The 56251-nt window shown below is 71.8% G+C and carries 56 protein-coding genes and 1 tRNA gene (2 of these 57 only partly in view); 34 read left to right on the top strand and 23 right to left on the bottom strand.

Going from position 1 to position 56251, the window contains the following annotated elements; all coding sequences use genetic code 11:
- The 4 genes in view from B100_RS0125675 to B100_RS0125660 are tightly spaced (at most 5 nt apart) and all read right to left on the bottom strand, a layout consistent with a single transcriptional unit that may run on beyond the window.
- On the bottom strand, positions 1–1307 hold the 5' portion of the coding sequence (locus tag B100_RS0125675) for an FtsX-like permease family protein (protein ID WP_024887282.1). The gene continues 976 nt to the left of window position 1, outside the view; 1307 of the gene's 2283 nt are visible here — the first part of the coding sequence; it begins with the start codon at positions 1305–1307; its stop codon lies beyond the left edge, outside the window.
- A gap of 5 nt (positions 1308–1312) precedes the next feature.
- Complete coding sequence (locus tag B100_RS37725) at positions 1313–1444, bottom strand: hypothetical protein (protein ID WP_486585703.1); 132 nt, start codon at positions 1442–1444, stop codon at positions 1313–1315.
- A 1-nt stretch (position 1445) separates the two neighbouring features.
- Positions 1446–2198: an ABC transporter ATP-binding protein gene (locus tag B100_RS0125665; RefSeq protein WP_024887281.1), complete on the bottom strand. Its 753-nt coding sequence runs from the start codon at positions 2196–2198 to the stop codon at positions 1446–1448.
- The gene (locus B100_RS0125660) at positions 2195–2710 is read right to left on the bottom strand and encodes a PadR family transcriptional regulator (RefSeq protein WP_024887280.1); all 516 of its coding nucleotides are present in this window, start codon (positions 2708–2710) and stop codon (positions 2195–2197) included. The genes B100_RS0125665 and B100_RS0125660 overlap by 4 nt, the downstream gene beginning before the upstream one ends.
- Before the next feature lie 126 nt (positions 2711–2836).
- On the opposite strand from B100_RS0125660, the gene B100_RS0125655 reads away from it, so the two are divergent.
- The 5 genes from B100_RS0125655 (at position 2837) to B100_RS0125635 (ending at position 9517) form a co-directional block, all read left to right on the top strand.
- Complete coding sequence (locus tag B100_RS0125655; RefSeq protein WP_024887279.1) at positions 2837–4108, top strand: ABC transporter substrate-binding protein; 1272 nt, start codon at positions 2837–2839, stop codon at positions 4106–4108.
- Positions 4109–4294: 186 nt separating this feature from the next.
- Positions 4295–5914, top strand: coding sequence for a glycoside hydrolase family 13 protein (locus B100_RS0125650; RefSeq protein WP_024887278.1), 1620 nt, complete (start codon positions 4295–4297; stop codon positions 5912–5914).
- A gap of 68 nt (positions 5915–5982) precedes the next feature.
- Positions 5983–7311, top strand: coding sequence for an ABC transporter substrate-binding protein (locus B100_RS0125645; RefSeq protein WP_024887277.1), 1329 nt, complete (start codon positions 5983–5985; stop codon positions 7309–7311).
- A gap of 5 nt (positions 7312–7316) precedes the next feature.
- Positions 7317–8681: an ABC transporter permease gene (locus tag B100_RS0125640; protein WP_024887276.1), complete on the top strand. Its 1365-nt coding sequence runs from the start codon at positions 7317–7319 to the stop codon at positions 8679–8681.
- Positions 8678–9517 carry a carbohydrate ABC transporter permease gene (locus B100_RS0125635; RefSeq protein WP_024887275.1) on the top strand — a complete coding sequence of 280 codons (840 nt, stop codon included), beginning with the start codon at positions 8678–8680 and terminating at the stop codon, positions 9515–9517. Before B100_RS0125640 ends, B100_RS0125635 begins: the two co-directional genes overlap by 4 nt.
- Positions 9518–9679: 162 nt before the next feature.
- Here the strand turns inward: B100_RS0125635 and pgl are convergent, their stop codons facing one another.
- The 5 genes from pgl to tkt are packed head-to-tail and all read right to left on the bottom strand — an operon-like array spanning position 9680 to position 16279.
- On the bottom strand, positions 9680–10465 hold the full coding sequence (gene pgl, locus B100_RS0125630) for a 6-phosphogluconolactonase (RefSeq protein WP_024887274.1): 786 nt from the start codon (positions 10463–10465) through the stop codon (positions 9680–9682).
- Positions 10462–11514: a glucose-6-phosphate dehydrogenase assembly protein OpcA gene (gene opcA, locus B100_RS0125625; protein WP_024887273.1), complete on the bottom strand. Its 1053-nt coding sequence runs from the start codon at positions 11512–11514 to the stop codon at positions 10462–10464. Before opcA ends, pgl begins: the two co-directional genes overlap by 4 nt.
- Entirely contained in the window at positions 11511–13034 is a 1524-nt protein-coding gene (gene zwf, locus B100_RS0125620) for a glucose-6-phosphate dehydrogenase (protein ID WP_024887272.1), read from the bottom strand. Before zwf ends, opcA begins: the two co-directional genes overlap by 4 nt.
- A 4-nt stretch (positions 13035–13038) precedes the next feature.
- On the bottom strand, positions 13039–14157 hold the full coding sequence (gene tal, locus B100_RS0125615) for a transaldolase (protein ID WP_024887271.1): 1119 nt from the start codon (positions 14155–14157) through the stop codon (positions 13039–13041).
- 34 nt (positions 14158–14191) lie between these two features.
- The gene (gene tkt, locus B100_RS0125610) at positions 14192–16279 is read right to left on the bottom strand and encodes a transketolase (protein ID WP_024887270.1); all 2088 of its coding nucleotides are present in this window, start codon (positions 16277–16279) and stop codon (positions 14192–14194) included.
- A 364-nt stretch (positions 16280–16643) separates the two neighbouring features.
- On the opposite strand from tkt, the gene B100_RS0125605 reads away from it, so the two are divergent.
- The 4 genes from B100_RS0125605 to B100_RS0125590 all read left to right on the top strand — a co-directional run bounded on the left by B100_RS0125605 (position 16644) and on the right by B100_RS0125590 (position 20023).
- A complete protein-coding gene (locus tag B100_RS0125605; protein ID WP_024887269.1) occupies positions 16644–17597 on the top strand; it encodes a heme o synthase in 954 nt (317 codons plus the stop codon).
- 92 nt (positions 17598–17689) lie between these two features.
- Positions 17690–18022, top strand: a complete 333-nt coding sequence (locus B100_RS0125600; RefSeq protein WP_024887268.1) for a hypothetical protein — start codon at positions 17690–17692, stop codon at positions 18020–18022.
- Positions 18023–18106: 84 nt separating this feature from the next.
- The gene (locus tag B100_RS0125595) at positions 18107–19216 is read left to right on the top strand and encodes an amidohydrolase family protein (RefSeq protein ID WP_024887267.1); all 1110 of its coding nucleotides are present in this window, start codon (positions 18107–18109) and stop codon (positions 19214–19216) included.
- A gap of 69 nt (positions 19217–19285) precedes the next feature.
- Positions 19286–20023, top strand: a complete 738-nt coding sequence (locus tag B100_RS0125590) for a nucleotidyltransferase domain-containing protein (protein ID WP_024887266.1) — start codon at positions 19286–19288, stop codon at positions 20021–20023.
- Here the strand turns inward: B100_RS0125590 and B100_RS0125585 are convergent.
- The 3 genes from B100_RS0125585 to B100_RS0125575 are packed head-to-tail and all read right to left on the bottom strand — an operon-like array spanning position 19981 to position 22758.
- Positions 19981–21012 (bottom strand): COX15/CtaA family protein, encoded by a 1032-nt coding sequence (locus B100_RS0125585; protein ID WP_199785286.1) that lies wholly within the window; start codon positions 21010–21012, stop codon positions 19981–19983. The genes B100_RS0125590 and B100_RS0125585 overlap by 43 nt on opposite strands.
- A 55-nt stretch (positions 21013–21067) precedes the next feature.
- Positions 21068–21838: an ABC transporter permease gene (locus B100_RS0125580; RefSeq protein ID WP_024887264.1), complete on the bottom strand. Its 771-nt coding sequence runs from the start codon at positions 21836–21838 to the stop codon at positions 21068–21070.
- Positions 21835–22758 (bottom strand): ABC transporter ATP-binding protein, encoded by a 924-nt coding sequence (locus B100_RS0125575; RefSeq protein ID WP_078541181.1) that lies wholly within the window; start codon positions 22756–22758, stop codon positions 21835–21837. Before B100_RS0125575 ends, B100_RS0125580 begins: the two co-directional genes overlap by 4 nt.
- 289 nt (positions 22759–23047) lie before the next feature.
- Between B100_RS0125575 and B100_RS0125570 the strand changes: the two genes are divergently transcribed.
- The 14 genes from B100_RS0125570 to B100_RS37030 all read left to right on the top strand — a co-directional run bounded on the left by B100_RS0125570 (position 23048) and on the right by B100_RS37030 (position 34100).
- Positions 23048–23761 (top strand): helix-turn-helix transcriptional regulator, encoded by a 714-nt coding sequence (locus B100_RS0125570; RefSeq protein ID WP_024887262.1) that lies wholly within the window; start codon positions 23048–23050, stop codon positions 23759–23761.
- On the top strand, positions 23758–25179 hold the full coding sequence (gene sufB, locus B100_RS0125565; protein ID WP_024887261.1) for a Fe-S cluster assembly protein SufB: 1422 nt from the start codon (positions 23758–23760) through the stop codon (positions 25177–25179). The genes B100_RS0125570 and sufB overlap by 4 nt, the downstream gene beginning before the upstream one ends.
- A gap of 79 nt (positions 25180–25258) precedes the next feature.
- A complete protein-coding gene (gene sufD, locus B100_RS0125560) occupies positions 25259–26443 on the top strand; it encodes a Fe-S cluster assembly protein SufD (protein ID WP_024887260.1) in 1185 nt (394 codons plus the stop codon).
- Entirely contained in the window at positions 26440–26757 is a 318-nt protein-coding gene (locus tag B100_RS0125555) for a non-heme iron oxygenase ferredoxin subunit (RefSeq protein WP_024887259.1), read from the top strand. The genes sufD and B100_RS0125555 overlap by 4 nt, the downstream gene beginning before the upstream one ends.
- 7 nt (positions 26758–26764) lie before the next feature.
- A complete protein-coding gene (gene sufC / locus B100_RS0125550; protein ID WP_024887258.1) occupies positions 26765–27529 on the top strand; it encodes a Fe-S cluster assembly ATPase SufC in 765 nt (254 codons plus the stop codon).
- Positions 27526–28782 (top strand): cysteine desulfurase, encoded by a 1257-nt coding sequence (locus B100_RS0125545; RefSeq protein ID WP_024887257.1) that lies wholly within the window; start codon positions 27526–27528, stop codon positions 28780–28782. The genes sufC and B100_RS0125545 overlap by 4 nt, the downstream gene beginning before the upstream one ends.
- Before the next feature lie 11 nt (positions 28783–28793).
- Entirely contained in the window at positions 28794–29258 is a 465-nt protein-coding gene (gene sufU, locus B100_RS0125540; protein ID WP_024887256.1) for a Fe-S cluster assembly sulfur transfer protein SufU, read from the top strand.
- Positions 29255–29587 carry a metal-sulfur cluster assembly factor gene (locus B100_RS0125535; RefSeq protein WP_024887255.1) on the top strand — a complete coding sequence of 111 codons (333 nt, stop codon included), beginning with the start codon at positions 29255–29257 and terminating at the stop codon, positions 29585–29587. The genes sufU and B100_RS0125535 overlap by 4 nt, the downstream gene beginning before the upstream one ends.
- 94 nt (positions 29588–29681) lie before the next feature.
- Positions 29682–30002, top strand: a complete 321-nt coding sequence (locus B100_RS0125530; RefSeq protein ID WP_024887254.1) for a DMT family transporter — start codon at positions 29682–29684, stop codon at positions 30000–30002.
- Positions 30002–30547, top strand: coding sequence for a TetR family transcriptional regulator (locus tag B100_RS0125525; protein ID WP_024887253.1), 546 nt, complete (start codon positions 30002–30004; stop codon positions 30545–30547). The genes B100_RS0125530 and B100_RS0125525 overlap by 1 nt, the downstream gene beginning before the upstream one ends.
- A 240-nt stretch (positions 30548–30787) precedes the next feature.
- Entirely contained in the window at positions 30788–31777 is a 990-nt protein-coding gene (dapD, locus tag B100_RS0125520) for a 2,3,4,5-tetrahydropyridine-2,6-dicarboxylate N-succinyltransferase (protein ID WP_024887252.1), read from the top strand.
- 529 nt (positions 31778–32306) lie between these two features.
- A complete protein-coding gene (locus B100_RS34925) occupies positions 32307–33287 on the top strand; it encodes an SMI1/KNR4 family protein (protein ID WP_158686752.1) in 981 nt (326 codons plus the stop codon).
- 37 nt (positions 33288–33324) lie between these two features.
- Complete coding sequence (locus tag B100_RS0125510; protein WP_024887250.1) at positions 33325–33735, top strand: VOC family protein; 411 nt, start codon at positions 33325–33327, stop codon at positions 33733–33735.
- A gap of 215 nt (positions 33736–33950) precedes the next feature.
- Entirely contained in the window at positions 33951–34100 is a 150-nt protein-coding gene (locus tag B100_RS37030; protein ID WP_158686751.1) for a hypothetical protein, read from the top strand.
- Here B100_RS37030 and dapA read toward each other — a convergent pair.
- The gene (gene dapA / locus B100_RS0125500; protein WP_024887249.1) at positions 34097–34978 is read right to left on the bottom strand and encodes a 4-hydroxy-tetrahydrodipicolinate synthase; all 882 of its coding nucleotides are present in this window, start codon (positions 34976–34978) and stop codon (positions 34097–34099) included. The two genes, B100_RS37030 and dapA, sit on opposite strands and share 4 nt — an antisense overlap.
- A 130-nt stretch (positions 34979–35108) precedes the next feature.
- Between dapA and B100_RS0125495 the strand changes: the two genes are divergently transcribed.
- Positions 35109–35525, top strand: a complete 417-nt coding sequence (locus B100_RS0125495) for a phage holin family protein (RefSeq protein WP_024887248.1) — start codon at positions 35109–35111, stop codon at positions 35523–35525.
- Positions 35522–35881, top strand: a complete 360-nt coding sequence (locus tag B100_RS0125490; RefSeq protein WP_024887247.1) for a DUF3618 domain-containing protein — start codon at positions 35522–35524, stop codon at positions 35879–35881. Before B100_RS0125495 ends, B100_RS0125490 begins: the two co-directional genes overlap by 4 nt.
- 117 nt (positions 35882–35998) lie before the next feature.
- Here the strand turns inward: B100_RS0125490 and B100_RS0125485 are convergent, their stop codons facing one another.
- Positions 35999–37828, bottom strand: a complete 1830-nt coding sequence (locus B100_RS0125485) for an endonuclease/exonuclease/phosphatase family protein (protein WP_024887246.1) — start codon at positions 37826–37828, stop codon at positions 35999–36001.
- Between the two features lie 204 nt (positions 37829–38032).
- Between B100_RS0125485 and B100_RS0125480 the strand changes: the two genes are divergently transcribed.
- From B100_RS0125480 to B100_RS0125475, 3 genes are all read left to right on the top strand, one after another.
- Positions 38033–39469, top strand: coding sequence for a hypothetical protein (locus B100_RS0125480; protein ID WP_024887245.1), 1437 nt, complete (start codon positions 38033–38035; stop codon positions 39467–39469).
- Between the two features lie 222 nt (positions 39470–39691).
- Positions 39692–39761, top strand: a tRNA-Ile gene (locus B100_RS37025).
- A 365-nt stretch (positions 39762–40126) separates the two neighbouring features.
- Entirely contained in the window at positions 40127–41713 is a 1587-nt protein-coding gene (locus tag B100_RS0125475; protein WP_024887244.1) for a TROVE domain-containing protein, read from the top strand.
- Positions 41714–41773: 60 nt separating this feature from the next.
- Here the strand turns inward: B100_RS0125475 and B100_RS0125470 are convergent, their stop codons facing one another.
- From B100_RS0125470 to B100_RS0125435, 8 genes are all read right to left on the bottom strand, one after another.
- Complete coding sequence (locus tag B100_RS0125470) at positions 41774–42985, bottom strand: TerD family protein (protein WP_024887243.1); 1212 nt, start codon at positions 42983–42985, stop codon at positions 41774–41776.
- Between the two features lie 86 nt (positions 42986–43071).
- Positions 43072–43293: a hypothetical protein gene (locus tag B100_RS0125465; protein WP_024887242.1), complete on the bottom strand. Its 222-nt coding sequence runs from the start codon at positions 43291–43293 to the stop codon at positions 43072–43074.
- Between the two features lie 85 nt (positions 43294–43378).
- Positions 43379–44368: a zinc-dependent alcohol dehydrogenase family protein gene (locus B100_RS0125460; RefSeq protein WP_024887241.1), complete on the bottom strand. Its 990-nt coding sequence runs from the start codon at positions 44366–44368 to the stop codon at positions 43379–43381.
- The gene (locus B100_RS0125455; protein WP_024887240.1) at positions 44365–45216 is read right to left on the bottom strand and encodes a carbohydrate ABC transporter permease; all 852 of its coding nucleotides are present in this window, start codon (positions 45214–45216) and stop codon (positions 44365–44367) included. Before B100_RS0125455 ends, B100_RS0125460 begins: the two co-directional genes overlap by 4 nt.
- Positions 45213–46154, bottom strand: coding sequence for a carbohydrate ABC transporter permease (locus B100_RS0125450; protein WP_024887239.1), 942 nt, complete (start codon positions 46152–46154; stop codon positions 45213–45215). Before B100_RS0125450 ends, B100_RS0125455 begins: the two co-directional genes overlap by 4 nt.
- Positions 46151–47521, bottom strand: coding sequence for an ABC transporter substrate-binding protein (locus B100_RS0125445; protein ID WP_024887238.1), 1371 nt, complete (start codon positions 47519–47521; stop codon positions 46151–46153). Before B100_RS0125445 ends, B100_RS0125450 begins: the two co-directional genes overlap by 4 nt.
- 149 nt (positions 47522–47670) lie before the next feature.
- Positions 47671–48441 (bottom strand): DeoR/GlpR family DNA-binding transcription regulator, encoded by a 771-nt coding sequence (locus B100_RS0125440; RefSeq protein WP_024887237.1) that lies wholly within the window; start codon positions 48439–48441, stop codon positions 47671–47673.
- A gap of 523 nt (positions 48442–48964) precedes the next feature.
- Positions 48965–49774, bottom strand: coding sequence for an NAD-dependent epimerase/dehydratase family protein (locus B100_RS0125435; RefSeq protein ID WP_024887236.1), 810 nt, complete (start codon positions 49772–49774; stop codon positions 48965–48967).
- Positions 49775–50008: 234 nt separating this feature from the next.
- On the opposite strand from B100_RS0125435, the gene B100_RS0125430 reads away from it, so the two are divergent.
- Together B100_RS0125430 and B100_RS0125425 are read left to right on the top strand one after the other, a co-directional pair.
- Positions 50009–50950 (top strand): 5-dehydro-4-deoxyglucarate dehydratase, encoded by a 942-nt coding sequence (locus B100_RS0125430; RefSeq protein WP_024887235.1) that lies wholly within the window; start codon positions 50009–50011, stop codon positions 50948–50950.
- A complete protein-coding gene (locus tag B100_RS0125425) occupies positions 50947–52116 on the top strand; it encodes a hypothetical protein (protein ID WP_024887234.1) in 1170 nt (389 codons plus the stop codon). The genes B100_RS0125430 and B100_RS0125425 overlap by 4 nt, the downstream gene beginning before the upstream one ends.
- On the opposite strand, the gene B100_RS0125420 is transcribed toward B100_RS0125425, so the two are convergent.
- On the bottom strand, positions 52053–53288 hold the full coding sequence (locus B100_RS0125420) for an MFS transporter (protein WP_024887233.1): 1236 nt from the start codon (positions 53286–53288) through the stop codon (positions 52053–52055). The two genes, B100_RS0125425 and B100_RS0125420, sit on opposite strands and share 64 nt — an antisense overlap.
- A gap of 150 nt (positions 53289–53438) precedes the next feature.
- Between B100_RS0125420 and B100_RS0125415 the strand changes: the two genes are divergently transcribed.
- The 4 genes from B100_RS0125415 to araD all read left to right on the top strand — a co-directional run.
- A complete protein-coding gene (locus B100_RS0125415; protein ID WP_024887232.1) occupies positions 53439–54032 on the top strand; it encodes a TIGR03086 family metal-binding protein in 594 nt (197 codons plus the stop codon).
- 498 nt (positions 54033–54530) lie between these two features.
- A complete protein-coding gene (locus B100_RS0125410) occupies positions 54531–55232 on the top strand; it encodes a GntR family transcriptional regulator (protein WP_024887231.1) in 702 nt (233 codons plus the stop codon).
- Positions 55229–56179: a dihydrodipicolinate synthase family protein gene (locus B100_RS0125405; protein ID WP_024887230.1), complete on the top strand. Its 951-nt coding sequence runs from the start codon at positions 55229–55231 to the stop codon at positions 56177–56179. The genes B100_RS0125410 and B100_RS0125405 overlap by 4 nt, the downstream gene beginning before the upstream one ends.
- Positions 56167–56251 carry the 5' portion of an L-arabinonate dehydratase gene (araD, locus tag B100_RS0125400; protein WP_024887229.1) on the top strand. 1646 nt of this gene lie beyond the right edge of the window, so only the first 85 of its 1731 coding nucleotides appear in the window; it begins with the start codon at positions 56167–56169; the stop codon falls past the right edge of the window. The genes B100_RS0125405 and araD overlap by 13 nt, the downstream gene beginning before the upstream one ends.

Here is a 56251-nt window from a genome sequence, read left to right as displayed (position 1 = left end):
CGGTCGATCGTCGTCCACGCGCTCAGCGCCACCACGATCAGCAGCAGCGGCAGCGCCAGCCTGCCCACCGCGCCCAGCGACCGCGGCCGCCGGGTGAACGCCTTGTGCCAGCCCAGCACCAGCGCCGGAGGCACCCGCGCGCCCAGCGCGCGGCGCGCCACACCGGTCAGCCGGCCGGCCGGCGCCGCCGCGGGGCGCGGCACGGGAACCGGCGGGACCCGGCCCGCCCGCCAGGCGGCCAGCCCGGTGGTCGCGCCGATGAACAGCACCGCCCCCACCGGTACGACGCACAGCGCGACGGTGTGCCCGGGCAGCCCTTGCCACACGTCCACCGCGTCCCCGAGCCGCCCCGGCACCGCGCCGCCGAGGACCTCGGTGAGCGCGGCGGCGGCCACCGCGCCGAGCAGGGCGTAACCCAGGTGCTGGATCAGGAAGACGCGCACCACCTGGCCGGGCGTGAAGCCGATCGCCTTGAGGACGGAGATGTCCCGCAGATGGCCCCGGATGCGTGTGGTGATCGCCCCGTGCACGGCGAGCCCGGCGGCGACCAGCGCGCCCAGCCCGAAGAGCCCCAGCACCTGCCCGAGCAGCCGGTTGTCGCCCTGCGCCTCGGCGCGTGCCTGCTGCCAGGTCGCCACCTCGCCGATCGCCCCGGCGCCCAGCGCGGTCACCGCCCGCTGCACGGCGTACCCGGTGTCGCCCGGATCGGCCAGCCGCAGCCCGATCACCTGCCCGTCCGGCTCGGGCACCGCGGACGGCAGCGCCCACACCAGCCCGGCCCGCTCACCCGGCCGGAAACGCGGTTCGGCGCTGTCCGCCACACCCACCACGGTCAGCCGGCGCGCGGTGCCCGGCACGGTGAGGGTGTCGCCGGGGGCGGTCAGCAGCGCGCGGGCGAGGCCGCTCTCCAGCACCACCCCGTCGGGCGTCGCCGTATCCAGCCAGTGCCCGGAGGCGACGAGGGGGCGGCCCACCTCGGGCCGGTCCGCGGTGCCGCGCATCTCGACGGAGGCCCGGCCGCCCTGCGAGGCCAGGGTGAGTGAGGCCGTGGGATAGGGGCCCGCGACGGACCGCACCCCGTCCAGGCCGGCCAGCCTGGACGCGTCGGCGGACGTGGTGGTGTGCAGGGTGACGTGGGCGCCGTGCGCCTGGGTGAAGACCCTCTGCCAAGGGTTGGTGGCGTACCCGAACAGGGCCGTGGCCAGCAGCAGGGAGACCACGACGCCGGCGGTGGCGAGCACCAGGAACAGGGCCTCGCCGCGGTGCGATCGCAGATCGGAGTGCGCCCAGCGCAGAGTCGCTCGCACCGGTCTCAGCCCCTCGCGGGTCGGTCGTGGACGCGCATGTCAGGGCGCTGCGGGCCGGTGGTGGCGCGCAGGTCGGTGCCTCGCGGGCCGGTGGTGGCGCGCAGGTCGGTGCCTCGCGGGCCGGTCGTGACGCCCATGTCAGTCCCTGAGCTCCAGCACGCCGGACGTACCGGCCCGGCGCGGCGGGGGACCGGCGTCGAGTTCGGCGTCGTCGGCTATCCGGCCGTCGAAGAACGAGATCACCCGGTCCGCGGCGCTCGCCAGCCGGGCGTCGTGCGTGACCAGCAGGATCGTCTGCCCGCGCTGATTGAAGCGGGACAGCAGCCGCATCACCTCGCGCGTGCCCCTGCTGTCCAGGCTGCCCGCGGGCTCGTCGGCCAGCAGCAGCGGCGGGTGGTTGACCAGCGCCCGGGCCAGGGCGACCCGCTGCTGCTCACCGCCGGACAGCTCGCCCGGCATGCTCCGCTCCTTGCCCGTGAGGCCCAGCTCGGCGAGCAGCTCCCCGCGCGCGGCGCGGGCCTTCCTCGGCGGCATCCCGGCGAGCAGCGCGGGCAGTTCCACGTTGTCCGCCACGGACAGGTCGGAGACCAGGTTGAAGAACTGGAAGACGATCCCGATCCGCCGGCGCCGCTCGACCGCCCAGCGGGCCTCGCTCCAGCCGTCGGTGCACTCGCCGTCCAGCCGGATGCTGCCCGCGTCGGGCCGCTGGAGCCCGCCCAGCAGATGCAGCAGCGTCGACTTGCCCGCCCCCGAGGGACCGGTGATCGCCACGAACTCGCCCCGGGTGACCCGCAGGTCGACGCCGCGTACGGCGTGCGCCGGGGCGCCCTCGCCGTGGTGCGTCTTGACCAGGCCTTCGGCGTGCAGCACGGGAGCGTCGCTCTCGCTCACTGAAGCTCCTCCAGCTCTTCCTGACACCGCTCCAGCCAGTCGAGGTCGGCCTGCAGGTGCAGCATCGCGCCCTCGATCAGCAGATGGGAGATGCGGTTGTCCCGGTCCTCGGCGGCCGCCAGCTTCGACAACTGGCGCATGGTGTTCAGATACTGGCGCCGCTGCCTGTTGATGAGGGCGATCTGGTCGGCGAGACCGGTCTGCGGGGCCAGGGCCAGCTTCATGAAGAACTCGTCCCGCACCCGGGGTTCGTCCGCCGTCTCCTCGTACCAGGCGCGCAGCGCCTCGTGCCCGGCCTCGGTGAGGTGGTAGACCTTCTTGTTCGGCCGGCTCGACTGCTCGATGGCCTCGCCCTCGATCAGCCCCGTCTTCTCGAGGCGGCCGAGGGTGACGTAGATCTGGCCGACGTTCGGCTGAGGGTACGCGGAGCCCAGCAGTTGCTCAAGGTCCTGCTTGAGCTCGTAACCGTGCGCCGGGCCGCGGGCGAGCAGCGCCAGGAGGGGCAGCCGCACTCGTGCTCTCCTCCTCGCGCTCCTGGGTAATGTGCCGCAGGACCTAGTATCGCCCATACCTAACGGGTATACATGGCCTCTGACCCCGGCAAGGGTGCCCGGGTGCCGGTGTACAGGGAGGAACCTATGCGGTGGATCCATGCCGCGGGTAGGGGCCTTCTCGTCCTGATCGTCGTTCTGACCGGTTACGTCGCCTCCGGGGCGCAGGCCGGCGAGGGTCCGGGCGACGGGCGCGGACCGCTCACCCTGGCGACCGCGGGGGACCTCACCGGCTATCTCGGCGCGGTCCTCGACGGCTGGAACCGCACCCATCCCGGCGAGGAGGTCACCCTCGTCGAACTGCCCGACTCCGCCGACGAGACCCGCGCGCAGATGATCACCGATCTGCGCGACGGCGAGCAGGGCCGCTTCGACGTGCTGAACATCGACGTCAGCTGGACCTCGGAGTTCGCCGCCGCCGGCTGGATCCGCCCGCTGCCCCGCGACCGCTTCCCGCTGGACACCTTCCTGCCCCGGGTCGTCGACACGGCCACCTACGACGACCGGCTGTACGCCGTCCCGTACGTCACCAACGCCGGGCTGCTGCTGTACCGCAAGGACGTCCTCGCCGACGCGGGCGTCCCGCCGCCGCGCACCTGGGCCGAACTGGAACGGGCCGCGAAGACCCTCGCCCCCGCACGCGGTCTGGACGGCTACGCCGGCCAGTTCCTGCCGTACGAGGGGCTGACCGTCAACGCGGCCGAGGCCGTGTACTCGGCGGGCGGCAGCATCCTCGGCGACGAGGGCGAACGCGTCACCGTGGACTCCCGGGCGGCCCGCAAGGGCATCGGCTTCCTCGCCCGGGGCGTCCGCGAGGGCTGGATCCCCCGGGAGGCGCTGGCGTACAAGGAGGAGGAGTCCAAGCAGGCCTTCCAGGACGGCCGGCTGCTCTTCCTGCGCAACTGGCCCTACGCCTACGTCGCCGCCTCCGCGCCCGGCTCGAAGGTCGCCGGCCGGGTCGGCGCCGTGCCCCTGCCCGGCCCGGACGGCCCGGGCACCAGCGTCCTCGGCGGCTCCAACCTGGCCGTCAGCAGCCACGCCCGGCACCCCGACTCCGCCGCCCGCCTGATCGCGTACCTCACCAGCGAGCGGGTGCAGCGCCAGGTGCTCACCCGCGGCGCGCTGCCGCCCGTACGGGCCGCCCTGTACGACGACCAGGAACTCGTGCGCCGGTTCCCGTACCTGCCGAGCCTGCGGGAGAGCGTGCTGGCCGCCGCCCCCCGGCCGAAGAGCCCGCACTACGACCAGGTGAGCCTGGTGGTGCAGGCGGTGGTGCACGACGCGATGACCGGGCGGCAGACGCCCGGGGCGGCGGTGCGCCGGCTGGCGGCCGAGCTCGCCGCCGTCTCCTCCCGCTGACCCTCTCCCTAGTTACGTGTTAGGTAACGCGAGCGTCTCAGTCACGCCCGAGATGCCCCAGCTCGCCCTGCCCTGTACCCCGTAACCTCCCGGTAGCTTGCGCCAGTTCATTGACACCTGCTGTTCACCGCTACCTAACATGCATGCATAACAGGCAGCAGCTCTCCTCACAGACAGGTCGACGGGGTGAACAGGCACCACTGGTGGCGTGACGCGGTGATCTATCAGGTGTACGTCCGCAGCTTCCTGGACAGCACCGGTGACGGCATCGGCGATCTCGCGGGGGTCAGGGCGGGACTGCCGTACCTGAGGAAGCTCGGCGTGGACGGGATCTGGCTCAGCCCCTTCTACCCCTCGCCGCAGCACGACCACGGCTACGACGTGGCCGACTACCGCGACGTCGACCCGGTCTTCGGCGACCTCGCCGAGTTCGACCGGCTGGTGGCCGCCGCCCACCGCCTCGGCATCCGGGTCCTGCTGGACATCGTCCCCAACCACTGCTCCAGCGAGCACCCGTGGTTCCGCGAGGCCCTCGCCGCCGCGCCGGGCAGCCCCGAGCGCGCCCGCTTCCACTTCGCCGACGGCCGCGGCCCCGACGGCGGGGAGCCGCCCAACAACTGGCACGCCATGTTCGGCGGCCCCGCCTGGACCCGCGTCACCGAGTCCGACGGCCGCCCCGGCCAGTGGTACCTGCACATGTTCACGCCCGAACAGCCGGACTGGAACTGGCGCGAGCCCGCCGTCGCCGCCGAGTTCGACCACACCCTGCGCTTCTGGCTGGACCGGGGCGTCGACGGCTTCCGTATCGACGTCGCCGCCGGCCTGTTCAAGCACCCGGACCTGCCCGACTCCCCGGACCCGGAGGCCGACGCCCGCACCCGCGACTCGGTCAACCCGCTCGCCTGGAACCAGCCCGAGGTGCACGACGTGTGGCGGCACTGGCGCGCGGTGTGCGAGGAGTACACCGCCCGCGACGGCCGCGAACGTCTCCTGGTCGGCGAGGTGTCCGTGCCCTCCGCCCGCGAGCACGCCAAGTACGTCCGCCCGGACGAGCTCCACCAGGCCTTCTTCTTCGACCTGCTCGGCGCGCCCTGGGACGCCGACGCCTTCCGCAAGGTCGTCTCCGAGGCGATGCAGGACATCGCCGGGACCGGGTCCACCGTCACCTGGGTCCTCAACAACCACGACCAGGTGCGCACCGTCACCCGCTACGGGGAGCCCGCCGAGGGCAGCGGACTCGGCGCCGCCCGCGCCCGTGCCGCCGCGCTGCTGATGCTGGCGCTGCCCGGCGCCGCCTACATCTACCAGGGCGAGGAGCTGGGGCTGCCGGAGGTCGTCGACCTGCCCGACGACGTGCTCACCGACCCGATCTTCCGCCGCACCGGCAGCCGTGCCCGCATACGGGACGGCTGCCGGGTGCCGCTGCCCTGGTCCGGCCAGGCCTCGCCGTTCGGCTTCACCTCCGGCACCGAGAGCGCCAAGCCGTGGCTGCCGCAGCCCGAGTACTTCGCCGAGTACGCCACCCACCGCGCCCTCGCCGACACCCGCTCCTCCTGGCACCTGTACCGGGACGGCCTGCAACTGCGCGCCGCCCTGCACCAGTTGGGCGAGGGCTCGCTGCGCTGGCTGGAGACCCAGCCCGGCGTCCTCGCCTTCACCCGCGGCGACGACCTCGTCTGCGCCGTCAACTTCGGCACCGCCCCCGTACCCGCTCCGGTCCCCGGCACCCCGCTGCTCGCCAGCGGCCCCTGCCCGCCCGGAGAACTGCCCGGCTCCACCGCCGCCTGGTGGATCGACGGCTCCTGAGAAGCACGCCCGGCCACCACGGCCCGGTCACCTCCCGTTTCGCGAAATTCCCCGAAGGGACATCGATGATGATGCGACGACGTACCACCCTGCTCGCCGGATGCACCGCCCTCGTCCTCGCGCTCGGCGCGACCGCCTGCGGAAGCGGCGACCCCGTCACCGCCGGCGGCGGCGACAAGTCGCTCGACGGCCAGACCGTCACCGTGGCCGGCGTCTGGTCCGGAAGCGAGCAGAAGAACTTCCAGAAGGTGCTGGACGCCTTCACCGAGAAGACCGGCGCCAAGACCCAGTTCGTCTCCACCGGCGACAACGTCTCCACCGTCGTCGGCAGCAAGATCGAAGGCGGCAACGCCCCCGACGTCGTGATGGTCCCGCAGGTCGGCGTGCTCAAGCAGTTCGCCGGGCAGGGCTGGCTGAAGCCGCTGGACAAGAAGGTGCAGTCCGCGGTCGGCGCCAACTTCGCCGAGGTGTGGCAGAACTACGGCACGGTCGACAGCACCCTGTACGGGCTGTACTTCAAGGCCGCCCACAAGTCGACCGTGTGGTACAGCCCCGACGCGCTCGAACAGGCCGGCGTCGCGGAGCCCAAGACCTACGACGAGATGCTGAAGAACGGCCGGACGATCTCCGACTCCGGACTCGCCGCCTTCTCCGTCGCCGGCCAGGACGGCTGGACCCTGACCGACTGGTTCGAGAACGTCTACCTCTCCCAGGCAGGACCCGAGAAGTACGACGCCCTCGCCGCGCACGAGATCAAGTGGACCGACCCGACCGTGGTCGACGCGCTCACCACCCTCGGCAAGCTGTTCAAGGACAAGCAGCTCGTCGCGGGCGGCCAGAAGGCGGCCCTCAACACCGACTTCCCCGGCTCGGTGGAGAAGGTCTTCGGCCCGAAGGCCGAGGCCGCCATGGTCTACGAGGGCGACTTCGTCGCCGGCGTCGCCAAGGACCAGTTCGGCAGGACCATCGGCACCGACGCGAACTTCTTCCCGTTCCCGCCGGTCGGCGCCGGCGAGGCACCCGTGGTCAGCGGCGGCGACGCGGCCGTCGTCCTCAAGGACGGCAAGAACAGTGACGCCGGCATGGCCCTCGTCGAGTACCTGGCGAGCCCCGAAGCCGCTGCCGTGTGGGCCGAGGCGGGCGGCTTCCTCTCCCCGAACAAGAAGCTGGACCTGTCCTCCTACGGCGACGACGTCACCCGCGCCACCGCCGAGTCCCTGATCGCCGCCGGCGACTCCGTCCGCTTCGACATGTCCGACCAGGCCCCCGCCGCCTTCGGCGGCACCAAGGGCGCCGGCGAGTGGAAGATCCTCCAGGACTTCCTGCGCGACCCGTCCGACCCGGCGAAGACCGCGGCCGAGCTGGAGAAGGCCGCCGCCAAGGCCTACGGGAACTGACGGCCATGACCGCCACACTCCTGAAAGAGGCGACCCCGCCGGCCCCCGCGCGCCCCGACGGCGCGCGCGGGCGGCGCCTGCGCCGGCGAGGGCGGATCGTCGCCCTGCTGTTCGCACTCCCCGCGCTGCTGCTGCTGGGCGCGCTGGTGGTCTACCCGGTGCTGTTCTCCGTCGGCCGCAGCTTCTTCGACGCCTCCGGCACCGAGTTCGTGGGCGGCGAGAACTACGCCGAGATGTTCCGCGACCCGACCACCCTCAAGGCCGTCCGCAACACCGCGATCTGGGTCGTCGTGGCCCCGACCCTGCTCACCGGACTCGGCCTGATCCTGGCCGTCCTGGTGGAGAAGGTGCGCTGGGCCACCGCCTTCAAACTGCTGCTGTTCATGCCGATGGCGGTCTCCTTCCTCGCCGCCGGCATCATCTTCCGCCTCGCCTACGACGAGGACCCCGACAAGGGTGTCCTCAACGCGGCCGTCGTCTCCGTCCACGACGCCTTCACGGGCAGCTCCTCCTACCCGACCGCCCGCGCCCGCGACGACCAGGGACTCACCAAGGAACCGGACGGCTCCTACGTCACCGCGTCGGACGTCTCACCCGGCGGCACGGCGGCGCTCGGTCTGGTCGGCGTCGCCCCCAAGGACCTCCCCGGCGAGGCCGGACCCGCGTCGAAGGCGGCGTCGGACACGGCCGCAGCGGACGAGGTGCGCGGCGTGGTGTACCTCGACTTCACGCCCGGCGGTGGAGGGCGGCAGGGAGAGGTCGACCCGGACGAGAGCGGACTGCCCGGGGTGACCGTCGAGGCGGTGCGCGACGGGAAGAAGGTCGCGAGCACCACCACCGCGGCCGACGGCTCCTTCCGCTTCACCGGACTCGACGACGGCTCGTACGCGCTGAAGCTGCCCTCGGCCAACTTCGCGCCGCCCTACGACGGCATCTCCTGGCTCGGCCCGGCACTGGTCACCCCGGCGATCATCGGGGCCTACCTGTGGATCTGGACCGGGTTCGCGATGGTACTGATCGGGGCCGGCCTCGCCACCCTGCCCCGGGACGCGCTGGAGGCGGCGCGGATGGACGGGGCCAACGAGTGGCAGATCTTCCGGCGGATCACCGTCCCGCTGCTCGCACCGGTGCTGACCGTCGTCTTCGTGACACTGGTGATCAACGTGATGAAGGTCTTCGACCTCGTCTACATCATCGCGCCCGGCCCGGTGCAGGAGGACGCGACCGTGCTGGCGACGCAGATGTGGCTGGTGTCCTTCGGCGGCGGCAACAACCAGGGACTGGGCAGCGCGCTCGGCGTCCTGCTGCTGCTCCTGGTGGTCCCGGCCATGGTGTTCAACGTCCGCCGCTTCAAGAGGAGTCAGCGATGAACGCGATCCGTCGCGGCCTGAGCAGCGCGGTGGTGCAGGCCTTCCTGGTGGTGATCGGGCTGGTGTGGATCACCCCGCTGGCCGGACTGTTCCTGTCCTCGCTGCGGTCGGCGGAGGACACCGCGAAGGGAGGCTGGTGGACCGTCCTCACCAGCCCCGGGCAGCTGTCCTTCGACAACTACTCGGCGCTGCTGGAGAACTCCGGCATGACCCAGGCGTTCTGGAACACCGTGCTGATCTCGGTGCCGACCACCGCGCTCGTCGTGGTCGTCGCCGCGCTCGCCGGGTACGCCTTCGCCTGGCTGGAGTTCCCGGGCCGGGACGCGGTGTTCCTGGTCGTGGTGGCGCTGCTGGTGGTCCCCGTGCAGATCGGACTGCTGCCGGTCGCCAAACTCTTCGGCCAGCTGGGCCTGTTCGGGACCATCCCCGGCGTGGTGCTGTTCCACGTGGCGTACGGGCTGCCGTTCGCGGTGTTCCTGCTGCGGAACTACTTCGCCGAGATGCCGAAGGAGATGCTGGAGGCCGCCCGGATGGACGGCGGAAGCGAGTGGCGGATCTTCACCCGGCTGGTGCTGCCGGTGGGGCGGCCGGCCATCGCCAGCCTCGCCATCTTCCAGTTCCTGTGGGTGTGGAACGACATGCTGGTGGCGTTGCTGTTCGCGGACAGTTCGTCGCAGCCGCTGACGGTGGAACTGCAGTCGCAGATTCGGCAGTTCGGCAGCAATGTGGATGTGCTGGCGCCGGGGGCGTTCCTGTCGCTGGTGGTGCCGGTGGTCGTGTTCTTCGCGTTCCAGCGGCACTTCGTGCAGGGGGTCATGGCGGGGTCCGTGAAGTAAGGGGTGGGGCGGGGAGGGTTGTTCGCCCCCTCCGCCCCTTCCCTTCCCGTCCCTGGGGCTGCGCCCCTGGCCCCCCTACGGCCCTTCGGGCCTTGTCCTCAAACGCCGGACGGGCTGGGTGTTCGCCGTGCGGGCCGGGCGTTCGCCGGACGGGCTGGAACGTCAGGCCGTCGCCGGAGGGTACAGCGACCTCGGGAGTTGCGACGCCGCTGCCGAGTCCAGGAGCCACAGGGTGCGGGAGCGGCCGTGCGCTCCCGCAGCCGGGGCCTGGATCTCGCCGGCGCCGGAGAGAGCGATGGCCGCCGCCTCCGCCTTGTCCTCGCCCGCCGCCAGGAGCCACACCTCACGGGCCGCGCGGATCGCCGGCAGGGTGAGCGTCACCCGCGTCGGCGGGGGCTTGGGGGCACCGTGGACGCCGACCACCGTGCGCTCCGTCTCGCGGACCGCGGGCAGTTCGGGGAACAGGGACGCCACGTGCGTGTCCGGGCCCACGCCCAGCATCAGCACGTCGAAGGCCGGCACCGGGCCGTGGTCCTCCGGGCCCGCCGCCGCGGCCAGTTCGGCCGCGTAGGTGTCGGCCGCCGCCTCCACGTCCGAGCCGTGCGGACCGTCCGACGCGGGCATGGCGTGCACGCGCTTCGGGTCCAGCGGCACCGCGTCCAGCAACGCCTCACGGGCCTGCGTGACGTTGCGGTCCGGGTCGCCCTCGGGCAGGAACCGCTCGTCGCCCCACCACAGGTCCAGGCGCGACCAGTCGATCGCGTCCCGGGCCGGGGCGGCGGCCAGCGCGGCCAGCAGGCCGTTGCCGTTACGCCCGCCGGTCAGCACCACCGACGCCTCGCCCCGGGAGGACTGCGCGTCCACGATCCGGGTGATCAGCCGGGCCGCCGCGGCCTGCGCCATCAGCTCCTTGTCCCGGTGCACGACCAGCTGGGGTGCCGTACTCACTTGACCGCCGCCCTCTTCACCGGTGCCTCCGCGGTCGCCTCGGCCGCGGGACCTTTCGCAACCGACTCGACGGGAGCCGGGACGGCCTGCCGTTCTCCTTTGGCCGGCGCGTCACCGCCGTTCGCCTGCTTCAGCCGCTCCACCCCGTAGCGCAGGGCGGACGCGTAGGTGTCGTCCGGATCCAGCCGGCGCAGCTCCTCCGCGATCAGCTCCGCGGTCTCCCGGCGCTTGAGCGCCACCGCCCGCTTGGGCTGGCCCTGGATGGCCAGCGTCGCCAGCGAACCGTCGGCGCGGTCCAGCACGATCGGGCCGCAGTCGGTGTCCATGCGGACCGCCGTGAGACCCGGCCCGGCCGAACGGGTGCGCCTGACGGGGACGTCCAGCCGGTCCGCGAGCCACATCGCCAGCAGCTCGCAGCTCGGGTTGAACTCCTCGCCCTCCACCTCGACGCCCTGCACCTCGCAGGCGACCTGGTCCAGCGCGGCGGCCAGCATCGAACGCCACGGCGTGATGCGGGTCCACGACAGGTCCGTGTCGCCCGGGGTGTAGGCGTCGGCGCGGGCGGCGAGCTCCTTCACCGGCTGCTCGCAGGCGTAGGTGTCGGTCACCCGGCGCTGGGCCAGCGCGCCCAGCGGGTCGTTCGCCGGGTCCAGCGGCGCGTTGACCGGCCACCACACCACCACCGGGGCGTCGGGGAGCAGCAGCGGCAGCACCACCGACTGGGCGTGGTCGACGACCTCGCCGTGCAGCCGGAGCACCACCGTCTCGCCGGTGCCGGCGTCCGCGCCGACCCGCACCTCGGCGTCCAGCCGCGACTGCGTCCGGTCGCGCGGGGAGCGGGAGACGCGCTTGATGACGACCAGGGTGCGCGAGGGGTGCTCGCGCGAGGCGTCGCCGGCCGCCTTCAGCGCGTCGTAGGCGTTCTCCTCGTCCGTCACGATGACCAGCGTCAGCACCATGCCGACGGCCGGCGTGCCGATGGCCCGCCGCGCCTTCACCAGCGCCTTGTTGATCTTGCTGGCCGTGGTGTCCGTGAGGTCTGTCTTCATGGCCGGCGCCAGCTCCGTCCGTCTCGCTCGAGCATTTCGTCCGCCTCGACGGGTCCCCAGGTGCCGGCCGGGTACTGCGCCGGCGTGCCGTTGGTGTCCCAGTACTCCTCGATCGGGTCGAGGATCTTCCAGGACAGCTCGACCTCCTCCGTGCGCGGGAAGAGGTTGGAGTCGCCGAGCAGGACGTCGAGGATCAGCCGTTCGTACGCCTCCGGGCTGGACTCGGTGAAGGACTCGCCGTACGCGAAGTCCATCGACACGTCCCGGATCTCCATCGACGTGCCGGGCACCTTGGAGCCGAACCGCACCGTGACGCCCTCGTCCGGCTGGACGCGGATGACGATGGCGTTCTGGCCGAGCTCCTCGGTGGCCGTGGTGTCGAAGGGGGAGTGCGGCGCCCGCTGGAAGACGACCGCGATCTCGGTGACCCGGCGGCCGAGGCGCTTGCCGGTGCGCAGGTAGAAGGGGACGCCCGCCCAGCGGCGGTTGTCGATGCCCACCTTGATCGCGGCGAAGGTGTCGGTCTTGGAGGACCGGTCGATGCCCTCCTCCTCCAGATACCCGATGACCTTCGCACCGCCCTGCCAGCCGGCCGCGTACTGGCCGCGCACGGTGTCGCGGCCCAGGTCCTTCGGCAGCCGAACGGCGCCGAGCACCTTGGTCTTCTCCGCGGCCAGCGCGTCCGCGTCGAAGGAGGCGGGCTCCTCCATGGCGGTCAGCGCCAGCAGCTGGAGCAGGTGGTTCTGGATGACGTCGCGGGCGGCGCCGATGCCGTCGTAGTAGCCGGCCCGGCCGCCGATGCCGATGTCCTCGGCCATGGTGATCTGCACATGGTCCACGAAGGACCGGTTCCAGATCGGCTCGAACATGGTGTTGGCGAAGCGCAGCGCCAGGATGTTCTGGACGGTCTCCTTGCCCAGGTAGTGGTCGATCCGGAACACCTGGTCCGGGGCGAACACCTCGTGGACGATCGCGTTCAGCTCCTCGGCCGACTTCAGGTCGTGTCCGAACGGCTTCTCGATGACCGCGCGCCGCCAGGAACCGTCCGTCTGGTCGGCCAGCCCGTGCTTCTTCAGCTGCTGGATGACCACCGGGAAGGACCGTGGCGGCACCGACAGGTAGAAGGCGAAGTTGCCGCCCGTGCCCTGCGCCTTGTCCAGTTCCTCGATCGTGCCCCGCAGCCGCTCGAAGGACTCGTCGTCGTCGAAGGTGCCCTGCACGAAGCGCATGCCCTGGATGAGCTGCTGCCAGACCTCCTCACGGAAGGGGGTCCGGGCGTGTTCCTTGACCGCGTCGTGGACCTCCTGCGCGAAGTCCTCGTTCGCCCACTCGCGGCGGGCGAAGCCCACCAGCGAGAAGCCCGGCGGCAGCAGCCCCCGGTTGGCGAGGTCGTACACGGCCGGCATCAGCTTCTTGCGCGACAGGTCACCCGTGACGCCGAAGATGACCAGGCCCGACGGCCCCGCGATACGCGGGAGCCGTCGGTCCGCGGGGTCACGCAGCGGATTGCTGCTCGACAAGATCTCAGCCCTCCGAGGGGGCGAGGCGCTGGAGCTCCGCCTCGGTCGACTTCAGCAGGTCGTTCCAGGCACCCTCGAACTTGTCGACGCCCTCGTCCTCCAGAAGCCGCACCACCTCGTCGTACGAGATGCCGAGCGCCTCGACCGCGTCGAGGTCGGCGCGCGCCTGCTCGTACGTGCCCGCGACGGCGTCGCCCCGGATCTCGCCCTTCTCCTCGGTGGCGAACAGCGTCGCCTCCGGCATGGTGTTCACCGTGTTCGGCGCCACCAGCTCGTCGACGTACATGGTGGCCTTGTAGGCCTTGTCCTTCACACCGGTCGAGGCCCACAGCGGACGCTGCTTGTTGGCGCCCTCGCGCTCCAGCGCGGCCCAGCGGTCGGTGGAGAAGACCTCCTCGTACGCCTGGTAGGCCAGACGCGCGTTGGCGATGGCGGCCTTGCCGCGCAGCGCCTTGGCCTCGTCGGTGCCGAGCGCGTCGATCCGCTTGTCGATCTCGGTGTCCACGCGGGACACGAAGAAGGACGCCACGGAGTGGATCTTCGACAGGTCCAGGCCCTTGGCCTTGGCCTGCTCCAGGCCGGTCAGGAAGGCGTCCATGACCTTGCGGTAGCGCTCCAGGGAGAAGATCAGCGTGACGTTGACGCTGATGCCCAGCCCGATGGTCTCGGCGATCGCCGGGATACCGGCCTCGGTCGCCGGGATCTTGATGAGCGTGTTGGGCCGGTCCACCAGCCACGCCAGCTGCTTGGCCTCGGCGACCGTCGCCTTGGTGTTGTGCGCCAGGCGGGGGTCCACCTCGATCGAGACCCGGCCGTCGCGGCCGTCCGTGGCGTCGAAGACCGGGCGCAGGATGTCGGCGGCGTCGCGGACGTCCGCCGTGGTGATCATCCGGATGGCCTCCTCCACCGACACCTTGCGGAAGGCGAGGTCGGAGAGCTGCTGGTCGTAGCCGTCGCCCTCGGAGATCGCCTTCTGGAAGATCGACGGGTTGGTGGTGACGCCCACGACGTGCTGCTGGTCGATCAGCTCGGCGAGGTTGCCGGAGGTGATCCGCTTGCGCGACAGGTCGTCCAGCCAGATCGCGACGCCTTCGTCGGAAAGGCGCTTCAGTGCGTCTGTCATGGAAATTCCATCTCCTACGTGTCGTATATGAGCGTCAGCGCCGGGCGGCGGCGATCGATTCCCGCGCGACGGCGGCCACGTTCTCGGCGGTGAAGCCGTACTCCTGGAACAGCACCTTGCCGTCGGCGGAGGCACCGAAGTGCTCCAGCGAGACGATGCGGCCGGCGTCGCCCACGAACCTGTGCCAGGTGAGGCCGATCCCCGCCTCGACGGCCACGCGCGCCTTCACGGACGGCGGCAGGACGCTGTCCCGGTACCCCTGGTCCTGCTCCTCGAACCACTCCACGGACGGCATGGACACCACGCGCGTCGGTACGCCGTCGGCCTGCAGCCGCTCCCGCGCCTCGACGGCGACGTGCACCTCGGAACCGGTGGCGATCAGGACGACCTCGGGCTCGCCGCCCTCGGCCTCGAACAGCACGTAGCCGCCGCGGGCCGCGTCCTCGTTGGGCTCGTACGTCGGCACGCCCTGGCGGGTCAGCGCCAGACCGTGCGGGGCGCCCTTGCCGAACTCCTTGGTCCAGCGCCTGAGGATCTCGCGCCAGGCGGTCGCGGTCTCGTTCGCGTCGGCGGGGCGGACCACGTTCAGGCCGGGGATGGCGCGCAGCGCGGCCAGGTGCTCGACCGGCTGGTGGGTCGGGCCGTCCTCGCCGAGACCGATGGAGTCGTGCGTCCACACGTAGGTCACCGGCAGGTGCATCAGCGCCGACAGCCGCACCGCGTTGCGCATGTAGTCCGAGAACACCAGGAAGGTGCCGGCGTAGATGCGGGTGTTGCCGTGCAGCGCGATGCCGTTCATCTCCGCGGCCATGGCGTGCTCGCGGATGCCGAAGTGGATCGTGCGGCCGTACGGGTCGGCCTCCGGCAGCGGGTTGTCCGCCGGGAGGAACGACGACGTCTTGTCGATCGTGGTGTTGTTGGAGCCGGCGAGGTCGGCCGAGCCGCCCCACAGCTCCGGGATCACCGCGCCGAGCGCCTGGAGCACCTTGCCGGAGGCGGCGCGGGTGGCGACACCCTTGCCCGGCTCGAACACCGGCAGCGCGTCCTGCCAGCCCTTGGGGAGCTCACCGGCGGCGATGCGGTCGTACTCGGCGGCACGCTCGGGGTTGTTGTCCCGCCACTGCTGGAAGGACTTCTCCCACACCGCGCGGGCGGCCTGGCCGCGCTCCAGCGCCTTGCGGGTGTGCCCGATGACCTCGTCGGAGACCTCGAAGGACTTCTCCGGGTCGAAGCCGAGGACCCGCTTGGTGGCCGACACCTCGTCGTCGCCGAGCGCCGAGCCGTGCGCGGCCTCGGTGTTCTGTGCGTTCGGGGCGGGCCAGGCGATGATCGAGCGCATCGCGATGAAGGACGGACGGTCGGTGACCTTCTTGGCCTCCTGGATCGCGTCGTAGATCGCGTTCGGGTCCAGGTCGCCGTCCGGCTTGGGCGCCACGCGCTGCACGTGCCAGCCGTAGGCCTCGTACCGCTTGACCGTGTCCTCCGAGACGGCCGTCTCGGTGTCGCCCTCGATCGAGATGTGGTTGTCGTCCCACAGCAGGACCAGGTTGCCCAGCTTCTGGTGGCCGGCCAGCGAGGACGCCTCCGCGGAGATGCCCTCCTGGAGGCAGCCGTCACCGGCGATGCAGTAGACGAAGTGGTCGAAGGGGGACTCGCCCGCGGGCGCCTCCGGGTCGAACAGACCTCGCTCGTAGCGGGCGGCCATCGCCATGCCCACCGCGTTGGCGACACCCTGGCCGAGCGGACCGGTCGTGGTCTCCACGCCCGTGGTGTGGCCGTACTCCGGGTGACCCGGGGTCTTGGAGCCCCAGGTGCGGAAGGACTTCAGGTCGTCCAGCTCCAGGCCGAAGCCGGCCAGGTACAGCTGGGTGTAGAGGGTCAGGGACGAGTGGCCCGCGGACAGCACGAAGCGGTCGCGGCCGACCCAGTCGGCGTCCGCCGGGTCGTGCCGCATCACCTTCTGGAAGAGGGTGTACGCGGCTGGTGCCAGGCTCATCGCCGTACCCGGATGGCCGTTGCCGACCTTCTGTACGGCATCGGCGGCCAGGACGCGGGCGGTGTCGACGGCCCGCTGGTCCAACTCGGTCCACTCGAGGTCTGTGGTGGTCGGCTTTGTGCTCACCCTGGGTCAGGGCTCCTCTCCACATGTCGGATGCCGGTGACTACCCACCGACGAGGTCGAGCCTACCCCCGTAGGACGTGCCTTTTTCCGGGTCGTTCCAGAGTGCGGGCACTCCCTGGGATCCGCCTCCTGACAGGGAAGTTTCCGCATTCGGCAGATGAATACGGAGCCGCTCATCCGCGTGCTCAATCGAGCTCGCGAACGCACCTCGGAGAGCGCCTCGGGGGGCACCTCGGAGGGCATTCGCCAACACGACCGGACCCCCGCGAATGCCCGGGTCTGGGCAACGTCTAGAGTGGCGTGGTACGCGCGAGCCTTTACCGCCACTTCACATGGGGAGGCTCGCTGGGATGTCTCTGTAGGGGTGTGCGTGACGGCCGTTGAATCCCGCCCGGCGGGGGTCCTGGGGACGAGTCAGAGCCCTGCGCATCGGCCGTTCGGGGCCCGTGTGATGGCTTTCGTGGCTCTCACCAAGCCGCGGATCATCGAACTGCTGCTCATCACCACCGTCCCGGTGATGTTCCTGGCGCAGCAGGGCGTGCCCGACCTGACGCTCGTGCTGCTGACCTGTGTCGGCGGCTACCTGTCGGCGGGCGGCGCCAACGCGCTCAACATGTACATCGACCGCGACATCGACGCGCTGATGGACCGCACCTCGCAGCGGCCGCTGGTGACCGGCATGGTCAGCCCCCGTGAGGCGCTGGTCTTCGGCATCACCCTGGCGGTCGCCTCGACGCTGATGTTCGGCCTCACCGTCAACTGGCTGTCCGCCTGGCTCTCCCTCGGCGCGCTCCTCTTCTACGTGGTCGTCTACACGATGATCCTCAAGCGGCGAACGTCGCAGAACATCGTGTGGGGCGGCATCGCCGGCTGCATGCCGGTGCTGATCGGCTGGTCCGCGGTCACCAACTCGATGTCCTGGGCCCCGGTCGTCCTCTTCCTCGTCATCTTCTTCTGGACGCCGCCGCACTACTGGCCGCTGTCCATGAAGGTGAAGGAGGACTACGCGCGCGTGGGCGTGCCGATGCTGCCGGTCGTCGCCGGGAACAAGACGGTCGCCCGGCAGATCGTCCTCTACAGCTGGGTGATGGTCGGCGTGTCGCTGCTGCTCACCCCGATGGGCTACACCGGCTGGTTCTACACCGCGGTGGCCCTGGCGGCCGGCGGCTGGTGGCTGTGGGAGGCGCACGCGCTGCTGCACCGCGCCAAGGCCGAGGTGACGGGCGCCAAGCTCAAGGAGATGCGGCTGTTCCACTGGTCCATCACCTACGTCTCGCTGCTCTTCGTCGCCGTCGCGGTGGACCCGTTCCTGCGCTGAGACACCCCAACGCGCCGACGGGCGGGGCACGTGGCCAAGGCCACGGACCCCGCCCGTCGCCGTTTGACCTACTCGTCGGTAGCATCCTGGTCATGGCAGACACGCAGCAGGTGGACCCGAAGGACGGGCAGAAGGCGGCCCGGCTCGCCAAGCGGATCGGCGGCTTCGCCAAGGAGCACGGCGGTGCCGAGGGGCACGTGGAGTACCTCGGACAGCGCGGCGCCCGGATCGTCCTCGTCGGCGAGGACGGCGCCTGGGGTGACGTCTTCGCCCCCTCCATGGAGATCGCGCGGCAGGCCGTCGAGAAGGCCGGCATCACCGTGCACGAGGAGTTCGACGGCGAGTTCGCCGCCAAGGTGAAGACCGGCCCGTACGAGTGGAGCCGCATGGCGGGCATCCAGGTCGGCGGCCCCTCCAACGACTGACCGCCCCCAGGGCAACACCTCTTCACCGGTTCACCCGTTAGGACGTGTAGGCAGCGACAGCGTCCACACGGGGAGAGCCCGGAGATGATCGACCCGCCGTCCCTCGTGGACCAGTACTGCCACGGCGTACTGCGCACGGAGCTGGGCCTCGGCACGTTCGAGGCCCAGCTGGCCCGCACCGAGGGCCCGCCCGCGCCCGGCACCACCCTCTTCGACACGCAGACCGGGTTCGCCGTGCGCCGCTGGTGCCCGCCGCTGCTGGGCCTGGAGCCGCACTGCCCGCCCTCCCACTACCTCGCCCGGCGCCGGGAGCTGGGCAGTGTCGAGGCGGGCCGCCGGCTGCTGCGGGGCAGCGGCATCACCGCCTACCTCGTCGACACCGGCCTGCCCGACGACCTCACCGACCCCGCCGAGCTGGGCCGGGCCGGGGAGGCCGAGGCGCACGAGATCGTCCGCCTGGAGCAGCTCGCCGAACAGGTCGCCGACACCTCCGGCACCGTCGAGTCCTTCCTGGCCAACCTCGCCGAGTCCGTCCACGCCGCCGCCGCGCACGCGGTCGCCTTCACCTCCGTCGCCGGACTGCGCCACGGGCTGGCGCTCGCCCCCGAACCGCCGGACGCGGGGGAGGTGCGCGGCGCCGCCGGACGCTGGCTGGCCGCGCGCGGCGCCGGGGGCCGGCTGAGCGACCCGGTGCTGCTGCGTCATCTGCTGTGGATCGCGGTGGCCTCCGGTCTGCCCCTCCAGCTGCACGCCGGACTCGGCGCCCCGGGCGCGCGCGTCGACCGCACCGACCCGGTGCTGCTGACCGACTTCGTGCGGGCCACCGCGGGGCTCGGCACCGACCTCGTGCTGCTGCACGGCTACCCGTACCACCGGCACGCCGCCCACCTCGCCGGGGTCTTCCCACACGTCTACACCGACTGCGGTGCCGCCCTGGTGCGCACCGGCGCCCGCGCCGCGACCGTCCTCGCGGAGGTGCTGGAGCTCGCCCCCTTCGGCAAGATCCTCTTCTCCAGCGGCGCCCGCGGCCTGCCCGAGCTGCACGTGGTCGGCGCCCACCTGTTCCGCGAGGCCCTCGGGCGGGTCCTCGGCACCTGGGTGGCCGAGGGCGCCTGGTCCCTGTCCGACGCCCGGCGCGTCGCCGCGATGATCGCCTCGGGCAACGCGAACCGGGTGTACGGACTGACTGACTGACGGGGGCGGTGTACGGCGGACCGGCCGGAAGAGGCCCGCTGGGGGAGTACCGGGGTGGAGACTGGGCGGATGCAGCAGACCGACGCCCTGCTCGACCGCTTCCTCACCGGGCTCGCGCCCCTGTCCCCGGTCGCCGTGTGGGCGCACGGCTCACTGGCCGGGGGCGACTACGTGGAGGGCCGCAGCGACCTCGACCTGATCGCGGTCCTGCCCGCGCCGCCAGGCCCGCGCACGGTGTGGCGGCTCGCCGTCCTCCACGCCCGGCTGCGTGCCGAACCGCTCGCGGCCGGGCTCCACTGCACGTATCTGACCGCCGGCACCGCGGCGGGCGTGGAGCGCCGCCACCTCACCTGGGCGCACGAACAGCTGTTCCGGCGCACCGTCACCCCCGTCACCCGGACGGAGCTGCACACCTTCGGCCGGGTGCTGCACGGGGCACCGCCCGCGGACGTAGTGCCTCCGGTGCCGGACGGCGAACTCGCCGCGTACGTGCTGCGCGACCAGCGTGACTACTGGCGGTCGCACGTGGACCGGGCCGACCTGTGGACCCGGGACATCTGGGTCGACCTGGGCATGGTGACCTTCGCGCGCGTCACCGTCACCGTCCGGGAGGGACGCCTGATCTCCAAACGGGAGGCACTGGAGGTGCTGCCGGCGCTGGGCGCGCCCGAGGAGGTCGTCGCGGACATCCGGGCGCGCCGCTACGGCGGGACGGTGGCCACCGACGAGAAGTGGATCCGGCGGCGCGCCGAACTGGTCCGGGGCTACCTGGGACCGGCGATCGACGGGCTGGTGGCCGGTTCCTGAGCCGGCACGGGCGTGGCCGCCGGGGCCGCCGCCTCCCTGGGGCGCTCGCGCAGCGACAGCAGGACGCGCAGCACCCAGATCCACATCACGCAGGAGCCGAACATGTGCAGGCCCACCAGGACCTCGGGCAGGTCTGTGAAGTACTGCACGTAGCCGATGAGGCCCTGCGCGAGCAGGACGAGGAACAGCTCGCGGGTGCGGGCCAGCGGGCCCCTGGGGGCGTCCACCGCCTTGAGCACGAACCACAGGGCGAACGTCAGCGTCACCACGATCCACGCCAGCACGGCGTGCAGCTTGGTGACCGTCTCCCAGTCCAGCGGCATCCGCGGGACCTCGCTGGAGTCGCCCGCGTGCGGGCCGGCGCCGGTGACCACCGTGCCGGCCGCGATCAGCAGCGCGGACGCGGCCACCAGGAACCACACGAGCTGCTGCACGGCCTTGCCGACCAGCGGCCGGGGCTCCGCGTCGCCCTCGCGGGTGCGCTGCCACATCACCGTGGCGACGGCGATCAGCGCCGAGGACAGCAGGAAGTGCGCCGCCACCGTGTACGGGTTCAGGCCGACCAGCACCACGATGCCGCCGAGGATCGCGTTGCCCATCACGATCCAGAACTGCGTCCAGCCCAGCAGGGTGAGGCCGCGCCGGTACGGCTTCTGCGAGCGCGCGGCGATGATCGCCCAGCCGACGGCGGCGCAGAGCACGTAGGTCAGCAGGCGGTTGCCGAACTCGATGACGCCGTGCAGGCCCATCTCGCTGGTCGTGGTGAGCGAGTCGTCGGTGCACTTGGGCCAGGTCGGGCAGCCCAGTCCGGAGCCGGTCAGGCGCACCGCGCCGCCGGTGACCACGATGACCACCGACATGACGAGCGCGGTGAGGGCCGCGCGGCGGACGGTCCGGGGATCCGGGGTCCAGCGGGCGGCGATGAAGGCGAGCGGGTTGCGCAGGGCCGCCTGGGCGTCGGCGCGGGTCACGTTTGGCACGCGTCCCATCGTAGGCCGCCGCTTGTGCACGCTTTCACGAGGGTCGGTTCCGGGCATCCCGCACCTACTCCCAGCGGAAGAACGCGCCGGCCGCCGCGAGTCCCGCGACCGCCCAGGCGGTGAGGACGCCGAGGTCGGCCCAGGGCATCCCGGCGCCGTGCTGGAGCACGTCCCGCAGCCCTTCCGACAGCGCGGCGATGGGCAGCAGGCCGAGCACGCCCTGAGCCGCGTCGGGGAACTTGTCCAGCGGCACGACCACCCCGCCGCCGACGAGCAGCAGCAGGAAGACCAGGTTGGCGGCGGCGAGCGTCGCCTCCGCCTTGAGCGTGCCCGCCATCAGCAGCCCGAGCCCGGAGAAGGCCGCCGTGCCGAGGACCAGCAGCGCGACCACCGCGAGGGCGCTGCCCTGCGGGTCCCAGCCGAGCAGCAGCGCGATCACCGTCACCAGGACCACCTGGAGCACCTCGGTGACCAGCACCGACAGCGTCTTGGCGGTCATCAGGCCCCAACGCGGCAGCGGCGACGCCGCGAGCCGCTTCAGCACGCCGTAGCGGCGCTCGAAGCCGGTGGCGATGGCCTGCCCGGTGAACGCCGTCGACATGACGGCGAGCGCCAGGATGCCGGGCGCGAGGAAGTCGACCGCCGCGCCGTCACCGGTGTCCACCACGTCCACGGTGCTGAACAGCACCAGCAGCAGGGTGGGGATGATCACGGTGAGCAGCAGCTGCTCGCCGTTGCGCAGCAGCATCTTCGTCTCGAGCACCGCCTGGGCGGCGATCATGCGGGCCAGCGGCGCCGCGCCCGGCTGCGGTGAGTAGGTCCCGGTGGCCGTCACGAACGCAGCTCCTTGCCGGTCAGCTCAAGAAAGACGTCTTCGAGGGTGTGGCGCTCCACCGAGATCCGGTCCGGCAGCACGCCGTGCTGCGCGCACCAGGAGGTCACCGTGGCGAGCAGTTGCGGGTCGACCTTGCCGGTGACCCGGTAGGAGCCCGCGGTCACCTCGGCGGCCGAGGCGTCGGACGGCAGTGCCTTGAGCAGGGAGGCCACGTCCAGCCCGGGCCGCCCGGAGAAGCGCAGGGTGTTCTCGGCGCCGCCCCGGCACAGCTCCTCGGGGGAGCCCTGGGCGACGACCCGGCCGGCGTCGATGATCGCCACGTCGTCGGCGAGCTGCTCGGCCTCGTCCATGTAGTGCGTGGTCAGGACGACGGAGACCCCGTCGGTGCGCAGGTCGCGGACCAGGTCCCAGGTGGCGTGGCGGGCCTGCGGGTCGAGGCCGGCGGTCGGCTCGTCCAGGAACACCAGTTCCGGGCGGCCCACCACGGCCATCGCCAGCGCGAGCCGCTGCTGCTGCCCGCCGGACAGCCGCCGGTACGTGGTCCGGCCGCAGGAGCCGAGGCCCAGCCGCTCGATCAGCGCGTCCACGTCCAGCGGGCGGGCGTGCAGTTTGGCCACGTGCCGCAGCATCTCCTCCGCCCGGGCCCCCGCGTACACGCCGCCGGACTGGAGCATCACGCCGATGCGGGGACGCAGCGCCGCCGCCTGGCGGACCGGGTCGAGGCCCAGGACGCGCACCGTGCCGGAGTCCGGCCTCCGGTACCCCTCGCAGGTCTCGACCGTGGTCGTCTTGCCGGCGCCGTTGGGGCCGAGCACGGCGGTCACGCCCTGCCGGGCCACCAGGTCGAGGCCGTCCACCGCGGTCTTCGTGCCGTACCGCTTCACCAGGGCCTGCACCTGGACCACGGGCTCACTTCGCATGGGTCACGAGTCTAGGGAGATGCCGGGGGGCTCCGACCGGCGGGTGCGGGAAGTCGCCCGGACGGGAAAGGCGCCCTTGCGCGGACCCCCGCCGTGTGGTCCGCGACGGACAACCGGGCCGGTCGGAGGGGGTGCGGGAGTGTCCGCAGGGTGCCCGGGGGCGTCCCCGGTTTGATCGATCAAAGATCGTTTGCGCAGGTCGAATTAGGTTCACCTAAGTGATGCAGCGCACTGGGGGTGGTCCGGGCGCGGCTTGCCGGGCTCCGGTGAATTACGCAACAATGGCGTTGTGAAAAACGTTGGCGAGGCGTCCCACGAGGATCTGGCAACCGGCGAGCGGTCCACCCGCAACCGCGTCGCCCGGTCCATCCTGGACCACGGCCCGTCGACCGTCGCAGAACTGGCCGAGCGGCTGAAGCTCACCCAGGCGGCCGTACGCCGGCATCTGGACGCGCTGGCCGCGGACAACGTGGTGGAGGCCCGTGACCGCCGCGTCTACGGCGCCCGCTCGCGGGGGCGCCCGGCCAAGGTGTTCGCCCTGACCGACTGCGGCCGGGATGCCTTCGACCAGTCCTACGACAAGCTGGCTGTTGACGCGCTGCGCTGGATCGCGGAGCGGGAGGGCGGCAGCGAGGCGATCGCCGCGTTCGCCCGCGCCCGCATCGCCGGTCAGGCCGGCGCGTACCGCAAGGCGGTCGAGGGTGTGCCGCCCGAGAAGCGGACGGAGGCGCTGGCCAAGGCGCTCAGTGCGGACGGGTACGCTGCCACCGCGCGCAGCGCACCGGTCGGCGAGCAGCTCTGCCAGCACCACTGCCCGGTCGCCCACGTCGCCGAACAGTTCCCACAGCTCTGCGAGGCCGAGGCGGAATTTTTCGCCGAGCTTCTCGGTACGCACGTACAGCGACTGGCGACGATCGCGCACGGCGACGGCGTCTGCACGACGTTCATCCCCAAGATTTCCCACAACGCATCTGCAAGCACGTCCGGGAGGAACCCCGCATGACTCTCCCCACGGAGACTGCCCACCCCGAGCTGGAGGGTCTGGGCAACTACGAATACGGCTGGGCCGACCGTGACGAGGCCGGTGCGTCGGCGCGACGCGGCCTGAACGAGGAAGTCGTCCGGGACATCTCCGGGAAGAAGGACGAGCCGGAGTGGATGACCAAGCTCCGTCTCAAGGGCCTGCGCCTGTTCGAGAAGAAGCCCATGCCGAACTGGGGCTCCGACCTCTCCGGCATCGACTTCGACAACATCAAGTACTTCGTGCGCTCCACGGAGAAGCAGGCGGAGTCGTGGGAGGACCTCCCCGAGGACATCAAGAACACCTACGACAAGCTGGGCATCCCCGAGGCCGAGAAGAATCGCCTCGTCGCCGGTGTCGCCGCCCAGTACGAGTCGGAGGTCGTCTACCACCAGATCCGCGAGGACCTGGAGGAGCAGGGCGTCATCTTCCTCGACACCGACACCGCCCTGAAGGAGCACCCGGAGCTCTTCAAGGAGTACTTCGGCACGGTCATCCCGGTCGGCGACAACAAGTTCGCGTCGCTGAACTCCGCGGTGTGGTCCGGCGGCTCCTTCATCTACGTCCCGCCGGGCGTGCACGTGGAGATCCCGCTCCAGGCCTACTTCCGCATCAACACCGAGAACATGGGCCAGTTCGAGCGGACCCTGATCATCGTCGACGAGGGTGCCTACGTGCACTACGTCGAGGGCTGCACCGCGCCGATCTACAAGTCGGACTCGCTGCACTCCGCGGTCGTCGAGATCATCGTCAAGAAGAACGCCCGCTGCCGTTACACGACCATCCAGAACTGGTCGAACAACGTCTACAACCTGGTCACCAAGCGTGCCGTGGCCTACGAGGGCGCGACCATGGAGTGGGTCGACGGCAACATCGGCTCCAAGGTCACCATGAAGTACCCGGCCGTCTACCTGATGGGCGAGCACGCCAAGGGCGAGACCCTGTCCATCGCCTTCGCGGGCGAGGGCCAGCACCAGGACGCCGGCGCCAAGATGGTCCACATGGCCCCGAACACCTCGTCGAACATCGTCTCCAAGTCGGTGGCGCGCGGTGGCGGCCGTACCTCCTACCGCGGTCTGATCGAGATCGGCGAGGGCGCCCCCGGCGCCAAGTCCAACGTGCTGTGCGACGCGCTGCTCGTGGACACCATCTCCCGCTCGGACACCTACCCCTACGTGGACGTCCGCGAGGACGACGTGTCCATGGGCCACGAGGCGACCGTCTCCAAGGTCTCCGAGGACCAGCTCTTCTACCTGATGAGCCGCGGTCTGAGCGAGTTCGAGGCGATGGCGATGATCGTGCGCGGCTTCGTCGAGCCGATCGCCAAGGAACTGCCGATGGAGTACGCGCTCGAGCTCAACCGGCTGATCGAGCTCCAGATGGAAGGCGCGGTCGGCTGACACCGGCCAGGGGCGGCCATCGGCCGCCCCGCCGTTCCGTCAAGCCCCTTACGTAAGGAAAGCGAGCACTACGACAGCCATGGCTGAGGCTCAGAACATCCCGGTCGGATCGACGACCGCCGGTTCGATCGCGGTCGCCGCCGAGTCGACCGTCGCCACGCGCATGAGCGCGCCCCCGTCCTTCGACGTGGCGGACTTCCCCGTCCCCCACGGCCGCGAGGAGGAGTGGCGGTTCACCCCGCTGGAGCGGCTGCGCGGCCTGCACGACGGCACCGCCACCGCCACCGACGAGGGCGTCAAGGTCGCCGTCGAGGCGCCCGAGGGCGTCACCGTCGAGACCGTCGGCCGCGACGACGCCCGGCTCGGCCGCACCGGCGCCCCGGCGGACCGCGTCGTCGCCCAGGCGTACTCGGCCTTCACCCGGGCCTCGGTCGTGACCGTGCCCAAGGAGACCGTCCTCACCGAGCCGATCCGCATCGCGGTGCACGGCGACGGCGGCACCGCCTACGGCCACCAGGTGATCGAGCTCGGCGCCTTCGCCGAGGCCCTCGTGGTCATCGACCACACCGGCGACGCGGTGCTCGCCGCCAACGTCGAGTACGTCCTCGGCGACGGCGCCAAGCTGACCGTGGTCTCGGTCCAGGACTGGGACGACAAGGCCGTGCACGTCGCCCAGCACAACGCGCTCGTCGGCCGCGACGCCTCCTTCAAGTCGGTCGTCGTCACCTTCGGCGGAGACGTCGTCCGCCTCCACCCGCGCGTCACCTACGCGGGCCCCGGCGGCGAGGCCGAGCTGTTCGGCCTGTACTTCACCGACGCCGGCCAGCACCAGGAGCACCGCCTCCTGGTCGACCACAACGTCCCGCACTGCAAGTCCAACGTCGTCTACAAGGGCGCGCTGCAGGGCGAGGAGGCGCACGCCGTGTGGATCGGCGACGTGCTCATCGAGGCCAAGGCCGAGGGCACCGACACCTACGAGATGAACCGCAACCTCGTTCTCACCGACGGCGCGCGGGTCGACTCCGTGCCGAACCTGGAGATCGAGACCGGCGAGATCGTCGGCGCCGGCCACGCCTCCGCGACCGGCCGCTTCGACGACGAGCAGCTCTTCTACCTGATGGCCCGCGGCATCCCCGAGAAGGACGCCCGCCGCCTGGTGGTCCGGGGCTTCTTCGCCGAGCTCGTCCAGCAGATCGGCGTCCCCGACATCGAGGAGCGCCTGATCGCCAAGATCGAGGAGGAGCTGGAGGCCGCGGTCGCATGACCTTCGTACGCGTCTGTGGACTGGGCGAGCTGGAGGAGGACACCCCCAAGCGGGTGGAACTCGACGGCACGCCGGTCTCCGTCGTGCGCACCGAGGGTGAGGTGTTCGCGATCAACGACATCTGCTCGCACGCGAACGTGTCCCTCTCGGAGGGCGAAGTCGACGACTGCCACATCGAGTGCTGGCTGCACGGCTCGCGCTTCGACCTCCGTTCCGGAAAGCCCGACGCCCTCCCGGCGACGCGCCCCGTCCCCGTTTACCCCGTAAAGATCGAAGGGGACGACGTGCTCGTCTCCCTCACCCAGGAGTCCTGAGGCACCCATGGCAACGCTTGAAATCCGAGACCTGCACGTCACCGTCGAGGCCGACAACGCCACGAAGGAGATCCTCAAGGGCGTCGACCTGACCGTGAAGCAGGGCGAGACGCACGCCATCATGGGCCCCAACGGCTCGGGCAAGTCGACCCTCGCCTACTCCCTCGCGGGTCACCCCAAGTACACGATCACCGGCGGCACCGTCACCCTCGACGGCGAGGACGTCCTGGAGATGTCCGTCGACGAGCGCGCCCGCGCCGGCCTGTTCCTCGCCATGCAGTACCCGGTCGAGGTCCCCGGCGTCTCCGTCTCCAACTTCCTGCGCACCTCCGCCACCGCCGTCCGCGGCGAGGCCCCGAAGCTGCGCACCTGGGTGAAGGAGGTCAAGGAGGCCATGGAGCGCCTCAACATGGACCCCGCCTTCGCCGAGCGGAATGTGAACGAGGGCTTCTCCGGCGGTGAGAAGAAGCGCCACGAGATCCTTCAGCTGGAGCTGCTCAAGCCGAAGGTCGCCATCCTCGACGAGACCGACTCCGGCCTGGACGTCGACGCCCTGCGCGTCGTCTCCGAGGGCGTCAACCGCGTCCGCGAGACCGGCGAGGTCGGCACCCTCCTCATCACGCACTACACGCGCATCCTGCGCTACATCAAGCCCGACTTCGTCCACGTGTTCTCGGCCGGCCGCATCGTCGAGTCCGGCGGCGCCGAGCTCGCCGACAAGCTGGAGAACGAGGGCTACGAGGCATATGCGAAGGGTGGCGTATCCGCGTGACACAGCTGCCGGGCCTCCTCGACACCGAGGCGATCCGCAAGGACTTCCCCATCCTGGACCGCCAGGTCCACGACGGGCGCAAGCTCGTGTACCTGGACAACGCGGCGACCAGCCAGAAGCCGCGGCAGGTGCTGGACGCCCTCAACGAGTACTACGAGCGCTACAACGCCAACGTCCACCGCGGTGTGCATGTGCTCGCCGAGGAGGCCACGGCGCTGTACGAGGGTGCGCGCGACAAGGTCGCGGAGTTCGTCAACGCGCCCTCGCGCGACGAGGTGATCTTCACCAAGAACGCCTCCGAGTCGCTCAACCTCGTGGCCAACATGCTCGGCTGGGCCGACGAGCCCTACCGGGTGGACCACGAGACCGAGATCGTCATCACGGAGATGGAGCACCACTCCAACATCGTGCCGTGGCAGCTGCTCGCGCAGCGCACGGGCGCGAAGCTGAAGTGGTTCGGCCTCACCGACGACGGCCGGCTCGACCTGTCGAACATCGACGAGATCATCACCGAGAAGACGAAGATCGTCTCCTTCGTGCTGGTGTCCAACATCCTCGGCACGGTCAACCCGGTCGAGGCGATAGTGCGCCGTGCCCAGGAGGTCGGCGCGCTCGTGTGCATCGACGCCTCCCAGGCCGCCCCGCACATGCCGCTGGACGTGCAGGCCCTCCAGGCCGACTTCGTGGCCTTCACCGGCCACAAGATGTGCGGCCCGACCGGCATCGGCGTCCTGTGGGGCCGCCAGGAGCTGCTGGAGGACCTGCCTCCGTTCCTCGGCGGCGGCGAGATGATCGAGACCGTGTCGATGAGCTCGTCGACGTACGCCCCGGCCCCGCACAAGTTCGAGGCGGGCACCCCGCCGATCGCCCAGGCGGTCGGTCTCGGCGCGGCGATCGACTACCTGTCGGCCATCGGCATGGACAAGATCCTCGCGCACGAGCACGCCATCACCGAGTACGCCGTCAAGCGGCTGCTCGAGGTGCCGGACCTGCGCATCATCGGCCCCTCCACGGCCGAGGACCGCGGCGCGGCGATCTCGTTCACCCTCGGGGACATCCACCCGCACGACGTGGGCCAGGTCCTCGACGAGCAGGGCATCGCGGTCCGGGTCGGCCACCACTGCGCCCGTCCCGTCTGCCTGCGGTACGGAATTCCTGCGACCACGCGAGCGTCGTTCTATCTGTACTCCACGCCGGCGGACATCGACGCACTGGTCGACGGTCTGGAGCACGTACGGAACTTCTTCGGATGAGGGGCTGAGGCGTGAAGCTGGACTCCATGTACCAGGACGTCATCCTGGACCACTACAAGAACCCGCACGGGCGTGGTCTCCGGGACGGCGACGCCGAGGTGCACCACGTCAACCCGACGTGCGGCGACGAGATCACCCTGCGCGTGAAGTACGACGGCACGACCATCAGCGACGTCAGCTACGAGGGGCAGGGCTGTTCCATCAGCCAGGCGTCCGCGTCCGTGCTGAACGACCTGCTGGTCGGCAAGGACCTCACCGAGGCGCAGAAGATCCAGGGGACTTTCCTGGAGCTGATGCAGTCCAAGGGGAAGATCGAGCCCGACGACGCGATGGAGGAGGTGCTGGAGGACGCGGTGGCGTTCGCCGGTGTCTCCAAGTACCCCGCGCGGGTCAAGTGCGCCCTCCTGAGCTGGATGGCGTGGAAGGACGCGACGGCCCAGGCGCTGGGCGCCGACGCCGAAAGGACAACCGCATGAGCGAGACCGTGGAGATGAAGCCGGCCTCGGAGGAGGAGCTCCGCGAGGCCCTGATGGACGTCGTGGACCCCGAGCTGGGCATCGACGTCGTCAACCTGGGCCTGATCTACGGCATCCACGTGGACGACTCCAACGTGGCGACCATCGACATGACCCTGACGTCGGCGGCGTGCCCGCTGACCGACGTCATCGAGGACCAGGCCAAGTCCGCCACGGACGGCCTGGTCAGCGAGCTGCGCATCAACTGGGTCTGGATGCCGCCGTGGGGCCCGGACAAGATCACGGATGACGGCCGTGAGCAGCTGCGGGCGCTGGGCTTCAACGTCTGAGCCTGCTGCACACCGATGGATGGCGACGCCCCTTTCGAGGGGCGTCGCCGTTTTCGTGCCTCCGCCCGACGCGTCGGTGTGTACGCTCGTACACATGGGATACCTGCTGCTCGCCGGGGCCATCGCCGCCGAGGTGTGCGCCACCACCGCCATGAAGTACAGCGACGGCTTCAGCAGGCTCTGGCCCTCCGTGCTGACCGTGCTCGGCTACGTCGTCTCCTTCGCCCTCCTCGCGCAGACCTTGCGCACGGTGGCCGTCGGCACCGCCTACGCCATCTGGGCGGGCGTGGGCACCGCCGCGATCGCCACGATCGGGATGGTGTTCCTGGGCGAGGGGATGACCGTCGCCAAGGCCGCCGGCATCGCGCTGATCATCATCGGGGTCGTGGTGCTGAACCTGGGCGGCGCGCACTGATGGCGGCGCGTCGGCACGACCCCGAACGGCGGCAGCGGATCATCGACGCGGCGATCCGGGTGGTGGGCCGCGGCGGCATCGCGGGCCTCACCCACCGCACCGTCGCGCGGGAGGCCGACGTCCCGCTCGGCTCCACCACGTACCACTTCAAGACCCTCGACGAACTGATGGTCGCCGCCCTGCGCCAGGCCAACGAGGGCTTCGCCAAGGTGATCGCCTCACGGGGCGGCCTGGAGGACCCGCGCACCGATCTGGCGGCCGAGCTGGCCGGGCTGATGGGGGAGTGGCTGGGCGGCGAGCGGACGGGCGTGGAGCTGGAGTACGAGCTGTACCTGGCCGCGCTGCGGCGCCCCGCCCTGCGTCCGGTCGCCGCCGAGTGGTGCGAGGACGTCGCCGCGCAGCTGTCCCGCCGCACGGACCCGGTCACGGCGCGGGCCCTGGTGGCGCTGATGGACGGCATCTGCCTCCAGGTCCTGCTGACCGGCATGCCCTACGACGAGGCGTACGCCCGCGAGGTGCTGGGACGGCTGCTGCCACCGAGCTGAACGCGGTCGCGGGAGCGCCTTCAGCTCGGGAGGGGGCGTACGCCCGCGGGGCGCCGGGGCGGCTGCTGCCATGGGGTCTGAACGCGGTGCGGGTGCGGGGACGGCCTGGGACCAGGCGCGCGCCCGCGGTGTCCTGCCCCGGGCTGCTGCGGTGGGGCCGGACGCGGTCCCGGGACCGGCACCTGAGATGCCGGAGGGACCGGTTCGCGTCCGCGGCCACCGGCCGGTTAGGTTGCCCTCATGACCGACACGACTGCTCAGAGCACCACCGGCGCAGTGGCCGCCGGCCTCGCCACCGTCGCCGCCGACGGCACCGTCCTCGACACCTGGTTCCCGGCCCCCGAGCTCGCCGCCGAGCCGGGCCCGTCCGGTACCGAGCGCCTCTCCGCCGAGCAGGCCGCCGAACTGCTGGGCGGCGGCGCCACCGCCGCGGTCGGCCCGGACCGGCGCCGCGGTGTCGAGGTCGTCGCGGTCCGCACGGTCATCTCCTCCCTGGACGCCAAGCCGGTCGACGCGCACGACGTCTACCTGCGCCTGCACCTGCTCTCCCACCGCCTGGTGCAGCCGCACGGCCAGAACCTGGACGGCATCTTCGCCCACCTCGCCAACGTCGCCTGGACCTCCCTCGGGCCGGTCGCCGTGGACGAGCTGGAGAAGGTGCGGCTCAACGCCCGCGCGGAGGGCCTGCACCTCCAGGTGACCTCTGTCGACAAGTTCCCGCGCATGACCGACTACGTGGCCCCCAAGGGCGTGCGCATCGCCGACGCCGACCGTGTCCGCCTCGGCGCGCACCTCGCCGAGGGCACCACGGTGATGCACGAGGGCTTCGTCAACTTCAACGCCGGCACGCTCGGCACGTCGATGGTCGAGGGCCGCATCTCCGCCGGTGTCGTCATCGGTGACGGCTCCGACATCGGCGGCGGCGCGTCCACCATGGGCACCCTGTCCGGCGGGGGCAACGTCCGCATCTCCGTCGGCGAGCGGTGCCTGATCGGTGCCGAGGCGGGCGTGGGTATCGCCCTCGGCGACGAGTGCGTGGTCGAGGCCGGCCTCTACGTCACCGCCGGCACCCGGGTCACCATGCCCGACGGGCAGGTCGTCAAGGCCCGCGAGCTGTCCGGCGCGTCCAACATCCTCTTCCGCCGCAACTCGGTCACCGGCACGGTGGAGGCCCGCCCGAACAACGCGGTGTGGGGCGGCCTGAACGACGTTCTGCACAGCCACAACTGATCACCGGCGGCCGTGACCTGCGGCCGACTTATCGATCAACGCCCTGACCTGCTGCTGAGCTGTCGGCAGCTGTCGGCGTTGGTCATCGCTGAGCGCCCTTCCACGGCCCTGGGACGGCCCGGGAGGGCGCTCGTGCGTGAGCACCGCATCAGGAGTTCGGTCAACGACCGCCCCGGGGGTCGTCGTCTGCGGCGGGTCCGGCAGTCGCGAGGGGATGCTGCTGTATGCCGCCGTCCGGCCTCGTCGATGTCAGCGCTGATGTCAGGAATCAGCGCTGATCCGGCAGCTCTCGTGCGAGCACGCGTCGTGCTGCCGATGCAGCCGTCGGAGGTCGTCCCGAGCTGTGCTGGGGAAGTGATGCTGTATCCATTTCTTTCGGTAGCCGGCTTTGCCGTGGGTCCGCAACACGGCCTCGGCGGCCTCCACGATCACATGGCCCGGCGCGCTGCGCGGCTGGTCGGAGTGCCAGCAGTGGGAGGAGTTCAGGCGCGCCGAACAGGTTCGGTGGCGTGTGTTTCACTGTCCGGCCATGGGCGATCAGGAGCTGTTCGATGCCGTTGACTTCTTGGTGCGGCCGGGTGGGCGCGAGTTGGTGTGCGCGCGGGGCGGGCATGGGGTGGGGCATGTGTGTCTGACCGTTTCTGGCGCGGTCGAGCTGCCCACTCTCGTCGCGCGGTTCAGCCGTCGGTACGGGCAGCTGCGGAACCTTGTCATGGGCGGTTACGCCGATCCCAAGGTGACCGAGCGGACCGGGCTGCCGCTTCTCGCGCCGTTCGGCGGGGAGTTGGCCGAGATGCGCGGGTGGGCGTTCGGCGATCGGTGGATCGGTTGTGGGGCGGTGCGTGGCGGAAGCGCCGAGCAGTTGGTGGTGATCGTCGCGGAGCGGGATGCGCCGCCGGCGGACGAGTCGGTGGAGGAAGACGTCCGGGTGGTCCCTCCTCGTCGTGGCACGCGCTCGGGCGACGCTCACTCGTGGGTGCGGCGCGTGCTCGGTCTGACTGGGTGGGAGCCGCTCGGGCTCTCCGTCGACTGGGCGGAGATCGAGAAAGAGCTGGGGGTTCCGTTGCCGGCGGACTACAAGGAGCTCACCGAGGCGTTCGGCGGTGGTGTGTTCAGTGAGTCCGTCTCCTTCATAGGCTGCGGCGCGGGCGTCTCGTTCGATCTGACCGCACAGTGGCGGGCCGGGCTGTCGGCCGCCCGGGAGGGCACGTACGGAGGCGTTTCCGCGGACGGGCCGTACGACCATTACACGCCGGGCGGCAAGGGGGTCGTCACGTGGGGCTCCACCGAGTGGGCCGACCAGTACTGCTGGCTGATCGACGCCGAGCGGCCCGGCCACTGTCCCGTCCTCGCGCGGTCCCATGATCCCGGGCCCTGGTACCGGTACGACATGTCCACCGCCGAGTTCCTCCACCGCGTCCTCGCCGATGCCGATTTCCAGCCGTTCGGCTTCGCGCGGTACGGCCTCGGTGCGACGTTCGTGCCCGAGTTCGCGGGCCGGCCGCTCTGACGAAGACGGGGCAGGGGCCGTGTGACACGATCAAGGGATGCTGCGACTCACCGATTTCATCATCGACTGTCCGGACACCATGGCGCTGGCGGGTTTCTACTCCAAGGTGACGGGGCGGCCCGTGAAGGAGGGCAGTACCTCGGACTGGGCCGGAATCCGGTTCGGGGAGGTCGAGTTGGCGTTCATCCGGGTCGACGACTTCCGGGCTCCGCAGTGGCCCGACACCGAGCATCCCAAGCAGTTCCACCTCGACTTCGAGGTGGACGACATCGAGGCCGAGCAGGCGCGTGTGCTCGGCCTCGGGGCCACGCTGCGGCAGGACTTCATCGGCCCCGAGGGGTACGGGTGGCGGATCTACACCGACCCGGTCGGCCACCCCTTCTGCCTGTGCCGCAACAAGGGTGTCGTCTGGACCGACCAGGGCCCGGTCTGGCCCGAGCGCGCCTGACCGGCTGACGCGCTGCCCGAACGTGCGGTCTCAGGCGCGGGCAGGTGGAGAGCGGTCGCCCTGGCGTAGCCGCCGGGGCGAGATGTGATGATCACATGCAGGCTCCCGTACGGGTTACTCCCCGTGACCTCGGAGTCGTTTTGGCGGATGAACGGGTGGGCACAGGGTCCGATCAGACGCCTGGCGGCTGAGGTGCGGGGAGAACGGGACGGGTTATGACCGACAAATGGGTCCGGGGCGTACTGCGGTGCGCGGTCGGAGTGATGGGGGTGGCCGCGGTGCTGATGCTGTGCGGGACGCTGGCGGGCGTCGCGCACGGGGTCGAGAACCTCGCGGTCCCCCCGGGCGGGGGCGAAAGGCCCTAAGAGGCCGTCGCCCTGGCGTGCGTCTCGACGAGGGCGGTGGTCGTCGGGGGGTCCGCCGGGAGCAGAGGCGGGCGGACCGGGCCCGCGGGCAGGCCCAGGGTCGGCAGCAGGGCCTTCGCCGTCACCGTGCCGGGGAGTCCGCTCGCCATCATCGCCTCGATGAGCGGGGTCAGCCGGTGCTGGAGGCGGGTGGCCCCCGCCGTGTCGCCCTGGTCGAAGGCGTCCAGCACCGAGCGGATCCCGGCCGGGGCCACGTTGGCCACCGTGCTCACGCAGCCGGCGCCGCCCACCGCGTAGAGCGCCAGGTTGTGTTCGTCGCAGCCCGCGTAGTACGCGAGGCCGGTGCGGGACATCACCTTCTGCGCCGCCAGGAAGTCGTTGCTGCAGTCCTTCACCGCCACGATCCGCGGGTGCTCGGCCAGCCGCAGCAGGGTGTCCGGCTCGACACGGACCCCGGTGCGGGCCGGGATGTCGTAGAGGACCACGGGCAGCCCCGTCGCGTCGGCGGTCTCGCGGAAGTACGCCTCGACCGCGTCCTGCGGCGGGCGGCTGTAGTACGGGGCGACCAGCAGAAGGGCGTCGGCGCCCGCCTGCTCGGCCTCACGGACCAGGGTGGCGGTGTGCGCGGTGTCGGGGCTGCCGACGCCGGCGACCAGTGCCGCGCGGTCGCCGACGGCCTCCCGTACGGCCGCGATCAGGGACCGCTTCTCCGTGTCCGTCGTCGTGGGGGACTCGCCCGTGGTGCCGGACAGCACCAGGCCGTCGCAGCCCTGCGTGACCAGATGGTCGGCGAGACGCTGGGCACCGTCGAGGTCGAGCGCGCCGGCTGGGGTGAACGGGGTGATCATCGCGCACAGGGTGCGGCCGAGAGGGCTCATGGGAGTAGTGTCGGCCGCCAGACGGTGAAGGTCTACTTACAGATCGTGACCGGTATGCGTAAGTATTGCTTGAGGGATAGCCGGATGCGGGCGGGGGTACTCGGGTGGCCCCACCGAGAGGAGGCGCACCGTGGCCGGAACCATCCAACAGCGGCCCGTCCGTGCCGAGCACAGCGTCGGCGAACTCGTCGGGCAGGCCACCGAACAGATCTCGCGACTCGCACGGCAGGAAGTGGCGCTCGCCAAGGAGGAACTGGCGGAGAAGGGGCGCCGGGCAGGAGTGGGCGGCGGGATGCTCGGGGCGGCGGGAGCGTTCGGTTACGCGGGGCTGCTCGCGCTGGCTGCCACGGGTATCGCCGCTCTCGACCTGGTGCTGCCGCTGTGGGCGGCGGCGCTGATCATCACGGCCGTGCTGTTCGTGATCGCCGGCGTGCTGGCGCTGGCCGGACGCGGGCAGCTGCGCCGGGCCACCCCGCCCAAGCCGGAGCGGACGATGGGCAGCGTGAAGGCCGACGTCGAGGAGATCAAGGGAAGGGCGCACCGATGACGCACGACGTGAGGGGCACGACGTCCTCGTCGGGAGCCCACGTGGACGCCGCGAGTGAGGCGGCGGCGCAGGGGGCCAAGGGCCCGGACGAGCTGCGCCGCGAGATCGAACGGACCCGGCACGAACTCGGCGACACCGTCGAGGAGCTGGCCGGGAAGATGGATGTCAAGGCACGGGCGCGGGCACGCGCCGACGAGCTGCGGGACCGGGCCGGCGCGATGACCGTGCAGATGCGCAGCAGCGCCGCCCACGCGGGTGAGGTCGGCAAGCAGCACCGCACGCAGCTGATGGCCGCCGCGGGCGCGCTGGTGATGCTCGCCGCGGGTGCGGTGATGGTGCAGCGCCGTCTCCACTGACCGGTCCGTCCGGGTGCGAGTGACGGCGGGGGCACGGAAGCGGTGAACCGCTCCGTGCCCCCGCCGTCCGCTGTCACGGCGCGAAGCGCCCCGCGTCATGGCGCCGAGCGCCCCGCGTCACGGCTTGAAGCGCAGGACCTGCGGGTCGTGGTCGCTGATCTGGTCGTGGAACTCCGCGTTGACGTGCACGCTGTCGTAGTCGAAGGAGCACGTGCGGCGGATGGACGGGCTGATCAGGATCTGGTCCAGCGCCTGGCTGTTGCCCTGGTACACGTAGGAGTAACGCTCCGACGCGGGCAGCGACTTGATCGCCGACCAGAGGACGCCGCCACCTTCCATGATGCGGGTGGTGCGGGAGAACTCGAAGTCGTTGATGTCGCCGAGCGCCACGACCGCCGCGTTCTTCTGGACCTTGATGATCTTCGCCGCGAAGTCGTGGACCTCCTTCGCCTGCAGGTGACGCTGGGTCTCCGAGCCGCGCACCGGCGGCTGGTACTGCGAGGTCAGACCCTGGTCGCCGCCCTTGGACGAGAAGTGGTTGGCGATGACGACGACCGTACGGCCACGGAAGACGAACTCGCCGGCCAGCGGCTTGCGGCTGTCCTCGAAGGCCGCGGAGCCCGGGGCGACGCGGCCGGGGGAGAGGGTCAGGGCGGCCTTGCCGCGGACCTTCACGACGTCGGTCGGCGTGGTGGCGTCGCCGCCGGGCCGGTCGGTGAAGGAGACCCGGGCCGGGTTGAACAGGAACGCCTGGCGGATGTTGCCGCCCGGCTCGCCGCCGTCCTCCTTGTCGGCCGGGTCGACGGCGCGCCAGTCGTACCGCGGGCCGCCGGCCGCCTCGATGGCGTCGATCAGCTTGCCCAGCGTCTCGTCGGCGGCGACCGTGCCGTCGTCCGTGGCGCCGTTGTTGTCCTGGATCTCCTCCAGCGACACGATGTCGGGCGAGGAGAGATGGTGCACGATCGCGTCGGCGTGCGCGGCGAACGTGTCGTCGGACGGGTCGAGGTTCTCGACGTTGTAGGTGGCTACCGCGAGTTCGGAGCGGTGCTGGGCGCGGGTCGTCTCGCGCTCGGTGCCGCCGGGCTCCAGGGTGCCGAGCTCGCTCGCCACCAGGGTGTAGCCGCCGTACTGGTTGTAGTCCAGCGGGCCGGTGGTGGCGCCGGCGAGGACGTCGCCGACGTTCGCGTCGGGGAAGTCGGCGGCCTTGCCCAACGACTGGATCTGCAGCCGGCCGGTGTTCTGCGCGTCGTAGGAGCCGTAGACGGTACCGCCGCGCTTGTTCCGGTTCTCGTGCGGCTTCACCGTGACCCACAGCTCCGTGTACGGGTCGGTGGCGCCCACCACGCGCGCGTCGGCGACGCGGACGTTCATGCCCTCCAGTGACTCGTACAGGTCGAGGGCGTACCTGGACGGGCGCAGGCGCAGCGCGTTCACCGAGCCGCCGGCCGCCGGGTCGCCCTTCGGCGCGTACGCGGCCGGTACCGAGCGCGCGTCGAGGGTCGCCGGAGCCGGGACCGGGTTGCCCCGGGAGACGACCGTGACGGTGGGCTTGGTGATCTCGGTCACCGACTGGTTCCCGGACGACGCGCCGCCGGGGACGAACTCCGTGACCGTGCCGGAGACGGTGACCTCGTCGCCCACCGCGACGCCCTGCGGGGTGGAGCTGGTGAAGACGAACACGCCCTCACCGGTGGCCGGGTCGGCGTCCGGGGTGGGGTCCTGCATCCAGAAGCCGCGGGACGAACCGTAGGTGCGGATGCCGGTGACGATTCCGGTCACATCCGTGACCTGCTTACCGGCGTACGGCGACACGCGGGTGTCGCCCTGGATGTCGTGGATGCGCACGGACTCGGCGTGCGCGGGCGTCGTGAGGACGACGGTGGACGCCGCGGAACACACGGCGGCGACGGTGAGCGCGGCGAGACGCGCGGTCGGCTTGCTCGGCAACGGGATTCCCTCCGGGGACCGGAACGAGGGTGGGCGGGTGCGGGACACACCCTGTCTACGCGCGTCAATGTCCAGCCTGGCCAAGCCACTTGTCAAGCTTTCGGCCATGTGCGGTCACCGACGCGGAGAGGAAGCGGGCGGCATGGGTGGAAATCCGTCTAGGCTGAGCGGCTGAGTCGTAAGAGGCACGAGGAGAACCAGCCGATGTCAGACAGCTCCACCCTGCCCCCGGCGCGGCTGCGCCCCGAAGCGGAGCTGGCGCGCGACGCCCTGTCCACCCCTGTGCTGTCCCGGGCCGCGAAGCTCGCCCGCTGGGCCGGCCCCCGGACCCGGGTGGACGCCGGCGGCGGACTGCTGGAGGAGGAACTCCCCGGCGCCGCCGGGGAACTGGGGCTGACCGGGGAGGACGCCGCGGCCGAGGCCAGTGAGGCCTGGCGGGTCGCCGTCGACACCGGGCTCGTCGAGGTGGTCGACGAGGAGGAGGGCACCGTCCGCACCGGCGCCGAACTGGCGCTGCTCACCGGGGGTTCGCCGCAGGACGTGCTGGGCGTGTGGCTCGGCGCGCTGGAGACCGTGCTGGGCGACGCGAGCGTGCCGGACCTGGGCGGGCTGGTCGACGCCATCGCCGAGGGCGAGGGGTCGGGCGAGCTGGACCTCGACGCCCTGGACTGGGACCCGGAGGCCGAGGCGGAGTTCCTCGACGGGGTGCTCGGCAACCTGTACCTGCTGACCGTCGGCGAGGACAAGGCCGGCGACACGCCGGTGCCGTTGCCCGCGCTGGCCGCCTCCGTCATCGTGCCCGACGGCATGGCGGAGCCCACCAACGACGTCCTGGAGCAGGTGTCCGACGCGATGATGCGGCTGGACGACCAGTTCCGGATGCTGGAGCCCATCGGGCTCGTGGAGTACCAGCCCGTCGACGAGGCCCTGATGGCCGACGCCGACGAGGAGCCCGCCGCCCCCGTGGACGACACGGACGTCGCCCGCTACGGCCTGGTGCGGCTGACCCCGCTCGGCCTGTACGGGCTGCGCGCCCGGCTGCTGGAGGCGGGCTTCGAGGCGCCCGCCGTCGGCGACCTCGCCGACAAGGGCGCCGACGCGCTGCTCGACGGCACGGCCGGGTACCCGCCGGTCGCCGCCCACGCCGAGACCGAGCACTGGCTGGAGCGGCGCCGGCCGCTGGAAGCCGCACGGGAGCTGCTGGCCGCGGCGCGCGGCACGGACGACGGCGCGCCCCTGCGCCGGCTGCGCTGCCAGCAGGCGCTGTCGCTGGTGGGCGCCGCCGCCGAGCCCGCACTGCGGGAGGTGCTGGACGACGCCGAACTCGGCGGTCTGGCGCGGGTGTGGCTCGCCGAGCACGGGGCCGCGGACGTGCCGCCGCCGTCCGAGGCGATGATCTTCTGGCTGACCATCGACACGGTGGCCGCGCAGCTCGCCGCCGAGGGCAACTCGGAGGAACTGCGGTCCCTGGTGGAGGGACTGGCCCGGCAGCACAGCGGCTTCTTCGACACGGCCTGGCGGGTGGAGCATCCCGCCACGGCGGACGTCCTGGAGGCGATGGGGCGCCTGCACTCCGACAAGAAGATCGCGAAGGAAGCGCGGAAGGCCGCGTTCAAGGCGCGCTCGCAGCAGGGGGGTTAGCCCGCACGGGGGCGCCGCGTGAGCGGTCGACGCAAGCGGCCGGTCCCGTGACGCCCCCTGCCCGCGCATTCACCGGCGTGACCTTCTCACCCGGCGGCCCGAGCCGTACGCCGGAATCAAGGAAGCGGGCATCCGGCCCGTCGCCCTCATTCCGTGGAGCGACGAAAAGCCCGGTGATTAATTCGCTCGCCCCGCCCAGCGCCGTCCTCCTACAGTGATGCACGTCCAGGTGCGAAGGCAGGACCTACTTCCACTGATAATGGGGCGGTCGCGGGTTCGAGTCCCGTCACCGGCACGACGCGCCGGTGTAGCTCAGGGGTCAGAGCACCTTCGTCGGTTCCGCCGGCCTCGATCTCTGGACACCACAACTTCATGCACCTCCCGGTGCGCGGGCCGCGGCTACTTCTTCTCGCAAAAGAATTCCGTGCCGCCGCCGACTTGATCTCGGGAGGCGCAGCATTTGGTGGGTGCCCGGTGCGCAGGCAGCGGATACTTCGGGATCAGGTTCACTGCGGGTTCGAATCCCGTCATCGGCTTCGGGCCGGTGTGGCGGAACGGAAGACGCGCCTGACGTGTTCCGCGGCCGACTCGTTTCTCGGGCACCCTCCTTTGTCGCGCCTCCCTCCCGGATACGACAGGAATGCGGGGGATTTCACCATGGCGCGCTTCAACACGCGGGCCGCGAGGCCGCAGCCGACGTCGCGTGTGACGTCCACCGGCCGTGTGCTGCGTACGTACCAGGGCGGCCGTGGGCGCGAGCGCGACGCGCGCTCGGAGCTCTTCCTGCTCGCGGTGTCCAACTTCGTGACGCAGCAGACCTTCTACGAGAGCGGCGACGCCCGCGACGACCGGTTCGCGAAGCTCGTGCGCGAACTCGCCGTGAGCGACCCGGACTGGACGGCCGGACTGCTCGGCTGGCTGCGGGGCGAGGGCAACCTGCGCACCGCGTCGCTCGTCGGCGCCGCCGAGTACGTCAAGGCCCGCCTGGACGCCGGCGCGACCGGTGGTCCGTCGAACCGGCGGGTCGTGGACTCCGTGCTGCGCCGGCCCGACGAGCCGGGTGAACTGCTCGCCTACTGGACGGCGACGTACGGGCGGAACATCCCGAAGCCGGTCAAGCGCGGTGTCGCCGACGCCGTGCGCCGGCTCTACGGGGGCAAGGCCCTGCTGAAGTACGACACCGCGTCCAAGGGCTACCGCTTCGGCGACATCCTGAACCTGGTGCACGCCGCCCCGGACCCGGACAAGCCGTGGCAGGGCGAGCTGTTCCGGTACGCCCTGGACCGCCGGCACCACCCGGACACCGCGGAGCCGCCCGCCTCGAACCGCGTCCTCACCGCCCACCGCGAGCTGATGGCGCTGCCCGTCGAGGAGCGGCGCGCGGTCGTCACGGCCCCCGGTGGTGCCGAGCGGCTCGCCGCCGCGGGCCTCACCTGGGAGGCGGTGGCGGGCTGGCTTCAGGGGCCGATGGACAAGGCGGCCTGGGAAGCCGTCATACCGTCCATGGGCCCGATGGCGCTGGTGCGCAACCTGCGCAACTTCGACGAGGCCGCGGTGAGCGACGAGGTCGCGGCGCAGGTAGCCGCGCGCATCGCCGATCCGGCGGAGGTCGCACGGTCGCGGCAGTTCCCCTTCCGCTACCTCGCCGCGTACCGTCACGCGCCGTCACTGCGGTGGTCGTACGCGCTGGAGCGGGCGCTCGGCCACTCGCTGGCCAACGTGCCCACGCTGCCCGGCCGGACGCTGGTCCTCGTGGACCGCTCGGGTTCGATGTTCTACGCGCGGATGTCGGACCGCTCCGAGCTCACCCGCGCGGACGCGGCGGCCGTCTTCGGTACGGCGGTCGCGCTGCGGGCCGCGAAGGCGGACCTCGTCGAGTTCGGTTCCACGAGCGCGCCGGTGCGGTTCCGTCGAGGTGAGTCGGTGCTGAGGATCCTCGACCGGTTCGGGAACCTCGGCGGCACCGACACGACCGAGGCGGTGCGCCGGCACTACAAGCGGCACGACCGGGTGCTGATCGTCACCGACGAGCAGTACGCCCACAGCCCGCACGGCGATCCCACCGAGCAGGTCCCGGCCGAGGTCCCGGTCTACACCTGGAACCTGGCCGGGTACCGCGCAGGCCACGGCCCGTCCGGTACGGCGAACCGGCACACCTTCGGCGGCCTGTCCGACGCGGCCTTCCGTACGGTGCCGCTGCTGGAGGCCGGGCGTGGCGCCGACTGGCCGTGGGCGGCCGCCTGAGACGAGCGCCGGGTGCCCCTGAGGGGACAACCCGGCGCTTCCCTTGCCCGCCGCCCGTGACTACAGCGCCTGGGCGGACGGCTTGACCATGCCGCGGACCGTGCGGGACTTCACGAAGTCGCCGATCGCGGTCATCTCCCACTCGCCGGAGAACTGCCGGATCAGCTTCGCCATCATCACGCCCGTCTGCGGCTCGGCGCTGGTGAGGTCGAAACGGACCAGCTCCTCGCCGGTACTGGCGTCCAACAGGCGGCAGTACGCCTTGGCGACCTCGGTGAACTTCTGGCCGGAGAAGGAGTTGACCGTGAAGACCAGCCCCGAGACCTCCATGGGCAGGCGGCCGAGGTCGACGGTGATCACCTCGTCGTCGCCGCCGCCCTCGCCGGTGAGGTTGTCACCGGAGTGCTGGACCGCGCCGCCCAGGATCTGGAGCTTGCCGAAGTAGCAGCTGTCGACGTGGTTGCGCTGCGGGCCGTAGGCGATGACCGACGCGTCCAGGTCGATGTCCTTGCCGCGGTAGGCGGGCTCCCAGCCCAGACCCATCTGCACCCGGGACAGCAGCGGACGGCCGCCCTTCATCAGCGAGACGGTCTGGTTCTTCTGGAGGCTGACGCGGCCCTTGTCGAGGTTGATCTTCCCGCTGCCGGGCGCCGGGGCGGCCGGGGCCGGGGGCGCGGCGGGGGCGGGCGGCGCCTGCGGGGCGGCCATCGGGGGGGCGGGCGGGGCGGCAGGGGCGGCCGGCGCGGCGGGCGGGGTCACCGGCTGGGCCGGGGCGGCCGGCTCCTCGACCGAGACGCCGAAGTCGGTGGCGATGCCGGCCAGGCCGTTGGCGTAACCCTGGCCGACGGCGCGTACCTTCCAGGCGCCGTTGCGCAGGTAGATCTCGACGATCACCAGGGCCGTCTCGGTGCCGAGCCGCGGAGGAGTGAACGTCGCCAGTACGGCGCCGCCGTCGCCGTCGCGAACGGTCGCGGTGGGTTCGATGCCCTGGAAGGTCTGGCCCGCCGCGTCGGGGCTCGCGGTCACGACGATCTTCTCGATGCCGGGGGGTACGGCCGCGGTGTCGACCGTGATGGCGTCGGGGGCCGAGCCGCCGCCGGAGCGGTAGGTCACGCCAGGGCCCGAGGGCTGGTTGTAGAAGATGAAGTCGTCGTCGGAGCGCACCTTGCCGTCGGCGGTGAGCAGCAGGCCCGATACGTCGAGCCGCACGGGCGCGGCGACGTCCACCGTCACGCGGGCGGTGGGGAGGGGGATGTTCGAGCCGGGGGTCATAGCTGTCATGCCGGGTGAACGAGCGAGGGCGTTTTACCGTTCCCTTACCTGTGCTCCGTTCGGCGCAGCCGCCGGTTCCGGGCTGCTCAGCGCCGGTTGCGGGGGTGGTTGCGGGCGGTACGTTCGTTGCCGTGCTTGTAGTTGCCGGTCCAGCGGGCCATGACGAGCTGCGGGTCGGCGGCGCTCGTGACCTCGCCGAGGAAACGGGCGGCCCGGTCGCCCTGCAGGGTGGTGGCGTGGCGGCCGTGGTGGGTGATGCTGACGGTGGTGGCGTGGGACTCGTACGCGAAGCCGCTGGGTCTGCCCATGCCGGGGATCGTACGGGTAGGGGGGCGGGCACGCCCACGGGTTTTCACCGCACGCGCCCGCCCCCTCGGGGCCCGGGACCGCTCCCTACGGCACCACCACGATCTTCCGGCCCACGCCCGCCGCGAACTGCTCCAGCGCCTGCGGGTACTGGTCCAGCGGGAGCCGGTCGCTGATGAAGACGTCCGGGTCCAGGACGCCGTTCGCGAACAGCTCCGCCGCGCGCTCGTAGCTGTGCAGCACGGCCATGGACCCGGTGATGGTGATTTCCTGGTTGTAGATCCGGTACGGGTCGATCTCCACCCGGGTCGCGTAGTCGGCGACCCCGAACTGCAGGAACGTGCCCGCCTTGGCGACCCGCCCCAGCCCGTCCTGGATCGCCGCCGCGTTGCCGGTCGCGTCGATGACCAGGTCCCAGCCCTGCGGCCGGTCCAGCTCGTCCGGGCTGGCCGCGGACGCGGAGACGCCCAGCTGGCGCGCCGTCTCCAGGCGGGCCGGGTTCAGGTCCACCATGTCGACGCTCGCCGCGCCGGTCCGCTTGGCCAGCTCCAGCATCATCAGGCCCATGGTCCCGGAGCCGTAGATCAGGACGTGCGCGCCGAGGCGGGACTGGAGCACGTCGTAGCCGCGCACCGCGCAGGACAGCGGCTCGACGAGGGCCGCGTCCTGGGTGCGGACGTGCTCGGGCAGCCTGACGCAGTTCGCCACCGGCGCCACCGCGTACCGGGCGGCGCCGCCGGCCGTGGTGACACCGATCGCGGCCCAGCGCTCGCACAGGTTGTTGTGGCCGGTACGGCAGTAGCGGCACTCGTGGCAGTACAGGGACGGGTCGACGGCGACCCGGTCGCCGAGCGCCACCTCCGTGACCTGGGAGCCGACGCCGACCACCTCGCCGGCGAACTCGTGGCCCGGCACGATCGGCAGCTTGGGCGCGAACTCGCCCTGGAGGATGTGCAGGTCGGTGCCGCACAGCCCGCACGCGGCGACCTCGACGACGACGTCCCTCGGGCCCGGCGTCGGGTCCGGGACCTCGGTGACGACGGCCCTGCCCACGGACTCGATGACGGCGGCCTTCATTTCACGGCTCCCAACGACAGGCCCTGGACGAGTTTGTCCTGGGCGGCGAACCCCGCGGCGAGCACCGGCAGGGAGATGACGAGCGACGCGGCGCACACCTTGGCCAGGAACAGGCCCTGGCTGGTGATGAAGCCGGTCAGGAAGACGGGGGCGGTCTCGGCGACCACGCCCGTCAGGACCCGGGCGAACAGCAGCTCGTTCCAGCTGAAGATGAAGCAGATCAGTGCCGTCGCCGCGATCCCCGGCAGGGCGATCGGGGCGACCACCCGGGCCAGCACCGTCGGCAGCCGGGCGCCGTCGATCTGGGCGGCCTCGATGATCGCGACCGGGACCTCGGCGAGGAAGGACTGCATCATCCACACCGCGATCGGCAGGTTCATCGAGGTGTAGAGGATGACCAGCAGCCAGATGTTGTCGAGCATCCCGGTGTTCTTGGCGAACAGGTAGATCGGCAGCAGCCCGGCCACGACGGGCAGCATCTTGGTGGAGAGGAAGAAGAACAGGACGTCCGTCCACTTCTTCACCGGGCGGATGGACAGGGCGTAGGCCGCGGGCAGCGCCAGCAGCAGCACCAGGAGCGTCGAGACGACGGACGCCACCGTGGAGTTGATCAGGGCGGGCCAGGGGCTGGCGCCGCCGCCCGCGCCGAAGAACTCGCGGTAGCCGTCCAGGGTGAGGGCGGCGCCCCAGGCGGGCGGGTTGGCGGCCGCGTCCGTCTCGGAGTGGAAGGACGTCAGGACCATCCAGGCGATGGGCAGGAAGAACACGATGCCGGCCAGCCAGGCGACCAGGCCGAGACCCGCTCCGCCGCGGAACCGGCCGCGGGTGCGTACGGCGATGCTGCTCATGCGCGGGACACCTCCTCGCGGAACAGGGACGACACCACGCGCAGGGCGAAGGTCGCGATGACGATGGAGCCGATGACGACCAGGACGCCGGCCGCCGAGGCGAGACCGTTCTCGTGCGCCTGGTAGAAGGTCTGGTAGACGGTGTAGGGCAGGTTGGCGGTGCCCAGACCGCCGGACGTGAGGGTGAAGACCGCGTCGAAGTTCTGCACGATGTAGATCGAGCCGAGCAGCGCGCCCAGTTCGAGGTAGCGGCGCAGGTGCGGCAGCGTGATGTGCACGAAGATCTGCCAGTCGCTCGCGCCGTCGACACGGGCCGCCTCGATCTGCTGCTGGTCCCGGCTCTGCAGTCCGGCGAGCAGGATGAGCATCATGAACGGCGTCCACTGCCACACCAGTGCCGCCTGCACGGCGAGCAGCGGGGTGCCGGAGATCCAGTCGGGCTGGGGGCCGCCGACGTAGTGCAGCAGGCCGTTGAGCAGGCCGTACTCGGGGTTGTAGAGGACGTGCTTCCACAGCAGGGCGGCGGCGACCGGCACCACCAGGAACGGCGCGATGAGCAGGGTGCGCACGATACCCCGGCCGCGGAACCTCCGGTCCAGGAGCAGCGCGAGGAGCAGTCCGGTCACCAGGCTGGCCAGCACCACGCCCACGGTGAGCAGGACGGTCGTCCAGACCGACTTGCGCAGCGCCGGATCGGTCAGGACCTCCTGGTAGTTGGCGAAGCCGGCGAAGTGACGTGCGTCCGGGTAGAGGGAGTTCCAGTCGAGGAAGGAGATCACCAGGGTCGCCACGAACGGCAGCTGGGTGACCACGATCATGAAGATCAGGGCGGGCAGCAGCGGGGCGCGGGTGGCCCAGGCGCGCAGCCGGGCGGAGGACCGGCGGGGTGCTGCGGGTGTCTGCGGTGCGGCCGGAGGGGCCGTGGTCGTGGCGGTCATCGTCCCTCGTACTCCTCGGCGATCTCTTCTGCGAGCTGCTGGGACTTCCTCAGGGCCGCGTCGACGGACTGACGTCCGGCGATGGCCGCGCTGATCTCCTGGGAGACCTTGGTGCCGAGATCCGTGAACTCGGGGATGCCGACGAACTGGATGCCGGGTGCGGGCCGGGGCTGCACACCGGGGTCGTCGGGCCGGGCCCCTTCGATGGCCTGCCTGGTCGTCTCCTGGAAGGCGGCGGCCTCCGCGCGGTAGTCGGGGTGGGCGTAGGTGGAGGCGCGCTTGCCGGCGGGGACGTTGGACCAGCCGATCTCCTCACCGACCAACTCCTCGTACTCCTTGCTGGACGCCCAGGAGACGAACTTCCAGGCGTTGTCCGGGTTGCGGGAGGCGTCCTGGATGCCCCAGGCCCAGGTGTAGAGCCAGCCGGAGGACTCGGTCTTCTCCACGGGCGCCGGCGCGTATCCGATCCTCCCGGCGACGGGGGAGCCGTCGGCCTCCAGGGAGCCGGCCGCGGACGTGGCGTCGTACCACATGGCGACCTTGCCCTGGGTCATGTTGTTCAGGCACTCGGCGAAACCGGCCTGGGGAGCGCCGGACTCGCCGTGCTCGCGGACCAGGTCGACGTAGAAGTTGACCGCCTGCTTCCACTCGGGGGAGTCGAGCCGCGCCTTCCAGTCCTTGTCGAACCAGGTGCCGCCGAAGGTGTTCACCACGGTGGTCAGCGGCGCCATCACCTCGCCCCAGCCGGGCAGGCCGCGCAGGCAGATGCCCTTCATGCCGGGCTCGGCGCCGTCCAACTGGGCGGCGAGGTCGGCGACCTGCTGCCAGGTGGGTTTGGCGGGCATCGTCAGGTCCTTCGCCGCGAAGACGTCCTTGCGGTACATCAGGAACGACGACTCGCCGTAGAAGGGCTGGCCGTAGAGCTTGCCGTCGTCGCCGGTGAGGGACTGCCGCATCGGCTTGAGGACGTCCTGCTCGTCGTAGCCGGGGTCCTTCCTCACGTACGAGTCCATCTCGTGCAGCCAGCCGTTGCGGGCGTAGATGGGGATCTCGTAGTTGGAGAGGGTGGCGACGTCGTACTGGCCGGCCTGGTTGGCGAAGTCCTGGCTGATCTTGTCGCGGACGTCGTTCTCCGGCAGCACGGTGAAGTTCACCTTGATGCCGGTCTCCTTGGTGAAGTGGGCGGCGGTCAGCTTCTGCAGCTCGACCATCTGCGTGTTGTTCACCATCAGGACGTTGATGGCGTCACCGCCGGATCCGGCCCCGCCCGCTCCGACCCAGCAGCCGGAGAGCAGCGGGGCGATCAGCGTCCCTGCGGCGGCCGCGGCGAGTGTGGCTCGCGGCCTCCGTCGGCTCTGGGTTCGCATGGATCGCTCCTGGACGTATAGGGAGACAACGGGCGTCACCTGGCATGGATCGGCCCCGGGGGGAGGTAACGGTGTGCGGTTCGGTGCGGGTGGGGTTGCGCGGTGTCGCGTGGGGCTGTGCGGGGGTGAGCTGTGCTGATCTGTGTTGCCTACACCCGGACGACCTGGGGTCCCAGCAGGGAGTAGCGGTGGGCCTCGGACGCCGGGAGCAGGGTGCTCGTCACGATCGCCTCCAGCGCGCCGACCTCGGCGAACCGGCAGAAGCTGACCGCTCCGAACTTGGTGTGGACGCCCGCGAACACCACCCGGCGGGCGGCCCGCACCGCCTGCGCCTTGACCTCGCCCACCGCCGGGTCGGGCGTGGTCAGGCCGTGTTCGCGGGAGATCCCGTTGGCGCCGATGAACGCCAGGTCGATGACGAAGCCGGAGAGCATCTTCGTCGTCCAGTGGTCGACGGTGGCGAGCGTGCCGGAGCGGACGCGTCCGCCGAGCAGCAGGACGGAGGCGTTGCCGTTCTCCGCGAGTGCGCCCGCGACCGGCAGGGAGGCGGTGACCACGGTGAGCGGCCGGTCGGCGGGCAGGGCCTCGGCGATGAGCTGCGGGGTGAAGCCCTCGTCGACGAAGACCGTCTCGGCGTCCCCGAGCAGTTCGGCCGCGGCGGCCGCGACCCTGCGCTTCTCGGGGACGTGACTGGTGGCGCGGAAGGCGAGCGTCGTCTCGAAGCCGGCGCTCTCCACGGGGTAGGCGCCGCCGTGGGTACGGCGCACCAGTCCGTGGTCCTCCAGGGCGCGCAGGTCCCGGCGCACGGTCTCCTTGGCCACGCCCAGGTCGGCGGCGAGCGCGGTCACGTCGACCGAGCCGGTGGCGCGTGCCACCCGCACGATCTCGCGTTGGCGCTCCTCGGCCGTCCTGATGCCCATGGCCGGACCCCTGCTTCCTGATCTCGCCGGTCTGCTGCCCGTTCGGACCCGGTGTGGGTCCTTGCAGGAAGTTGTACAGCGGGGGCGGGGTGCTGACCAGGTCTGTTGCGTGTCCGTTGCTGCCCGGTTGTGCCCGGTCGGGTGGGTGGGTGCCCGGCTCGGACCTGGGTGGGGGGTGAGAGCGGGCGGGGCGTGTGCCCGGTTGTCGGTCCGCACCCGCCCGTTTCCCGCCCGCCCGTTCCGGCGGGGCGTACGTTTTCCGCCGCCGTACGACGGCAACGCCCCTTCAGGGGCGCGGGAAACCGCGCGAGCGGCCGTCGACGGGCCGCACTCGGCGTAGGACCACGCCCTCCGTACGGCGCTGTTCCTAGGTGTGCTGACAGGGTGCCGTCTGCGCCCACCCGTGCCGCCCTGCGGCACGACTGCCCGCAGGGGGCGGGGCGTGTGCGCCCCCGCAGGGGCGCGGGAAACCGCGCGAGCGGCCGTCGACGGGCCGCACTCGGCTCAGGGCCGGGCCTGGCCGTCAGTGGGGCCAGATGGGAGGGTCCGTCACGAAGTGGCCCCCCAGGCACGCGTGCGCCGGGTCCGCCGGATCCAGCTCCCCCTGCTCGGCGATCAGCTTCTCCGCGTACGGCTCGGAGTCGTCCCGCGGTTCGTACCCCAGCGCCCGCGCCGACCCGAGGTCCCACCACAACCGCGTGTTCGCGGACGACCCGTGCACCACGGTGTGCCCCACACCCTCCGCCGTCAGCGCCGCGTGGAACAGCCGCGCCCCGTCCGCCGGGCTCATCCACACCGACAGCATCCGCACGCTCGTCGGCTCCGGGAAGCAGGACCCGATCCGCACGGAGACCGTCTCCACCCCGTGCTTGTCCCAGTAGAGCTGGGCCAGGTCCTCGCCGAAGCACTTGGACAGTCCGTAGAAGGTGTCCGGCCGGCGCGGGGTGTCGACCGGGATCAGCGGGTCGTCGCCCCGCGGCCGCGGGGTGTAGCCGACGGCGTGGTTGGAGGAGGCGAAGACGATCCGGCGGACGCCCTCCTCCCGGGCGGCCTCGTACAGGTTGTACGTCCCCTCGATGTTCGCCTTGAGGATCTTGTCGAAGGACGCCTCCAGCGAGATCCCCGCGAGGTGCACGATCGCGTCGACACCGCGGACCGCCTCGCGCACGGCGTCCCGGTCGGCGAGGTCCGCGACGACCGCGTCGGGTTCGCCGTCGACCGGGAGCAGGTCGAACAGCCGCAGCTCGTAGCCGTGGTCGGGGAGCAGCCCCCGCATCAGCGTGCCGAGGCCGCCGGCGGCGCCGGTGAGCAGGACGGTGCGGGGAGCGGGCATCTACGGGTCTCCTTGCGGCGCCGACCGAACGGGCGAACATACAGGTCCACGCACGTCGTTCACGTGCGTGGACACGCTAAGGAGACCGGACGCGGCGCGTCAAGTAGGTCTCCACCGCCCCTCACCCGCCCAGCCACGGGCAGCGAGCCGCTTGACCGGGGTCCCTGGCGCGTCTTAGCGTGGTGGCGTTCAGAAATATAGACGCCAATCACGAATATGGACCAGGGAGAGCTTGTGACGTCAGCCCCTCTCGCCGCGCGACTCAGTATCCCCAGCGGGCCGCTGTTCTTCCCGGTCACCGCCTACGGACCCGACGGCGCCGTCGACCTCGCCACCTACCGGCTCCACGTGCGGCGCGGAGTGGAGGCCGGGGCCGCCGCCGTGTTCGCCGCCTGCGGCACCGGCGAGTTCCACGCCCTGACGCCCGAGGAGTTCGAGGCCTGCGTCCAGGTAGCCGTGGAGGCCGCCGAGGGGCGCGTCCCGGTCGTCGCGGGCGCCGGCTACGGCACCGCCCTCGCCGCGCACTACGCCCGGCTGGCCGCGCGCGCGGGCGCCGACGGGCTGCTCGCCATGCCGCCGTACCTGGTCAAGGCCGGCCAGGAGGGGCTGCTGCGGCACTACCGCGAACTGGCCGCCGCGACGCCCCTCCCCGTGATCGTCTACCAGCGCGACAACGCCGTCTTCACCCCCGCCACCGTCGTCGAACTGGCCTGCACCGACGGCATCGTGGGCCTCAAGGACGGTTACGGCGACCTCGACCTGATGCAGCGCACCGTCAGCGCCGTCCGCACGGCCGGCGTCGAGGACTTCCTGTACTTCAACGGGCTGCCCACCGCCGAACTGACCCAGCCCGCCTACCGCGGCCTCGGCATCACCCTCTACTCGTCCGCGGTGTTCTGCTTCGTGCCGGAGCTCGCGCTCGCCTGCCACACCGCCCTGCGCACCGGCGACGAGAGCACCGCGCGGCGCCTGATCGACGGCTTCTACCGGCCGTTCGTCGAACTGCGCGACCAGGGCCAGGGATACGCCGTCTCGCTGGTCAAGGCAGGGGTGCGGCTGCGTGGACTGGACGTGGGCGAGGTGCGCCCCCCGCTGCACGAGCCGACCGGGGATCATCTCAAGCAGCTCGCTCAGCTGATCGAGCGGGGACAGGCGCTGCTCGAGGAGGGCATGTGAAGGCATCGGCGTTCGTCTACCCCTGGGACGTCAACGGGGACCCCGCGGCCCCCGGGCGGATCGCCGGGCTCGGCACCGCCCAGGTGACCCTGGCCTCGGCCTATCACTCCACCCGCGCGCTGACCCCCCGCCACCCGCGCCACCGCGTGGTCACCGCCGAGTACGCGGCCGTGCTGTACCCGCCCGAGGAGTCCCGCTGGTCCGGCCGCGCCCTGCGCCCCCACCCGGCCGGCGACTGGGCACCCGGTGACGCCTTCGGGGAGGCCGCCGCCGCGCTCGCGGACGCGGGTCTGGAGGTGCACACCTGGGTGGTGCTCGCCCACAACTCGCGCCTCGGCGCCGAGCATCCGGACACCTCCGTGGTCAACGCCTACGGCGACCGCTACCCCTGGGCGCCGTGCGTCGCCCAGCCGGACACCCGCGCCTACCTGACGGACCTCGCCGCCGAGGCGGCCGTGCGGCCCGGGGCGCGCGGCACCGAACTGGAGTCGCTCGGCTGGTACGGGCTGGCCCATCTGCACGCCCACGACAAGACCGGCGGGGTGCCGCTCGGGGACGCCGGGCAGTACCTGATGTCCCTGTGCTTCTGCCCCTCCTGCCGGGACGGCTACGGGCAGGAGGGCCTGGACGCGGACGGGCTCGCCGCCGCCGTACGGGACGCCCTCGACCCGGTGTGGCGCGGGGAGGCACCCTCCGCAGGCGGCTGGACGGGCGTGGAGAAACTGCTCGGCGACACCCGGGCGAACGCCACGCGCGCGTGGCGCGACCGCACGGCCCGCACCCTCCAGGAGGCGGCCGTCACGGCCGTGCGCCAGGCCGCGCCCGACGGTTTCCAGGTGCTGCTGCACGCGGACCCGGAGTCCTACCACTGCGGCGCCAACGCCGGTGTCGACCCCGCGCACATCCTGTCCGTCGCCGACGGCGTGGTCGTCCCCTGCACCGGGGGCCCGGGACTCGTCACCCCGTTCGCCCGCGCGGGCCGTGAGGGCGCCGTCCTCGCCGCCAACCTCACCGTCGTCTCCGGCATGGGCGGCAGCCCCGCCACCCTCGCGGCCGACGCGGCCGAGGCCCGCCGCCTGGGCGCCAACGAACTGCGGCTCTATCACGCGGGGCTGGCGTCGGACGGCGACCTCGCCGCCGTACGGTCGGCGCTGACCGGCCGCTGACCGAGCAGCACCACCGCTGTCACCCCCAGCGCCACGCCGAGGGCGACCAACTGCACCCGCTGGTCGACGAGTTCGACCAGCGCCGCGCCCGCCGCGAGCCCGAGCGCGTTCGGGGAGAACACCAGGGCGTTGGCGGTGGCGGTGACCCGGCCCAGCAGCGGCCCCGGCGTGCGCCGCTGCACGCCGGTGAGCGCGGCGATCAGCACGGCGGGCAGTCCGGCGCCGACCGCCACGCTGCCCGCCCACGCCGCCGGGTCGAACGGCACCGCGCGCAGCGCCACCCCGACGGCCAGTACGGCGATGCCGTACGCGGCGAAGCGGCGGACGCCCAGGCGGCGCAGGGCCGGGCCCGAGAGCAGCCCGGCCGCCACCGACCCCGCCCCCTGCACGGCGTACAGCACCCCGGCGTAGGCGGGGGAGTGGCCGAGGTCCTCGACCACGGCGTATACGAGCGCCCCGTTCACGCCCGCGCACAGCATGGTGACCCCGCCCGCCACGACCAGCGGGCGCAGCACCGGGTCCGCCCACAGGTGCCGGACGCCCTCGCGGGTCCCGCCCCGGTCGCCGTCCCGGCGGGGCGCGGGGCGCTCCTCCCGCACCCGCAGCGACATGTACACCAGCGCCGCCGCCAGGAAGCTCACCGCGTCCAGGAGGGCGACACCGGGCCCGCCGTACACCGTGTACAGCCCCGCGCCGGCCAGCGGGGCGAGCAGCTTCATGCCCTCGTTGGCCGTCATCCGCAGCCCGTTGAAGTCCCCGAGCAGGGAGCCGTCCACGGCACCCGCGACCAGCGCCGACTCCGCCGCGTCGTGCACCGTGCCGGCGGCGCCGTACACGAACAGCACCGCGTACAGCAGCCACAGCTTCTCCGGTCCGTCCACCGCGCACAGCGTGAGCAGCAGCGCCGCCATGCACAGGCTCAGCACGACCAGCAGCGGCCGGCGACGGTACCGGTCGGCGACCGTGCCGAGCACCGGACCCGCCGGAGTCGGCGCCCACATCGCCAGCACGCACAGGGCCGCGAGCCCGTCCGAGCCGGTGAGGTCCTTGACCCACACCCCCGACGCCAGCCACAGGGCGGAGGTGCCGAACCCGGAGACCCCCACGGCCGTGAGGCACCGGCCCGCCGTGCGGTCACGCAGCACGCGGACCGCCGTCCATCTCGTCGTCATGCCAGGTCATCGTGGTCCTAAGACGGCGGTGACGGCATCGGGCGAATGCCTTAGGAAGCGGACGGGGAGGGATGCGGAGCCCGCTCACCGATGAGTTCCGCGGCCGCGTCCGGTCACCCCTTCGTACGCCACCGCCTCCCGGGAGCAGCCATGACCGACACTCCGCTCGACTTCGGACCGCAGACCAGGATCGTCGCCCGCCTGGCCGAAGGGGTGACCGACGCGCAGCTGGCGAACGGTACACCGTGCCCCCGGTACGCCGTACGCCATGTCCTGGGCCACCTCCTCGGACTGTCCGTCGCCTTCCGTGACGCGGGCCGCAAGGATCTGGGGGCCACCACGGACACCGCTCCGCAGGCCGCCCTGCCGGACGTCGGACCCGCCTGGCGCGCCGAACTGCCCAAGGCGCTCGACGAACTCGCCGAGGCCTGGCGGGATCCGGCGGCCTGGACCGGCATGACGCGCGCCGGGGGCATCGACATGCCGGGCGAGGTCACCGCCGCCGTCGCCCTCGACGAACTGGTCGTCCACGGCTGGGACCTGGCGCGCGCGACCGGGCAGCCGTACACGCCCGACCCCGCCGCCCTGGAGAGCGCGCACGCCTTCCTCCGGGCCGCCGCCGAGGAGGGCGACCGCGGCGAGGGCATCTTCGGGCCCCTCGTCCCCGTCCCGGCCGGCGCCCCGCTGCTGGACCGCACGCTCGGCCTCAGCGGCCGCGACCCGGGCTGGACCCGGCAGGCGTGAGGACGGCCCGGACCGCGCGGAGGGGGAGCGCGGTCCGGGCCCGTCCTGAGAGCCCCGCAGCCCGGTGACGGCGGCGACGTGGGGCGTTCCGCGTTTCGCCGCCTCGCGGGAGCAGGCGGTCCGGCGCCGCCCGGACGCCGTTGCGGTGCGCGTGGGACGACGGTAAGTCCGCGGTGCGCGTCGGACGACGGCACGTCCCCGCGCCGTATGCACGCCGTCCGGACAGCACCGGACCCGCCGCCCGTACGCGCGTCAACCGGACCCCCCTCGCCCGGCCGGACGGGCTCCTTCCGCCGGCGGCTCCCGGCAGCTTCCGCCCGCACCCTCCACAGGAGCCGCGACCGCCTCGTGAGAAGCAATCGCACCTTCCTCTGTCAGAAGCATTGACGAAACCCCGGGTCACTCCTACGGTCATCCGCGTCGTACTTCGTACGTCATATATGAGACGCGATACGCGAGATCCGATACGCGATCCGACGCGAGATCCGAGAGGCGCGCATGACCTCTGTGCCCACGCCGATCCCCTCCCGCACGCAGTACGTGCTGGAAGAGATCAAACGCCGCATCCTCACCGGCCGGTTCACCCCCGGCCAGGCCCTGGTCGAGACCGACCTCGCCGCGCAGTTCGGGGTGTCCAAGACCCCGGTGCGTGAGGCGCTCAAGACCCTGGCCGGCACCGGCCTGGTGGTGATGAGCCAGTACAAGGGCGTCACGGTGCGCATGGTCGACGCGGACATGGCGCGCGAGGTCTACGACGTGCGGCTGCTGCTCGAACCCGAGGCGCTCAAGCGCGCCGTGCGCCGAGGCGCGTCCCTGAACGACGCCCGCGAGGCGCTCACCCGGGCCGCCCAGGCCACCGACACCGCCGAACGCTCCCTCGCCAACCGGGAGTTCCACCGCGCGCTGTACGTGCCCTGCGGCAACCCGCTGCTCGGCCGGATGCTCGACGAGGTCCGCGACCAGGCAGCCCTGGTCTCCGCGGTCGCCTGGGCCGCCGACCCCTCCTGGGAGCGGGAGGCCGACGAGCACCGCGTGATCCTCGACCTGGCCCTCGCCGGGGACGCCGACGGCGCCGCGCGGGCCCTGCACGCGCACATCGCGTCCTTCGTGCGACGCGCGTTCCCCGAGGCGGAGTTCGAGGCGGAGTTCGCGGCGGATCTCGCGGCGGCGGAGGAATCCCGGAAGGACGGTCAGGCATGACGACGTCTCCCACCCAGGCGCGCGCACACCGCGCGGCCGGGTCCCCGTCGTTCGAGCCGCAGCGTGCGGCCCTGGCCGGCGTGGTGGCGATCCCCGTCACCCCGTTCGCCGAGGACGGCTCCGTCGACCCGGACACCTACCGGGTGCTGCTGCGCCGCCTCCTCGACGGAGGCATCACCACCCTCACCCCCAACGGCAACACCGGCGAGTTCTACGCCCTCACCCCCTCCGAGCGGCGCCTCGTCACCGAGCTGACGGTCGAGGAGGCCGGCGACCGGGCCGCCATCCTGGTCGGCGTGGGCCACGACGTGCCCACCGCCGTCGCCTCCGCGCGGCACGCCCGTGACCTCGGCGCGCAGATGGTGATGGTGCACCAGCCCGTCCACCCCTACGTCTCGCAGAGCGGCTGGGTCGACTACCACCGGGCCATCGCCGAGGCCGTGCCCGAGCTGGGCGTCGTCCCCTACCTCCGCAACGCGCAGCTCACCGGCGCCCGGCTCGCCGAACTCGCCGACGCCTGCCCGAACGTGATCGGCGTGAAGTACGCGGTGCCGGACGCCGCCCGGTTCGCCGCGTTCGCCCGGGACGCGGGACTGGAGCGCTTCGTGTGGGTGGCGGGGCTCGCCGAGCCGTACGCCCCCTCCTACTTCTCCGCCGGGGCGACCGGCTTCACCTCGGGCCTGGTCAACGTCGCCCCGTCGGTGTCGCTGACCATGCTGGAGGCGCTGCGCTCCGGCGACTACCCGACCGCCATGAAGGTCTGGGAGCAGATCCGCCGCTTCGAGGAACTGCGCGCCGCCAACGGCTCCGCCAACAACGTCACCGTCGTCAAGGAGGCCCTCGCCTCCCTCGGGCTGTGCCGCCGCGAGGTCCGCCCGCCCAGCAGGCCGCTGCCCGAGAGCGAGCGCGCCGAGGTCGCCGCCATCGCCGCCGGATGGTCGATATGAAGTCCCCCGAAGAGCTCCGCAGCCACCAGTGGTACGGCACCGACGGCCTGCGCTCCTTCAGCCACCGCGCCC

The sequence above is a fragment of the Streptomyces sp. CNH189 genome, from assembly GCF_000527195.1.
Note: the sequence above shows the minus strand (reverse complement) of the source record. Positions and strands in the feature narration are given on the sequence as shown.

Excerpts from the sequence above, each read along its gene's own strand:
- B100_RS0125490 (WP_024887247.1), top strand. The coding sequence starts at position 35,522 with ATGACGCACGACGTGAGGGGCACGACGTCCTCGTCGGGAGCCCACGTG.
- B100_RS0125655 (WP_024887279.1), top strand. The coding sequence starts at position 2,837 with ATGCGGTGGATCCATGCCGCGGGTAGGGGCCTTCTCGTCCTGATCGTC.
- B100_RS0125435 (WP_024887236.1), bottom strand. The coding sequence starts at position 49,774 with ATGCCCGCTCCCCGCACCGTCCTGCTCACCGGCGCCGCCGGCGGCCTC.
- B100_RS0125645 (WP_024887277.1), top strand. The coding sequence starts at position 5,983 with ATGATGCGACGACGTACCACCCTGCTCGCCGGATGCACCGCCCTCGTC.
- B100_RS0125445 (WP_024887238.1), bottom strand. The coding sequence starts at position 47,521 with ATGCGAACCCAGAGCCGACGGAGGCCGCGAGCCACACTCGCCGCGGCC.
- B100_RS0125405 (WP_024887230.1), top strand. The coding sequence starts at position 55,229 with ATGACGACGTCTCCCACCCAGGCGCGCGCACACCGCGCGGCCGGGTCC.
- B100_RS0125555 (WP_024887259.1), top strand. The coding sequence starts at position 26,440 with ATGACCTTCGTACGCGTCTGTGGACTGGGCGAGCTGGAGGAGGACACC.
- B100_RS34925 (WP_158686752.1), top strand. The coding sequence starts at position 32,307 with ATGGGCGATCAGGAGCTGTTCGATGCCGTTGACTTCTTGGTGCGGCCG.
- B100_RS0125510 (WP_024887250.1), top strand. The coding sequence starts at position 33,325 with ATGCTGCGACTCACCGATTTCATCATCGACTGTCCGGACACCATGGCG.
- B100_RS0125465 (WP_024887242.1), bottom strand. The coding sequence starts at position 43,293 with ATGGGCAGACCCAGCGGCTTCGCGTACGAGTCCCACGCCACCACCGTC.
- B100_RS0125455 (WP_024887240.1), bottom strand. The coding sequence starts at position 45,216 with ATGAGCAGCATCGCCGTACGCACCCGCGGCCGGTTCCGCGGCGGAGCG.
- dapD (WP_024887252.1), top strand. The coding sequence starts at position 30,788 with ATGACCGACACGACTGCTCAGAGCACCACCGGCGCAGTGGCCGCCGGC.
- B100_RS0125640 (WP_024887276.1), top strand. The coding sequence starts at position 7,317 with ATGACCGCCACACTCCTGAAAGAGGCGACCCCGCCGGCCCCCGCGCGC.
- B100_RS0125480 (WP_024887245.1), top strand. The coding sequence starts at position 38,033 with ATGTCAGACAGCTCCACCCTGCCCCCGGCGCGGCTGCGCCCCGAAGCG.
- B100_RS0125530 (WP_024887254.1), top strand. The coding sequence starts at position 29,682 with ATGGGATACCTGCTGCTCGCCGGGGCCATCGCCGCCGAGGTGTGCGCC.
- B100_RS37725 (WP_486585703.1), bottom strand. The coding sequence starts at position 1,444 with ATGGGCGTCACGACCGGCCCGCGAGGCACCGACCTGCGCGCCACCACC.
- B100_RS0125590 (WP_024887266.1), top strand. The coding sequence starts at position 19,286 with ATGCAGCAGACCGACGCCCTGCTCGACCGCTTCCTCACCGGGCTCGCG.
- B100_RS0125525 (WP_024887253.1), top strand. The coding sequence starts at position 30,002 with ATGGCGGCGCGTCGGCACGACCCCGAACGGCGGCAGCGGATCATCGAC.
- B100_RS0125600 (WP_024887268.1), top strand. The coding sequence starts at position 17,690 with ATGGCAGACACGCAGCAGGTGGACCCGAAGGACGGGCAGAAGGCGGCC.
- B100_RS0125470 (WP_024887243.1), bottom strand. The coding sequence starts at position 42,985 with ATGACCCCCGGCTCGAACATCCCCCTCCCCACCGCCCGCGTGACGGTG.
- sufB (WP_024887261.1), top strand. The coding sequence starts at position 23,758 with ATGACTCTCCCCACGGAGACTGCCCACCCCGAGCTGGAGGGTCTGGGC.
- sufC (WP_024887258.1), top strand. The coding sequence starts at position 26,765 with ATGGCAACGCTTGAAATCCGAGACCTGCACGTCACCGTCGAGGCCGAC.
- B100_RS0125595 (WP_024887267.1), top strand. The coding sequence starts at position 18,107 with ATGATCGACCCGCCGTCCCTCGTGGACCAGTACTGCCACGGCGTACTG.
- B100_RS0125460 (WP_024887241.1), bottom strand. The coding sequence starts at position 44,368 with ATGAAGGCCGCCGTCATCGAGTCCGTGGGCAGGGCCGTCGTCACCGAG.
- B100_RS37030 (WP_158686751.1), top strand. The coding sequence starts at position 33,951 with ATGACCGACAAATGGGTCCGGGGCGTACTGCGGTGCGCGGTCGGAGTG.
- B100_RS0125450 (WP_024887239.1), bottom strand. The coding sequence starts at position 46,154 with ATGACCGCCACGACCACGGCCCCTCCGGCCGCACCGCAGACACCCGCA.
- B100_RS0125585 (WP_199785286.1), bottom strand. The coding sequence starts at position 21,012 with ATGGGACGCGTGCCAAACGTGACCCGCGCCGACGCCCAGGCGGCCCTG.
- B100_RS0125635 (WP_024887275.1), top strand. The coding sequence starts at position 8,678 with ATGAACGCGATCCGTCGCGGCCTGAGCAGCGCGGTGGTGCAGGCCTTC.
- tal (WP_024887271.1), bottom strand. The coding sequence starts at position 14,157 with ATGACAGACGCACTGAAGCGCCTTTCCGACGAAGGCGTCGCGATCTGG.
- B100_RS0125575 (WP_078541181.1), bottom strand. The coding sequence starts at position 22,758 with ATGCGAAGTGAGCCCGTGGTCCAGGTGCAGGCCCTGGTGAAGCGGTAC.
- B100_RS0125535 (WP_024887255.1), top strand. The coding sequence starts at position 29,255 with ATGAGCGAGACCGTGGAGATGAAGCCGGCCTCGGAGGAGGAGCTCCGC.
- opcA (WP_024887273.1), bottom strand. The coding sequence starts at position 11,514 with ATGAAGACAGACCTCACGGACACCACGGCCAGCAAGATCAACAAGGCG.
- B100_RS0125440 (WP_024887237.1), bottom strand. The coding sequence starts at position 48,441 with ATGGGCATCAGGACGGCCGAGGAGCGCCAACGCGAGATCGTGCGGGTG.
- B100_RS0125415 (WP_024887232.1), top strand. The coding sequence starts at position 53,439 with ATGACCGACACTCCGCTCGACTTCGGACCGCAGACCAGGATCGTCGCC.
- B100_RS0125410 (WP_024887231.1), top strand. The coding sequence starts at position 54,531 with ATGACCTCTGTGCCCACGCCGATCCCCTCCCGCACGCAGTACGTGCTG.
- B100_RS0125475 (WP_024887244.1), top strand. The coding sequence starts at position 40,127 with ATGGCGCGCTTCAACACGCGGGCCGCGAGGCCGCAGCCGACGTCGCGT.
- B100_RS0125420 (WP_024887233.1), bottom strand. The coding sequence starts at position 53,288 with ATGACGACGAGATGGACGGCGGTCCGCGTGCTGCGTGACCGCACGGCG.
- sufD (WP_024887260.1), top strand. The coding sequence starts at position 25,259 with ATGGCTGAGGCTCAGAACATCCCGGTCGGATCGACGACCGCCGGTTCG.
- dapA (WP_024887249.1), bottom strand. The coding sequence starts at position 34,978 with ATGAGCCCTCTCGGCCGCACCCTGTGCGCGATGATCACCCCGTTCACC.